Raw genomic sequence first — 54,480 nt, 5'->3', positions numbered from 1 at the left:
GGACCTCGGAAGAGCGCGAGAGGGTATCGCGCTCGCGGAGCAACCAGGCGTGCATGTCGTCGAGAAGTGGTTTGCTCTTCTCCTGCCGCACGGCATACCGCTCGGCAGCGCTGCGGCCGTTGATGGCGCGCTCGATCTCGAACAGTGCGTCGAGGCGCCTGACCGCCTCCAGCGCGATCGGGGAGATCGGTTTGCCCTTCTTGCCATCCCGGGCCTTTTTCGCGATGTCGGCCAATTCGAAGAATCCTCGCCGCGCATGGGCGTAGCAAAAGGCCGGCGTGATCGGCTGCTCCTTCCGCTGCGGGTCGAACAGCGGCTCGAAGCCACTGTAACAGTCGCACTGAAGGATGCCGGCGAACCCGGCCAGATGCTTCTGAGAACGCTCGCCGCGCCGGTCGCTCGAGGCGTAATAGATCGCCGCCGGCGGCGCAGGCCCGGCGAAGGGACGGTCGTCGCGCGTATAGGTCCATATGCGCCCGGTCGCGCACTTGCCCTTCGCCAGGATGCGAATGGTGGTGTCGTCGCCATGAAGGCGCTCGGCCGCGAGCACATGGCGCTCGATCAGCTGGAAGAGCGGCATGACGGCGAAGGTTCCGTGGCCGACCTGATCGGCCAGCGTCGACAGCGGCAGGTCGATCCCCTCGGCCTTGAAGCGCGCGCTCTGGCGGTTGAGTGGAGCATGCATGCCGAACTTGTCGAACAGGATTGTCGCCAGCAGTTGGGGACCGATGAAGCCGCGCGGCGTGACATGGAACGGCGCCGGCGGCTGGGTGAGCTTCTCGCAGTCGCGGCAGGTAAACTTTTCGCGCACCGTTTCGATCAGCTTGAAGCGGCGCGGGATCTCCTCCAGCGTCTCGGTCACGTCCTCGCCCAGCTTGGACAGCCGGAATCCGCCGCAGCAGGCGCAGGCGGTGGGAGGCTCGACGACGACGCGCTCGCGTTCGATAGTCTCTGGCCAGGGCTTACGCACTGGTCGCTTGCGCGCGAAGGCGCGCACGCTCTGGGTCTTCGCCGCCGCAGCGGCCGCGGCAAGCTCATCCTCGCTCGCCGCGGTCACGAGGTCTTCGAGCTGAAGTTCCATCTGCTCGATCAGGCGCACCGTGCGTTCGGAACGCTGGCCGTATTTCTCGCGCTTCAGCTTCTCGATCATAAGCTGTAGATGTGCAATCAGCGCCTCGGTGTCCGATAGTTTCGCCTGCGCGCTGGCAGCCACCGCCTCGGCTTGTCGGCGTGCTTCGCGTTCAGCCCGCAGTGCCGCCAGGGCACTCGCGAGGTCCGAAGGAAGATCATCCGGCGTCAACGTCATGAGGCCAGTGAATCAGATTTTGCCTGCAATTTCAAAGTGTAAATGCTATCCGACCCGCGTCGGCCGCCATGTTTCCTGAGGGTTGCGCCAATCGATCCCGGACAAGAGATAGCTCAACTGCGCCGTCGAGATTGTAATGCTTCCGTCTGCCAGAGATGGCCAGATGAAGCGGCCACGCTCAAGACGCCTCGTAAACAGACACGATCCTTGTCCATCATGCCAAATGACCTTCAGGAGATCGCCTCTTTTGCCGCGAAAGCAAAAAATGTGACCGCTCAGCGGATCCTTCTTCAAGATCTCCTGCACGCGTAGAGCAAGGCTGGGAAAGCCGCAGCGCATGTCGGTGTGTCCCGTCGCCAGCCACACCCGCACCCCTGTCGGAATCGGGATCATCGCAGCGTTTCCAGGCCGCGCATAATCCGAAGCAGCGCTTCCACATCCACGTCGGGCTCGACGATGACCCTGCGGCCATTCACGCTCACCACTTCCATGCGCCCGCCAGCCGGTTCTGGACCCTTCTTTGGCTGCTCCGGCACGACCATCGCCGGCACGAAACCGCAGACGCCACCTTCGCCAAGCCGACCCTCGCGATGCGCCTTGCGCCAGGCAAACAGCAGTGGGGTGGAAATCCCGTGACGCCGCGCTGTCGCGGATGCCTGCCGCGGAGCCAAATAGCTCTCCTCGACGATCCGCAGCTTCGCCTCCTCCGACCAGCGGCGCCGGCGGCCAGTGTCAACAATCTCGAGCCGAGTGACTTGGCGACAGTCAGTAGCGATATCCATACCGACAGTCAGCTACACCCTCCGTTCGCCCGCAAGGCGGCCCTCCTCGGACGCGTACCGCGGAACTTGCGGGTGCGCGCGTGCGCAAGGGGGTCAACGCCTCATCAGCCCGCGTTCCTGCGCCGCAAACCAGGAAGAGGTGGTGCGTCCGCGCGCCTCCTGGCCGCTCTACAACAACATAGCGGCTGACCGCCGTAAGCGCCTCCGGCTCATGCAGATCGATGAGACGTTCTGTCGCCTTTCCGCCAAATAGTGCTACCTGTCGAATAAGAGCGCGTTTTTCGACGGTTGCCGTCGACCACCTTGCCCGCAGCCCAGCTCCTCGGGCTCTCGGCAAGGATTCTGACACCTGGTCGCAGAGGTTCTTTGAGATCGTCGTAGCGGCGTGGGCACAATGCTACTTACAAGCAAGGCAAATACCCCTACAATCGAGGACCAGACTCATTCCTTGTCAGAAATTTGTGGGTGCAAGTCGATGCCGGCAAAGGCGATAGAACAGACCGCTCCGACAAAAAACCAGACCGCGATTTTTGTTCTACTCTTTTCGGTGGCGTTCTCTTGGGCAGTCTTTTCAGCTTTGGGTGAGCCCGAGGTAAATTTTGCCCGCGCAGTGCGCCTCATCTGGATGTCTCTTCTCTTCGGCACGGTTTCTCTGACTCTTTTCATATGGGCCACGGGAAGATTTGAGCTTGGCAATTATTGGCGGATGGCGTGGACGGCTAGCTTTCTCTTGTATTTCGCACACTTCCTATATGGCTTCTTCGTTGTTCATGAAGGCAGCCTCCGGTCGATCTATCTCCACCAAGGCGCGATCATTGCTAGCTTCAACCTACTCCTAACCGCAGTCTGGGGCCTAGACGTTGCAAACGCCTGGTGGTGCGTGACGAGGCCAACGCTATATTTCCGGCTGGTGGTGCACGTCGTGATATTTCTCGGATTCGCGATTTCGACCTTAGTGTTTGGCTCTCCCATGGCAAGAGCGCTTGGTGGGTTCATGCTCTCTGTTCTGGTCGGCACTTTGATCGTCCGCTTAGCGACCTCGTCGAGATCAGCAGACCTGAAATGACAGCCAAGCCTTTAAGGGCCTGCGCGAACCTCGTTTGGCTGGAGATCTAGAGCGACTTCAAATATTCGACCAAGGCCCAGCGTTCGTCATCTGAAAATGCCGACGCGCCATACTCATGTCCGAAATTAGCATTGCCCACGATGGGCTGTCCGTCGGAATCGACCGTGTGATACTCGAAATTGGAATCGCCCTGCTTCTTGTCCCAGGTCATTCCACCAAACTTTGGGTCGTATTCACGACTGCCGACCCAGAAGGTCTTCGGCCGATCCTTCCCCGGAAGAAGCAGGTGATAAAGCGTTGGAACCGATCCATTGTGAAGGTAGGGAGCCGTCGCCCAGATTCCGCGAAGCGGTCCCGCCTTGTAGGCCAGAACTTTTTCATTCAACCGCGTGCAATCCGCGCGGGGGTTGAACGGAGGAGCACCTTCGACGATGATTCCTTGCCAATGGGGGATACCTAGAAAGGTCGCCGCCGCCGCAAGGGCAATATCGCCTTTCTTCCGAACTAAAGCGCCTCGCGTGGCCACTCCCATTATCGCTGCGAGGTTGTCTTCGACGTCGAGGGGCGCTTCTCTAGTAAGCGAGAAGTATGACGTTTTCGTTCCCGTCAATTTTCCAGAACGTCCCATGCCCATGAACACGTTGCAGGCCATTGTGATGTCCGTAAGGTTTTTCTCGTTCGTTTCGGCGTCGCTTTTTGCCGTCTCTGCGAGGCCCACCATCCTCTCGACTGTTTCACCCAGTTTCTGTGCCCCAGGTGTGCGGTGACAGTCGGCACACCCTTTCTCGACGAAGAGCTTTGCTCCACTGTCGACTTTGGCTTGATCGAGTGCGGGAAATATTTCGGGCCATTTCGGTGATTCCAGCTTCGCCACCAGGAGTTCGAACATCGAGAGGTTGTTTACGTTGATGCTCGTGGCATAGCCCGCTACTGGGCCGTTTCCGTTCAAGGAGCCTGACGATGGAGTGGTTGGAACCAGAACGACCTCGGCGAACGTACCCAATGCCTCTGCAGCATTGCGTCCCAACGCACCAATATCAAAAGTCGCTTCGCGAAAGGGTGTCACCTTGAGACTTTCGGCCAGTCCGTTCCACTGAACCCTGGACTGCAGGTTAATGCCCCATAGGAAAGGATAGCTCACAGGCGCATCGGCAACATGTGCCAGCGGTGGTTCGGTGGACCGCGCGAACATTTGAATCTTATTGAAAATCCGGCCGAAGGCATCGAGGCGGGCAAACCCATATCGCAAATCAGTCTTGTTCAATCGCCTGGCTTCCTCCTGCCAGGCGACGAGCGAAGTCAGAGCCGCCCGCAACATACCCCGATTGGTCTCATCATTTTTTTCAAGGACTCCGGCAGCAAAGCGCCCGAACCGGTCTTCATTGTCGCGCGTCTCAAGCAGCGCCTGGTCGAGCGCCTCGCTGAAGGACTGAAGATCGCTCAGCCCAGGACCACCGTCGATCCGGATTATCTTGCCTTGAAAACGGACTTCGTTCGTGTGACACGCCGCGCAGTTCAAGCCCAGCCATGGTTCGGACTTTTCCTTGGTTGCGCCACTCTGGCCGCTGTACCAGCGCAACTTGGTAACCACGAAACTCTCATCAGGCTGGCGATCGACCGCGAACCCGATCGGCAGGCGGTCCAATCGGCTTTGTGGCGCCAAGAGATGCCCGAACGAGGCCAGGTAGGCCTCATCGGCGAACCTTCCTGTTGTCCCGGGCTGCTCAAGCGCCTGAAACCACTTATAGGGGAGTAGTCGAGAGCCTTGCGATTGAGAATACCAATTGGTGCGGTCGGCCTCTGTCCACCCTTGCGTGGTCACGCCACCTCCGATCACTTGGTAATATATGGACATGCACGCCAGCACTCCCAGCGCCAGGAGTATCATTCCACCTATTCTTGATCTGACCATGGCGAGACCTTTTGGGTTGGATGCAAGGCAGACGCGGATGGGCGGATCGACTGAAACACCGCCGATCTCTCCGACGCGTGTCCGTGACGTTCCAGACGCGACATCAAAGAATCTTCAGGTATTCGAGTAGATCGCGAAGGGCGTTTCCATCCCTCGCCGGATCATCGTAGCGCCACGGATAGTCGTGACCCAAGTTTGAATTTCCAGCGGCCTTCGTGTCGAACAGGAAAGGCAGCGCTTCCGGGCATCGTCCATCGTCGCCTACGACCGGAGCAATTAGCCCGACCGCGATCGGATCGTATTGGTTTCGGCCTCTGCAAAACGTCTCAGGCCTTCGGTCGAGATTGATCAACTGTCGCATCGTCGGCACGCTGCCATTGTGCAGGTAAGGCGCCCTCAGATAGGCTCTCGGGATCGGATTGTTGACGTATCCCGCCGGGGACCGGATTTCTGCCGGCTGGAAAGCAAGCGGATGGCCTTGCGGGTACCTGCGCGCCGTCTCGATCAGAGTTGCAAGCTTTTCGCGCCACAGAAAGGCGAGGCCAAAATCAAGATCATTTTCGGCTTTGGTTGCCGCATCGGATAGCGCGGCTTTCTGCGAAGACAACAGGTCGCCTGACCCTGGAAATGCCGCCCAAATCGCCAGCGGCAACGCCCCGGCATAACGAAAGTTCAGCCGGGCAGTGTCCGTCCCGATGCCTTCAGCGCCCGGTACCGTGATCGCAGGCATAATCCTGTTGATCTGATCAGCGCCGCTCAGGCTCCAAGGCTGATCGGCGGCCGGACGATGGCCATGACAGCTATTGCACGCGCGCTGGTAGACTTCCGCGCCCCTGGCGACGCTGCCTTCGGTTGGTTTTAGGTCTGGAAACAGGTCCGCATAGCCCGGCACTTTGACTTCGATGCCGAGGGTCTCCGTAAAGCGGGCGGCACTCCGAATATTGTGCGCCACTTCCGGTTTGGATAGCGCCTCGACGCTAGACCCTGCGGCAAATGCCGCGATAAGGGCACGGGTATCGGCGCTCCCTATTCCACCATCATATTGCGAAAATCGCCGAAGCTTGGTTGTCTGCTCAAAGACAACAGGGATTTTCGAAATAGCGGCATTTTCAGAGCCCGGCACATCGAGCGCAATTCTGACGATGCCTCGGAAGGCCCTGGTTCTTCCCGGACCAATGGCCTCAGTGGGTCCGTTCCGCAGCTCTAAGCCCGAATATGGGAGGTCAATCCGAGGGAAGTCTCCACCAACGGTACCTCGAATGCCGGCGAGCCACGCCGATATGATGATGCGCTCGACAGCATTACCAATGGTCCGATCGTAAAGTCCGGCGGGTGCTCCGCAACGCCGATCATATGCATCCAATATCTTGGAAACGGAAAGCTGCGGATCAAGGACCGCGATTTTCAGGCTGTCGGTCCACGCGATCAGATCCAGTTCCTGATTGCCAACGCCCAAGATGGGATCTGACTCGCGCCCGTTGGCGAAGGTTAGTTTGGCAGTATGACAAGTCGCGCAGGTGAGGCCGACGAAATTGATCGGCGTACCGAAGGCTCTTGCGGGCGCGCGATGGCTGATGTTGAAGCCCACCGGCAGCTTGTCGACCGCATTCCCGGCGCATGCCGGCTTGCTATCAAGACCGGCACGGGGATTGTCCAGGAACCCATACGAGCGCCACAGCGACGGCGCATCCTGCCGCCCGGAACGAAATGCCGATCCCGAAACTTCGTCGATGACCAGCGCATACTTGACCGGCATTATCTCGAGGCCGAGCGAACCGCTCTTGAATGCCTCCTCGGCGGTTGCCGGCGTCCATTCGGAAAAGTGCCACTCGGCAAACAGCCACGCCACACTGCCGACCAAAAGGACGACGCTTGCGGTATGGGCAAATAGCCTCAGCAGCCAAAACAGGGTTGTAGACAACCGGCGTAAAGATGGCCGCATCATTTAACACCTATACCGTTATCTAAGAGACAGCGATAGGTCGCAACCGCCCAAGCTTATCATGTCTAGACAATCGGTAATAACAACGCAATACGCGTTACGTTGGCGACTGCCGGGTGCTTGCACAACATATCAAAATGTTGACGTAGAAACTGTCTCCCTCATTAACGCCGACAGAAGGTTCGGTTTTGGTTGGCGGGGGATCGCCAGCGGTTCGAACACTGGTCCACTTGATCTTGGCCTTTCTGTCGCCGTCGAGTTCAACCGCCAGGTTTTCCTGCTGGCCGTCGTTTAGCCGGTGTTTGTCCCAGACCAGTTTGTTGTCGGCGGTGTTCAAATCCCAGATCGACACGAACAGATCCGCGTGATCGTCATTAACGGCGGCTATGGTGCCCGAACCCGCGTCGGCCGGCGTGAACATGCAGACAGAACAAGCTAGAGCAAGAGCGAGCGATTTCATTTCCAGTCCTCCTAACGTCGACCTCAATTTGTGATGCTATATCGCGGACGAACAGCTAATCGACAGAAACGCGTGTCGCCGCTTGCCTGTGGATTTCGGCTTCCGGCGCAAGGGACTTTGTTTCGTCGATGTCCCGCAGCTCATGCCGCAGCGCTCTGATGCCTTTTCCGACATCTCCCATCAGAGTCGAAATACGGCCCCTTCCGAAGAAGAGCATCGCCACCAGTATGACGATCAACCAGTGCCATATGCTTATCGTTCCCATATCAAACTCCTGTTTTTGGCATTGAGGCGGGTAACCCGCATTGGTCTAGACCGCTCACTCAAAATGAGGCTGACCCGGACGCCGGCCTGCTGGCCGACGAGGTGAGAAGGCTCACGGGCGTTGCGTCGCCTTCAGGTTTCATGCGAAACAGCGATTTCGCCCCGGCAGACGTGAACAGCACAGCCTCGAAGGAGGGAAATACATCGTTCATGGCGTCGATCGTGACCTGGCGTGTGGTGCGATCGATACGCACGGTTCCTTTGAACCTGATGTTCGGCGCGCCAAAGAAGCAAGGATTGCTCGCCGCGCCGTTGTAGCTGAACGTGACGACGTCGGGCGAGACGTCGATGTCTGAGATTGAAAAGCCGTCGTCACCGGATGGTTTTTCGCACACGACAGTGCCCGTGTCGCAATTGTATTCGTGCGTCACACCCAGGATCGGCTTCAGCACGGGTGCGGAGCCCGATCCGATGTCGACGACGACCTCGCCCCCGAATCGGGAAGATGCGGCGCGCTTGTCGGAGAATCCCCTGCTGTCGGTGCCGAAACACTGGGCCAGGGGCGCCTTTGGCAGCATCGTGAGACCGGCCTGTCCCGGAACCGGCAACATGTAGCCGGGTTTACCGGGATGCTCGCCCGGAATGAAGGTCCGGATGACGACGGACATCGTCTCGGCACGGGCAACAGGAACCAGGCAGGCCGCAAGGCTCAGTCCCAGCAACAATCTTCTGAACATATTCGGTCTCCTCGATGATTGACGGTTTTCCGTCGGTTTCTCTTTGTCGGCGCAGGTGGATGGTTTCTGCAGACTACTTTGCCCAGACGTCCGCCGACGGTTCCGGCAACTGCGCAGCCTTCCCGTTGCCGCTCGGCAACGAGAACGGGACGCGCGCCGAGAAACGTGGACCTGACTCGGTCAGCGTGCTGGCGGTGAACATCGTTTCCGGCTTGATCGGTTCGGCAGCGTAGGTCGCCGGCATGCGTCGCTCGACCTCCTCGAAGTAGGCGTAGAACTGGCCCGGTCCTAGCTCGGCGAGACGTCCTGCGGCGATGGAGAGGTTCAAGGTCCACTGCGCGATGCCATGTTCCATATGGGGGTCGGTGTCGACCGCCTGGTAGGCGGCGAGATTGACTGGCGTGCGCCTTAGCCGGCCCTTGCCGTCACTCGCTTCGTGAACCACCGCCATGCGCATATGCGGCTTGTCGAGGACCTCGTAGATCGGATGCCCGGTCTTTTCGTAGCGTGTGTGGTGCCGCACCCGTTCAGAGGCCTGACCGCTGACGGTCGCAAAGACGTTGAGACCGCCGTCCTTTTCAGCCAACGGGGTCAAGGTGACGGAGCGGTTGGGCAGGATCTGGCTCCAGACCACCACGGGCTCGGAGACCTTCAGGATGTCCGGCGCATGCGGCTGATAGCGAACCAGGCCCAGACGGATGAATGGATCCGTCGACTTCGAAGGCGTGATCTCGATGTCGACAAACCATTCCTCGCGATCGGCGTCGAAGCACGGTTGATATGTTATGAGGCTCACCTGCGCCATCTCAAATTTCGGCTTGGCGCCTTGCTGGCCGGATGTGTCGTTTTCGTCCGCGGGCACGGCGACCGGCATCAGTACGTCCGTCTCTATGCGAGGATCGTGCGGCGATGCCGATAGTCGCTCGATGACCTCGGGTGCCAGCGGCGAGCTGCCGGGCCTGCGCACGAGATGGGCGACGTCGGCAAAGTTGAGCGGCCCTATCAACGGTTCGGTGTCGGGTTCGCTGTCCCAGCGGATCGGATCGCCGCCCCAGCGGGTGATGAAGCCGCCGAGATTGCCGAGGAACTCGTCTGATAGCTGGTCGAGTTGGACCTCGCGGCCATAGTGATCGCGCAGCTTGCGCGCCAGCGACGCTCGCGGATCATCGAACTGGTTCGGCGGCCAGACCACGACGCCCAACCGCTCCTCCTCGCCGGAGGAGAACCAGCCGCGCGACAGGTAGACGCGGGTTGCCGAACCGCGCTTCAGCGTATGGACCGGCAGGCCATGGTCGTCGACCGTCAGCCGCTCGGTCCGGAATACCGGCATGGGCGAACGGACGACGCACTTGGCCGGGCGCTCGCTCGCTGGAAGCCAGACCTCGTGCTGATCGCTTTCGCGGATCTGCTGCGCCCGATTGAGCGGCTGACGGCGCGCCAGCTGCTGCAAGTTGGCTTCTTTCGGCCCGCGCCAGCGGTCCGCGGTTTCCCAGTCGGCGGCGAAGCGCGAGAATGCCACCGCCTTGACCAGCAGCTTCCTCGCCTTGGCGTCAGGGAACGTATGCACTTGGTCCGACTTGAACATCAGGCTTGGCTGGCCACCACCAGCCGGTGGCGGCGTACTCGGCCCGTCGACGACGATCACGCCGCGTCGCGCCGCCTCATGCACCATGGCCAGACTGATGACGGAACGCCCCTGCAACCGCGGCCAGCGCGGTATGGCACCATCGACCGGCAGGGCCTCGCAACGCAGCAGCGTGACCTGAGAGCGCCTGAGACTGACGCGCTTCTCATCGTCGATGCCGGCAAAGCCATATACGTCCTGCACCGACATGAACCGGCGCTGGCCGGTGGCGTCGAGCAGGCTTGGCCAACGGCCGGCGCGCCTGGCCTTCAGGCTTCGGCGGCGGCTGGTATCATCCATGACGGAGTTGCGGGGCGAGACCGTCTCGGCGACGATCTCGAAACTGTCGGCGTCGGTCAGATCGAGGGAGATGGCGCCGGTGAGCAGGAACTCCTTCGAGCCTTCGTCCGCGCGCGGATCGAACACCATCTTCGCCACGTCCAGGGCATCACTCGTCCGAATGCCGCTGCCTTCCTGCCGGTCCTCGACGGGGGCGGGCCGCGTTGCCCCAGGAGCGCCAAACAGATTTCTCGCAGATTCCCGCACCTCTGCATCGTCGCCAATCCATCCGACGGCGGCGATGGCAGCATCGAAGTCCTTGGGCAACGGCGACAGCGCCCATTGCGGGGCCTGGGCCGGCCGGCTGGCCACGCAGGCGGCACGTATCGAGGCGACCGCCGACAGTTCGGCGATTGGCTGGATGCAGCCCATGTGTTGCAAGAGCATCCTGGAGACTTCGAGCAAAAGATCGTCGTTGGCGCCGACGTGACCGCCGAGCGAACAATGGCAGTCTGTTGCATTTTCATGGGTGGCCAGGCACGCTTTCAGCGCGTCCGCCGCCGACCGGCCAAGCATGGCTTCGAGAGCCTTCGCGTCGATCGGCGTCCCCATCGGGTTCATTAGCGCCCCCAGCGTCTCCGGCAGGCTGAACCATTTCGCCAGCCGCTCGGGCGACGGCACACAGAAAATCTCGAGCATGAAGTCCTCGGAAGGTGCAACACGCATCTCGACCACCCTTACGCGCGCTCCGGATTTCGCCAAGGTGCCGTCGGACGACAAGAACTGGTCGGGCGCTTTCGCCAGCGTCAGCACGTCATCGAGCGAGCTGGGCGCGGGCCGGTTCTTGACCTGCGTCATAACGATGGCCAGAGGCCGCGCGTTCGGCCATTTGGCCAACCCGCCATCGTAGACAGGTATGGGCAGCGACCCGTCCAGATAAGCGCCGGTGGCGCGGTGCTTCGATCTCAGCACATAGGTCTCGGCCGCCGGGTCGGGCAGGAACGGCTGTCGCGGCCCGACATCGTGGCCAGGCACGAACACTGTTTCGGCCGGCCCTTCCTCACCCAGATAGACGATGTCGCGGGCCTTCTCCGCTCCCGTCGATCCAAAACCGGTCGGCTTGCGAGTGACGGCGACCGGAAAGCCAGCCGGCACCAGCACATCGTCTTTGAGAATCTGACGGTCTCGCCGCACGTCGAGCAGGCCACCTTTTAGCCGCGCCGCGAAATCCGTGACATCGAACATGCCATGCCGGACCGCGTCGTCCTGCGCGATCGTCGGAGGTACGACGATGCGCATGGTCTGGCGCGGATAGGCGCGCTGGTCGGCAGGCCGGTAAGGCGCACCGGCAATGAACTCACCGGAGGATACGGCATCGGAATTGTTGAACCGTAGGACCGCGCGCTCGGCCTGTTCAAATCCGATCGCTCCATTGTTCTTGGTGGCGATATGCTGGGGAAGGAGGATGTCGGGATGGCCGACAGCCTCGTGACGCAGGAAGCGCCTCCGTGCGGCGGGAGACTGTTCGTCGCCGAACTTCGCCGGAAATGCCAGCAGCGGGGCCATCGGATGGATTTTGGTCGTATTGAACTGCCGCTGCAGATGACCGCCATCCTCCCGCATCGGCACCGAATGGCCGCCGAGGAAGGTCGAACGCATGGCGAACCGGTAGCCGACGCCATAGCGAAGCGGTGGCGGTCGCGAGGCTGGATCGGTTTTGGCGTCGGGAAGGCTGAGAGTACGCCGAAACGGCAATCGCCGTCCTGTTGGCTCCGGGCGTTCGGGGGCACACAGCACGGCCATGGGGGTGCCATCCCACTGAGCAACGGCTTCCTCCACCACGGCGTCGACATCGACTCTGGCATCCTGGGCCGGAGCAGGGCCGCGCGGCACCAGCCGCGAGACGAACGTCATGCTGCTGGCATCGAGATCGCGCCGCTCCGGTGTGCCCGGTGCGCCGATCAGCATATCGAGCGCGGTCCTGACGCCGGGCTTGGCCTTGCCGGCGACGCGGAAATCATAAGAGACGGTTCGGTTCATGAGGCTGCGCCAGCGATCACCGCTCTTGTTGCCCACGGCGACGTCTAGCCGGCGGCCAATGGTCAGATCCTCCGCAAACAGCAGCGCGCGCACGCGATGCTCGCCGTCCATCGGCGTCACGGAATTCTGGGCGCTGGTGCGCGCGGCCGTGCGAACCGCCTCGTCGGCGCGCATGCGGTCGAGAATGGTGAAGCCGGCGGTCTTGAAACCATTCGCATTGCCGCCGGCGTCTTCAACGCTGTCGCTGCCCGTCAGTTCGGCAGCCCGACGCATGTCGAGCGAAACAAGACCGAAGCGTGGATTGTTCTGCGAGGCCGTCGCGCTTGCGCCGGCTCCCATCATCGCTATGCCGTCGAACTGGTCGAGACCGGCGATCTGGGGCCAGATGAAGGGATCCCAGCTTTCATCAACGAGCGCGACCTGCGGCACGTCGATCTCGTCCTTGGGCGCCGGCCAGAAATGAGCATTGGCGATCTTGGCAGCCGTCCACACCAACGGCGTCGCACGCTCGGGCGCATCGCCCTCGGCGGCCAGGAAGACATAGCCGGCGTCCAGTTTCTCGACTTCGAGATCGATCGTCAGGCAGAACAGACGCGCAAAACCGGGATCGCCCTGCAGGGCATAGAAGGTATGTGCCACATGCTCCTGGCGTTTGGCATCCGACCCGTGGTCAGGGACCTGAGGCGCCTGCGCCCAGCTTCCGTAGAGCTGGGTCTTGGCAGCCTGCGCCCGCGTGGCAGGCGCCGGCTGGCCTGGATCCTGGACCTTTGGTGGATCCTTCGACACCGGCTTGCATAGTCTGCTTAGTGCCCGGTCCGTCACTTCCTTGAACTTGCCTGTCGCCCACTTGCGATCTTCCTCGGTTGCATCGACGACCGCCATCAACTCGTCTTGCTTGCGCTTCTTCAGTTCAGCCAGCAGCATTTCGGCGGTGACGGGACCGGCCGGGGGTTCCACGGCCTTCGGTGCGTTCAACGCAAGATCGGACAGCTGTGGCAGCGGGGCGCGAATCTGCTCGGCGACGCGGCGTGCCCGCTCGGCCTCGAGATGGAAGGCGAGATCGCTCTGACGCGCCGGAATGATCGTCTTGATCACGGTGGTGTCCGTCGGTGTCGCTTGCGAAGACCGCATGCGGCCGCGATCCTCGATCGCGGCGGGATCCGCCTTGTCGCTGAAATCGGCGGTGAAGGTCTTGCCGGTCAATGACCGATCGATCAGCGTTTGTAGATCCGTCCATGCCTTGTCGTCGGCAACGCCGACGAAGGCCTCCTGCCAGATCGCGTCGATGTCAGTCCAGACGGTTGAGGATTTCGGGTCGCCGAGCCGCTTGATCGCGGCCGTTGCGGCCACCTCTCGAATGGTTGCGATGTCGGGTTCGGCGGCCGTCCAGCAACCGGTCGATGTCAGCACTTGCGTCGCCTTGGGCGCGATCGCTATCTTGACCTGGAAAGGGCCAGGCTTACCGCTGTCACCCGGCAGGGCGATGCCACGGGCGACCAGCTTGGCCATTTCGCTTGGCCATTTCGAAAGCGGGAAGCCGCCTTGCAAGGCGCGTTCCGGCGTCGCGACGAGGCTCATCCGGTGCTTGCCGTTGCCGGCAAGACCATTGGCGACCACACGGAAGAAGGGGCGGACGGAAACGTCGGTCATGCTGCATCCTCCAGAAGGTCGACATCGAAATAGTTGAAGTATTTTTCCGGATCCTTGTCCTGGCCGACGGTCAGGGCCCTGGCGCCGGTGACAAAGCCATTGTCGTCGGGGATCGTACCGGTAATGATGGAGCGGTCGATGCCATCGGCATTCGCAAAGCGGGTCGGGCTCTCCAGCGCCGCCTGCTGGCTTCCCATGGCAGGCTGGCTGTTCGAGACCCGCACGCTGTAGTCGTAATCGACGATCCCCATGGAGAACGAGAAGGAGAACACCGCCTCGCCTTGCATCGCTCCATCGTTGGCACCGCCTGACGTCATGCCGAGCTTGACGTAGAGCGAAGCGTAGCAGGAGAATATCCATATGCTGGCGGCGCCACCGGCGAAGAAGGTGCCGGAGATGTCCGTTACGCGGCCACTGGGCAGGGACTGCGTGCGGATGTAGAAACCGCACATGATGCGGCCGTAGGCGACGAGCGGCCCGAACGTGAAGTCGGCGCTGCCGCCGAACTCGAATGACGCCTCGAAACCGACGATGCTCCTGGCGTTCGCGGTGATGGCGAAGTAACCGGCGCCGCCGAATGGCGGCACGCTGATGATGAAGGGCGCCAGGCGGCGCGCCAGCGAGGCGCGGAACTGGGCTTCGCTGTCCGTGAAGGGCAACAAGGCGGCAACGTTCAGCGATACGTTGGAAAACGAGATGCCGCCAAGCTGGATGGTGCCGAGATTGAGGCCGTAACCAGCTTCTATGCCCGGCAGTCCGTCCAGCGGCTGCAAGTAAAAGCCGCTGTCGCTCGGGCTGAGGAACGATTGCAGTTTCTCGGCGAATTTGAGCTGGGCGCCGATCTCGAAAGTATCGTAGTCGACATCGAAGGACGGCTTGCCACCATCTTCGATGAGGAACGACGCGCCACGGAATTTCAGCGTGACGGCATCGAAGATGCTGCCCAGCAGGTTCACCTGGAAGGCACCGAGCCGTGCATCGGCGCGGAACTTGACCGGATCCTGGCCAAGCAGGTCGATGTCGACTCGAACGGCGACGTTGAAGGTGCTGCCGGGGAGAAGTTGGAAGATCTCACCCTTTTCCGTGCCACTACCCGATGCCAAGTTCATGTCGTAGGCGAGCGTGGTGCGCAGCGGTACCAGATTGGCCAGCGCGTCCTCGATCTCGTCACGCAGGGCAGCGACGTCGATCATGCTGAGGATGTCGCCGCTGGTCGCCTTGACGACGAGCTTCTTGAGATTGTTGGCGATCACTTGCGGCGCGGCGCTATGGGTGCGCCAGCCTTCCAGCAGGGCAGCGAGCTCCTTGCGGATGTCGGCCTGACCGAAATCGGTCGCCTTCGCCACGTCGGCAATCCACCCTGCCTCCTGCCCGAGCCGATCCGATTTGTCGCCATCGTGCGGGAAGTTCGGATCAGGCTCGACCAGGAGCGCTTCGCGAACCATCGCCGAAGCGAGGCCCTTGGCGATTGAGGGATCGGCCAGCACCTTGTCCCGGGCGGCGACGATGCTCTGATAGCCGACGGACAATGGCGCGAAGGCCGGCTTGACCAGGCGAAAGGCTTCATCACGCAAGCTCGCAGGCAGTGCCGATGCCCGGTCGAACAGGCTGCGATAGGCTGAAATGGCGGTTGCCTCGGCCGCCCGCAGCTTGTCCCGCACGGTATTGAACTCGGCCGACCCTCCGCCGCCGAAGAAGAATGCCTCGACTGTTGTGTCCTTCTTCACGGTCAAGGCCAGGAATTCGGCAATGGTCTGCGGATCGATGCCGACCCCGAAATTCTCCGGAAGATCCGACGGCACCGCCGCTTCAAGAGCAGTGAGCGCGTCAACCACGCTCTGGCGTTCGGGGTCGAACACGCTGGGCAGGTCTGCGAAGAGCTGTTTGAGCGAGGCAATGCCGGCCGTGGTGAGCAGACAGCTTTCGCCGAGCAGCTTCAGCACCGAGCTTGCCACAAGCATCAGGCTGCCCGCGACCTCGGCCTGGGCGGACTTCAGTGAGTCCTGGACGGTCTTGACGGCACTCTGAATATCGGTGCTCGCGCCCAACTTCGCCGCGAAAACCAAAGCCAATGCGTCCACATTGTTGGGCTTGCCGATGATGTAGGCGTTGAGCGCCTCGTGGATTGACCGCAACGCACCGCACAAGCCATCCACAGCACTCTCGATGATCCCACGGGCGGCCTCAAGTCGCTGCAGAAGCCGTGTCAGGTCAGGCGTCTCGCCACGTCCAGGCGTCAGATTTTCGAAGTCGCGCAACGACCGGGAGGCCATCTGAAGCCCCCGTCCGAGATGCACCGTGTGCCGATAGGCCTCCCCGACCTGGGCTTTCATGATACCGATGAACGTCTCCGTATCGGAAAGCACGCCATCCACGTCGTGCTGCAGCGACAACGGGAGATCGTCCTTGTGGTCGACGAATGCCTTCCTGGCGGGAGCAAGGTCCAAGGTGAGCTGCCCTGCCGCTTGCCACGCCTTGGCGATCTTCATGAGGCCGCTGCCTGTTGCGGGCAGCGTGTCCGGCAACTTGACCATGTCCGCCGCTTCGGCCTCGTCGTCCGTCGGCCATTGCTGCACCGTATCGCTGGTGAACCCGAGCAGCCGAGCCAGCGCGTCGACTGCGTTCGCAGCCTCGCCGGCCGATTTTGTGAGTGGGTTGCTTAGGTCGACTTCCACGCCGAACAGTTGGCGTGCAACGGTTCCAGAGGCAGCGAGTGCCGCATCGATGTCATTGTTCTTGATGGCACGAACGAGCGAGATTACCGACTTCCCGCCATCCTGCAGGCGATGCAACTCTGTTACCAATTGCAACAAGGCGGGAGGCAAGCTTGCCGAATTCAGATCGTGCATGGGGATGGCAGCATCGATCTCCTGCAGTCTGGCGCGGTATGCCCCGACGGCGGCGAGAAGCCTGGACTTGTACGGCTCGCTGGCATTTTCCCTGACGTAGACGAGCGCTCCGTCGACGGCGCCGGAAGCGATACCGATGGTCGTCTTGGCGAGGCCCTTTGCTGCCGCCTCTGGTGTCGTGCCGCCAGTCGCCAGATCGACGATCACCTTCTCGACAGCGGCGCGCAAGTCACCACCGGCAGTGGAAACCGCGGTTCGAAGCAGCCTGGCGGTCTCCCGCGCCACGGCTTCGACATCGGGTGCCGTTGCATCGGCGACGACGCGAACCGCCGCAACAAGATCCGGAACCGGCACCGGCAGCGGGATGATGTCGTCGAAGAAGTTGACGGCGGCGATAAGCTCGTCCGCCACCGCGGCGACCGCCGCCTGCGCATCGCCATTGCCTACCGCCTCAATCTTGGCCAGCACAGTCTCGAGCGCGGTCTTGGCGGCGAGAATATCCGATATGCCACCGAGCAGCGTATTGCGCACGGCTTCCTGCATCCGCTCGGGCGCATTCGCGGCCAGCGCTGACAGCAGGCGCGCGAACCGCTTGCCCGCCTCATAAACGGCCGAAAGTCTCTTGGGCAGGGCAAGGAGGTCGTTCTCCGCCAGCGCATCGTCCAGCAACCGGCGCAAGCCGGCGAGCCCGTCCTCGATCTCGGGAAAATAGGTCTTTATCGAGATGATCTGGACATCGGCCTGACCGACGAGCTTCGCCTGTTTTTTCTGCTCGGCCTGCAGACGCTCGTCGAGTGCGTCCCACTGCGTTGCGATGGCATCGACGGCGGTCCGCAACGGCAGCAGCACGTTGACCCGGACCAGGGCGAGGGCATCGGATGTCGTCTTCTGCAGCGCCGAGCCAAATTCCATTGTCTCCTTCAGCAGCGGCATATCCGCGCCGGCCAGATCGAAGGATGACATCAAGTCCTGCAGCTTGACGATGCCGAGCAGCTTGGCATCGGACGAGAAGAAGTTCTTGAACACGTCAAGCTGGCCATCCGCGGCCAACGCACCGCCATTTGCTGCTGGCGCGACCGCGGCGGGTGTCGGCGGCGCCACAGGGACCGCCCTGCTGAAGTACTTGGCCAGTGAGACGATATCAGAAGTTCCGGGACGGGTCTCGACGGTCGGCTCGTCGGCGCCAAGCGGTCCCCTGCTCCGCGACAAAGCGTAGATCTTCGAATTCGGCCGGGCGATGCCGCCGGAGCGATCGCCGCTGCCCCCCATGTCCAGCTTTACCCATTTGATGAGATTGAGAAACACTTCCGCCGGGTTCTCCGCGGCGGCGACGTCAACGACATCCTTCGCGTTCACGCCTTGCTCCCGCGGGAAGCCGTGTGCAAGAAAATGGCCGTCGTAGCGCACCTTTGTCGCGTTGGTTGCGGAGCCGGTGAAACGCTCCACCTGTTCGATGTGGATGTCGGCGATTTCAACAGCCGGATAGAATGGCGGCTGCTCGGCGCCTTCCAGCACGCCTGTTGTCTCGTAGAGGGTATTGTCGCCCTCCCAGCTGGTTCCGCCGGGACCTTGCCGGCCTTGCGCAACCACCGTCACCCGATCGGTGGCGAAAGTCGTGTCGCCGCTCTCTTTCTCTTCCGCGTAACGCAGCTTCTGGCCATTCAACGCCATGTCGCGGCGTACATTCGCGTGGGTGTTGTAGTATTCGGCAACCTTGCGCACGCTTCCTGGTGTGGTCGCAGCCACGTTGTCCAGGAACAGCAGTGGCATCGACGTCTTCTTGTCGTCGAGCGTGAACTGGAAAGAGATGAGGCCCTGATCCGTGAGATTCACCTTCGGCCAGAACGCAAGGCCGGGCTGATCACCCAGCGACAGCATGCCGTTGGGGGCGACTTCGCCCTCCTTCGGGGGTGGACCCACCGGCGTGGTCGGATCGACGATATCGGGGGTGCGACGGGTGAGCATCATCACGTCGCTGGCGCACCACTGACGGCCGGCATTGGGCTGGCCGACAGCGGGATATTTCTTCTCGGGCTTGCCGACACGCAGGAACATGCGCTGGCGCAACAGCGCCTTGTAGCCCTGGTTCTTGGTCAGCAGGAACATGCGCTCGGTGAGCTTGACCAGCGATGCGCGGTGGCCGAGCGGGAACAGATAGCCCTTGTAGACAACCTCGGCGCGGATGTCGCGGCCAAGCACGATGTCGTGCTGCCAGCGCTCGATGGTCATGCCGTTGAAGAAGGGAAGACCATCAATGTCGAGCGCCGTCGCCGGCGGATTGAAATGCGTGTCGTGCGTGAACGAGCCACCGAGCGTCGACAACGTCAGCTCAGTGGCATTCAGGGCGACAGGCCGATAGATCGCTTCGTCGCTGCGGCCGTCGAGCAGCGCAAAATCCGCTCCGGGTTCAAACTGGCCGGAGCCATCGACCAGGGTACCGGACAATTCTACGTTTTCGCCAATGGCCTGGCGCTTGCCGGTGACAGGCAAACCGTAGGCCGATGTCAACAGCACCAGCTCGTGCCGGTCGTAGGCGTCGAGCGAGGTGCGGAAGAATTCGATGTCCTTTTCAGTCTCGGAGCGGATGCCGAGACGACGGCATAGCCAGTCGACGAGGCGAAGCTTCCTTGGCGGCTGGAAGTCCTTTGCCTTCACGCAGAACGCGTCGTCGGAGACATCCTTCCACTGGTTGTCTGCGTCGCCAAACCGGGTGACATAGGCATCTCGGGGCGATGACGCGCCGGACGTCGCCTGCTCCTTGCCCAGGAACCATGGCGCATAGGCACCGCGCGGAGGCGCAAAATGGCCCGGCAACAATGCACGGCCATCGCGCGTCGCCGGTTCAAGGGCCATCGGGCGAAAGTCTGGCGTGCCGACCACGCGCAGGCCGGGCTGCACGTCCTCGATCAGCAAGCGCGCGGTCCACAGATCGCGGCTGTGGAAGGCGATCGGTGCGCCCGGCTGGGTAACCTCCGCACCGAATTCGAGCACGGCCGGAGGATCGGCAAAAGCCGTGTCCGGTCCTGGGATGGGAAACCGCCGCGTCGTCTGCCAGACTGCATCCTGCGCGGTCGACAGCAACAGCCGCGACGGAATTTCGATTGCCGTTTCGAGCGCGTTCGGCGTCGTGGCGAGCGAGGCGCGAATTTCGCCCATGCGCTGAGCACCGGTGATGTCTTCTCCGGCGCTGAGGCCCTGGTAGTCCAGCATGTGGCGGTCGTCGAGGTCGGCGGCCTGCTCGCCCAGCGGGGGCAGGACGCCGCTGGGCAATTCGCGAAACAGCTTTTCGGCACGACGGGTAACCGCAGGCTCGTGATGCGACCAGTCGGTGAGCGCGGCAAAGGTGAACGGCATGCCGTCGAAGGCGACGCCCGCCGCGCCGGGGTTGGCAGGTGACGCCTTGGGCGTCGCTGCCAGGCCGTTGGCGTCGTTGCTGTCGCCCGCTCCCGGCCGGCAGTTGAGGCGGAAAGCAAGCCGAGTCGGACCGGAGAGGCGGGCCTCGACAATATCGGGAATTTCGTCGCGACCGGCAGCGAAGTCCTTGAAGTTCTTGCGGGCATCGCTATCGCGCCGGATAGACCGCGCCAGGTCGTCGCCCACGACGCCGTCCCGGTTGTTTGGATGGAAGTATTCCGTTGCGGCCTCGCCCGGGAGCGGCGGCTCTGCCGCCTTGGCCTTCTCGGCGGCCCCGGTCATCAGATCGCGATAGAAGCTCCGAAACAGGGCGTAGAGCGGCAGGCTGGATTCGACGGTGCTCTCCAGTTCGAGGCGCAGGCCAAGATCTGTGATTGGTCGCTTGAACTGCGTGTGGGCTGCGTTGGCACCGGCCGAGGCCAGGATAGCGGCGATCTGATCGCGTGCCTGGATATCAATGAGTTGATTGACAGCCTTTTCGATCGTCTGGCCGAGCGATAGGGCCTGCAACTTGCGCGCGGCTTCGAACGCGTCAGGATCCAGCCCGTCTGGACCGATATAAATCTTCTGCGCTTCAGGAAGAAGCTTCGTCTCGTCTGCGGCGGCAAACGCCGCGCAAAAATCAACGAATGAATGGTCGTTGCTCGTGTCTTTTGCCTCCTTGGCAATTTTCGCGTCCTGGATCGCCTTACGGCCCGTCACATCGTCAGCGTTGCCAGGTTCTTGCTGCTCCGCCGGAGCCAGGGCTACGTCGGGCAAAGGTGGCGGCTCGGGCAGGAAGATTGCGCGCTCCATGACATGCTGGGGATCAAATTCGATAACCAGAACCGGGCGCGTGTCGACGCGCACCGGCTCTGGCTGCTCCCGCCCTTCCCCCTCCGGCATGTCGGCGCGCTCGTGGCGCGGCACGACAACCACCCCGCAATCGTCGCTTACCGGGAGGAAGGCGGGTAGCGGCGAGAATGCCAGGACCATGTCGGAGAAGCGGAAGCGAAGCCGCATCTGGTCGTAGTCGCGCGCCGCAACCAGCGTGGCGCGCGCCAGGTCGAGTTTGGCGACGCGCACCCCGTCCGCCGCCCCGCTCAGCGAGACGAAGCTGGAGCGTTCGGGTGTTGGCGCTTCGGCAATCAGTCCACCGAGCGGATTTCCGTCGGAATAGGCAAGGCGCAGCTCGGCTCGTTCGAACAGCAGGCGGCTGTGGCTGACATCCGGCAGGGCGGCAGAAGCCTCGAGGAGATGCAGGTCCACCGCTGCCCGGCGCAGGGTTTGCCGGTTGTCGATCTTCACGCCGCCGGTCTTTCCTTCGCCGGCTTTGCCATTGCGATCAGCGACGATCCAGAGCGTCTGTCCAGGTGCGCCTGCACGGTCGCCGCATGCGGCAAGCATGATCTTGCCGGAATCGTCCTCGCCCTTGCCCGGCTCATCCTCGCCACCGGGTGTCCCCTCGCCCGGTTGCAATTGCTGGACCTCGTCATATGCGCCATCGACGCGGATAGTGCCGATCGGCGTTTCGACAGGCCCGCCTTCGCCCTTGGGGTCAACGACGCTTCTGGCCGATAAAACCGTGCGGACAATCGGCGCCTGGCCGGGGAGCACCACCGCGGTCTCGGTGGCGACGGCACGCTCCAATGCAAGCGGTCCCGCGATCCGCACGCCCTTGTCCAAGAATTCGGCACCCGTCTTGTCGATGACGATGCGTGACACTGTCTGAAACGTGTCGGGCATAAGAGCCGAGGGACCTCGGCGAATCTCAACTTGCCAACCTTTGCCGAGGGTTGGTTCGGGATTCAGCAATCGAGCTTGCGGTCCTGTTTTGTCGCCGGCGCGCAGATCAAGAACCGACGCTGTCATGCCAACACCAGCGAAGTAAGGTCCTTGCTCGACGGCTGCGCCAGGGTTCTTGCTCGGCTCGTAGTTCCAGCCAAGACTGAAGTCCGTGATGGCGACCTGCGTGGCAAACGCTGTCAAAGGCTTGCTAATCGTACGCAGGTGCCACTGAAAGCTGTTGGTCAGCCCGACCACGACGTCGTCGTGGCTGTTGCCGGCATCGATGCGGCCGGAGAACATCCGCCGGAAGGTCTGGCTGACGCGCGACGCCCATAAGGTTTCGGTGGCTTCGGCACGTGATGCGAGAAAGTCATCGAGGAACACCGGGCTTTCCGTCTCGTATTCAAGCGAGGCTCCGTCGCTGTCCAGCCAGACATCGGTGAGGATGCGAATTTTCCATCCGTCGGCATTCTCGAAGAACAGCACGATCTTGCGGTGCTCAAGATCGCCGTAGGTGATGTCGCGAACATAGACCGCGTTCTTCTTGCCTTCGGCATCTGGAAGCGACAGGTCGAACCAAGCCTTCGGTCCGAACATGTCGAGATTCATTTTCAGAACATCGAGCCCGGCCACTGGTTTCTTGTGTTCGGCATCGACGCGCACCACCTGGAGTTCACGCCCATCGGCCGAGAGATCAAACCGCAGCAGCAGTCGCGAGTCGTCAGTTCTGTCGGCCGCGAAAACGCGGGAAATACCAGGAAGTGCGGGGGTTGCGGCCAGAAGCCCGAGAAACTGGCGCCGGCTCACCGTAAGCGCGGGGTACCTGTGTCCAGTTACCGGGGTTGCGCATAACGGGAGGTAGAGACTGTTCCTCATGGTTCACCTCGAGCCGAGCGGCCCGGCTCAGGGAGCCCGCCGCCTTTTGAAGCGGCGCCTTTATGACGGCCGCGAACGTGACGGGCTAAGTGATCAGCGGCTGGCGTGACACAGCCGTTACACGAGGCGGCGACATCTTGTGAGAGCCCGCCAATCGGCACGCTTGCGACGGGTAGCCATTCTTCGATCTTGTGAACCGAATGACCGTGCTACTCGCCAGAGATCGTCATGGGGTCCTGAAGCGGACGGAATTTTCAAATTGCCGTTCGTCCGGCACAGGGGAGCCTTGGGGCGGCCGTGTTTTGAGCCGAGGCGCAGGTCCAGTCATACTGCGGGAACTCGCACGGGCGCAGTGAGGCAGCCGGAAACAAACCGCCGGCCTACCTGGGCCTTATCCCGTCGCCCCTTTGGTTCCGACAGTCAAAAAGTCATCTACTGCCGCTCTAGCACGTTCGTCGCGCAACGTATGGAAGCAGACGAGTCGACGTAGATCATCCAGCCAGGCACACGCACGACATCGAACCCGAGGTCCTCATGCCATATCCGTGCATTGGCATCGTCGGCGGCTTGGTAATCGGGATTGGCATCGGAAAATTGCGGCAACCAGACCTTGTCGGGCCCAGTTTGGACAATTGTGTTATTGTAACAGAGCGATATGCCCGGATCGGCAAGATATGGTGCCGGGTTCCGCCTTACCTCGAATCCACAATCGCTGAGGTAGGCGGCAAGCGCCTCAAGGCGGTCACTTTCCAGGATTTCGTCCTCACCGGGGTTTGGTGACAATTCTGTCTTCGCCACGAGCAGAACTTGCTTGCCGTTCGGTTCGCGACCGGTCACCGACACCACAAGGTCGATGTGGGCCCAGTCCTGGACAAGGCCGTCCGCAAAGAATAGCCGTAGCACTTCGAGCATGGCTCGAAGCAAAGTCAGGGTCACAGTCGGAAGCCCGCCAGGCGGGGCCAGTGCCGCAGTTTTCTGTTGGCGCGCGGCTTCCAGCCGCCGGCGAACCTGGTCCTTGAACCACAGTAGCTTGTGCTCTACCCGGCTCGGCCGATAGCCTACCGGGTACACGCGCCGATGATCGAGTCTGGCAAATCGACCAAGCGCGGTTGGGTAATCACATTGATGATCCATCACTTCGCATGTGGTGGTCACAGCCCTGTTGCCCACGAGGCGAAAGTTGTTTCCGACCAGACTGTCCCCGCCATCCAGGAAGATGTCGTCGAGTTCCGTCACCGTTCTGCCGTCCACAGCGGCCAGCCAGTTGGCTTGGTCGCCACCTTGTTTGCTGATGTACGGTTTGAGATATTGTATAGTGGTGTTGTCGGTCACGCATAGAAAGGCGTCACGCATCCACGTGCGGCCCAGACTGACCTTGCCGCCGGGCACGCCGACAGGGTTGTAGACGCAGGCCAACCGAAGGCCCGACAGCCATGCCGCGACATCGGCCGCCATTGCGGCGTCGAAGAGAACCGATATTGTGACGTCGTGTGGGAAGGTCTGCAGCAATGCTTCATAGGCCGCCTTTTCGGCAGCATACCCCTCGGTGAACAAATAGGCCTGGATTTGAACGGCTAACCGAGTGATCCGTCCTTCGCAGTCTGCAAAAAGCGCACGGCTTCCAGAAGTCATTGGCCCAAACCTTTCGATGGGGTCTGCTGCCGCAATCGGTCGAAAAATGCGGTTCTGCTAAATTCAAATGCAGCGACGTTGCATGGTTGGCACGGAGGACGGGAGATCGCCGCCAGCAACGCGCTGGCGTCACGCTGTTTCTGGCCCGGTCCGAGCTCCCGCCTCCCGTGCGCTACGGCGGCCCGCCTCGTTTGACCGAAACCCGCCATCTCCACCACGGCATTCCATGTCCGCTGCTTGAAATGCAGGCGGCGAGCCGCCGACAGCAGTGCGTTGGCGTCGTCAACGCTCAGCCATTGCTTTGCCGCGAACTCTGCTATCGCCGGTTCGATGTCGGCAAGGGCCTCGGTCAGCGGCGCGTAGCCAAGTTCGGCTGGGGCATGCACCAGCGCCACGTCCGCATCGCACACCCTTTCGCCTGATCTGTACTGCTCGAATATCGCGCCAGTGCCCTCCATGCCGAAGACGTGGCATTCGGCCGCCCGAAGCGCACCAATGCTGGCGGCGCCGAGCACGCGTACACCGGATGCGAGGGCGAAAAGAATCTCCTTATGCCAGACCGAAGGCGCGCTTTCGAAGATGCCGTCGACCAGGCCGATCGCCTCGGCGCCTTGCCATACTGCGCGCAGGACATCACCACGCCCGGCGGGGGGCAGCACAACGCATCCGGCAAGCAGCGACTTGTCCAGGCCATGAATGCTCGGGCCGGCGAAAACGATTTTCATGCCGGAACCCTTGTGCCGGAGAGCATGGTTTCAAGGGTATCGGCGCTGAGGCGCACGACGTCGTTTCCCGCGGCCGACTGCAGGTTCGACACGATGATCCGGACGATGCGGACATCAGGCCCAACCGCACCAAGTGGGACCACCAGCACTTCGGCGCCGACACGGTTCCGAAGGCGTGAAAGCAGGCGCCGCAATGCCTCTTCAGGGCAACCAGGCTTGTCGTCGTGACTGGTGATCTCGTCGAGCCAGACGGGCGTCCCTGAGAGGCCCTCGAGCGGCGGCGGCAAGTCTTGATGATAGTCTTCGGGCTCGATGTCGTCACGCGATCCGGCGAGTTGGGTAAGGCGCGACTGCACCGCTTCAAGCAGTGCAGCAAGTGCCGCTTGCTCTGGGGCCAAACGACACGCGAAGCCGGCGAAACTGCGCATGCCCAGACTTTCATGCATGCCGACCGGTGACGTCACAAAGGCAGCGATCGTGGCGATCTCGATACCGCCCCGAAGCTCGGCGAAGAAGCATTGCAAGCCAGCATGCTCCACCCTTGCCACCGCCTCCTCAAGGCGCGGATGCAGGCCGGGGCGAACGAGCACTGGCCGGGCGAGCGCGTGTCGCACGCCAAGGATGTCCACAAGAGCCGTGGCATCGTTCTCGATCGCCTCCTGCAGTCCGTGCAGTGCTGCGCCGGCCATCGAGATGCCGGCCGCAAGCCCGACTGTCGACATTCTGTAGGTCGTGTGGTCCCATCCGGCATCGGTTCGAAAATCCAGTCCCGCGAGCTCGAAAGGAACGTGGACATCCCTCCCGTCAAGAAGCGAAACCCCCCGCACCCAGCAGCGCTGGCGCATATGGTTCTGTCCACTTGGAAAGCAGCGAAGGGTCGTTGCGGGGTCCAGGCATTCGAAGCCGCGTGAGGTCATTTTATCGGTGCTGGCTGTTTCGACCACCAGGATTTCGTGTCGCTCCGCAAAGGCCTGTTCGAGCGCTTCCATGATGGCGCCCAGGCGCGCTTCGGTGGCGCAGAGGCTCTTGCCTTGCGACACCGACAGCGATCTCGAATTCGGCCGGCAAGCCAGGAATACCGGGATGCCGATCGTGTCCAACGCGGTCAAATCCCCGACTCGGGTGATGCCCAGACCCGGCAACGCCGGCTCTAGCAACACCAGGATCGTATCCGTATCCGGTTCGTTCGAGTGTGCCACCAAATTGTGCCTTGCCGGCGATCGCAACCGCCGGCCAAGCGCGCGCGCCTCCTCGGTCAGATCGTCGAGGTTGCAGGACATGGCGATATCAGATCATTTGGATTTGGTTGACGCCTTGCCGGTTTTTGGTTTGTCACCCGGGCCCATCAGTTCCGACTTGAGCACGTCGCCTTGCCTAAAGGCATCGAGGTCGGTGATGATTGGTTCGATCGGAAGGAAGCCACTTCTCTTGCTCTTCCATTTCGACGTCTCGACATCGGAAATGAAGCAGAACTCCGCGTCCGTTACGGTCGCGCCCCGCACGATCAGCTCGGCGAAAGCCGTCAAGACCATGGCGCCCTTGGCCGGTCCACCCGGCGGATCGGTTTCGAGGATAAGTCCCTTGATCGCCGCCGCCACCTGCCCGAAGACGGTGGCGAATGTCAGCTTATGTCGGTCCGCATACTCCTGGATTTTGTCGCGTTCCACCAACGCGGCGCGCAGTGGATTGAGCGTCACAATGAGTATGCCGGTTTCCTTGTCGCCGATGACATATGCTTTCTGATAGGTCTTTGCGCTCATTTCCGTCTCCCCTGTTAAATCGCTCCCGCGAGCCGAAGTCCCTCTATGTGCATCGCGCGGTGTGTCGGCGAACGATCCGGCGAAACCCGCTTGCTTTTTTCGATCGCCATCCCCTTCGGAAACAGATCCTTCAGGCGCTGGCCATAAGATCGCGCTTGCTCCATCTGCCCAAGCTGAGCGTGACAGGCAGCCAGCATCGAAAGGACAGGCTCGTCATCGGCAAGCTTGCCGCACAGCTCGATGGTCTTCTCGAACGACTGCTGGTGGAATGCGACACTAGCGCCGGCCCACCAATAATGATCGGGCGGCAGCGGGTTGAGATCGATCGCTTGCTCGAACTTGGCCCAGCCCTGGTCTGGATAGTCCAGATGCGACAGGGCGTCGGCATACTGGACCAGGAGATCGGCGGAGTTCGGGCAAAGCGTTTCGGCTTCCGCGAATTTTGCCTCGCATTCGTCGAAGTCGCGCTGGTAGAGCGCGACAGTACCTTTCATCCAATGGCCTATGGCGTCGTTTGGATCGAGCGCCAGCGCAATCTCCGACTGTTCGCGCGCGATGTTCAAGAGATCTGGATCCTGTCCACCGAGCTGGATCCACTCGAGATAGAGCGTCTGGGCGATGCGTGCCCTTGGCGGGGCAAAGCCTGGATTGGTCTCTACCGACTGCTTGAACGCCTTACGGGCCTTGCGCAATTTGGGCAGGTCGCAATTCGTCAGCCATTTCTGGCCCTCAAGATAGTGGAGATATGCGCTGCCGTCACAGTTGGCGCGAAGCGTCGCAAGCCGGTCACGTTCGATCGCCGAACCCACACTTCCCGCGATCCGTCGCGAAAGCAGGCTGAAGCATTTAAAGAATGCAGCCGGATCAATCGGGAACTCCCCCGCCCAGACAAGTTCGCCCGCAGCGCTTTTCGTCATACGCAACGCAAGCACGGCTGCGCCATTGTCGGGTTTGACGAAACCACTGATCGTATAGTCTGCCCGCAGAACAGAATTGTCGACAGGAGTCCCGGACAGATGGTCTACCTTGAATGAACTATGCGGAGCCAAGACCAGGAAGCTCCGATGCCGACCAAGTTCGTTTGCAACGTCCTCGACCAGAAATCTCAACAGATGATTTTGTGCTGCCTGGTCGACATACAAGGGTGCAAGAAAGGCGACCCGCGGGCGTTCGTCCGCCAGGCTGGTCGCAACCACCGCAGGGCCATATTGCACGCGGGACGCGAAGACGCGGCGGGTGACAGCTGCTGTTTCGGGCGACGGTGCAGACCCATATTCGCGCTGGAGCATAAGACAGAGTGTGTCATGAATACGCCGCGCCTCGTCAAACATCCCATTTCGACCGTAGGCCTCTATGAGCGCGCGGTAACTCTGCTCCCGCTCCGGCTCGAAGGCCAACATTCTCTCGGCTATTAATTTGAGGCTCTTCTCCGGTGCCCGGCCATATTTTGTAAGCTCTATCAGGCCTGCCTGGGCCATAAGAAAGAACCGCTCACGAAGAGCCCCACGTTGGATTGCCAGCCAATGCGAGAATTGATCGGTTGTGTCATCGACCCCCTCAAGCAGGTCGCCTCGAACCAGTCGCATGGCATCGACGCATGCCGTTGGACCGTCATTGCCGGCGCCGGCAATGAGACGGCAAACATCGATCTCGTCGCGCTCCTGTCCAAGCGCCACGGAATAGGCGTCGACCTCCAGAAGCCCTCTCTCAGCAGGGATGGCTTTCTTAATCCGGGCAATAAGTTGCCTTAGGTTTGAAAGCGCCGTCCCTTCGGAATCGCTCGCCCACAGAAGATCCGCAATCTCCCTGCGTGATACCCTTCCGGAGGCGGATAGACTGAGTATGGCAATAAGTTGAAAAGCTTTACTTGGAAAAAACGCCCTGGCGGGCTGTCCAGCGATTGCTGGAGTGCCCATTATGCGAACTGACGGCTCCCCTACTGTCGCCATTTTTCAGTTTCTTTGCCTCAGATTACAACATTATCCGAATGTTTTCGCGGTTCAAGTATTTTTAAGTTCAAGCCGCAAAGCTCATTCAGGCTGGTCAGATTAATGACATCAACGCAATAATTTGCGACTACCAAATGGTAGTGTCGTCACGCCAAGTCACGTCGGTGTCACGCATCGCACCAATCTTGTGATCAGGGCGAGGAATGAACCGATGCGCGCGATCGCCGTGTGAAAAGCCGGCGCTGTTTCAACAGATTTTACCGATAGCCCGAGCAGATGGGTGGATCGATCATTGAATTGTACAGAGCGGGAGGCACCAAGACCGTGGGCAACGAAATACTGCCCCTCCTGTGTCCGGACTGGCGGACGGCGACCCTGGTGATCGATGCGGAGGATGCGGCGGTAGCATTTGCAAACTCGCCTTGCATCGACATGCTGAGACGGAAGAGGCCGGCACGCCTTGTCCGGGGGTGTCTTGCATTTGACTCGCCGGATCTCGACCGGCGGTTTCATATCGAACTATCGCGGCTGCTCTCGACGGGGAGGGAAAGCGCCTTTCTGTTCGAACGCGACGTGGCGTCTGATACTTGGCTCTCGGTCTCCATTCGCAATGGGCAAGGCTTCTTTCGCGACGCGATCCACACCGGGCTCGGCGCAGCTTACGGCCCGAGCTTGATGGTGGTCGAGTTGTTCATTCGCGGTGAGGGGATCGATGCGTTGGCGTTTGCGACCTTTGCTACAACGGCCTCGCTGTCCAAGGCGGAAGCGCAACTGGTCGATGCAATTGCCGCTGGGAATTCACTTCAGCAAGCCGCTGAATTGCGAGGGGTTGCCATCTCGACCGTCAGACAGCGTATGAAGAGCATTCTCTCCAAGACCGGATGTCGAACCCAGTCCGAGTTGATTCATCTGGTTCTGTCGCTTTGCCCGCGACGTTCTAATTGAAATTCCTATTGGCATAGCTTGTCGAGTGCCTCTTGACGCTTCGTGCGTGCGATCCCATCAATGTTGAACGCCCGTACGAGAATTTTGCCTACCTCGCCGCTTGTCTGCACGTCGATATCGAGCAGCTGGCAGTCCGACCCACGGACCTCCGCTTTCGCGGTGACGGTGTCCGAAACCGACGCCTTCACGAAGGCTTTGTCGCTGGTCTTGCAACGCAAACTCGCAACAATCTCCAGGTGCGAGGTAGCGCCACTGGACGTGTAGCAGACACTTTGCAGATGATGGTCAGGCTTATCCAACCCCGCCTGACCGATGCCCTCACACTTCAGCCCTTCAACCGCCGGTGCGACGGCGCTGGAGATTAATCGACCCGCGAACTCGTCACACGCGCGTGCGGCGGTGGATCCGCTAATCAGAGCCGCAGCCCCAATGGCAACGAGGCAGGCGCTTTGCAACGTATCCATATCAGCCTCCAATGGCAGATCGATGACGAAGGGTTATTGCGTCGTTAAGATCAGATCGGGAAAGGTGCCCCGCATCCAACGAAAAGCCGCGACGCCAGCGAGGTAGGCAATAGCAAATCCACCCGCTTGGATCGCCGCGGAGGTGCTCCAAGCCGCAGGGCCGCCGAAGCTAGCTTGAAGGCCGGCCACCGCCAATCCGGCAAGTGCGCCAGAGGCCGCGAAAATTGCGGCCCCCGTCAGCAATCCCACGAAACAATCGAAGCCGAACCTTTTGCTGGAGAAGAAGGCCGCGACAAAAACCACGGTCAGGCCTGCCCCCAGGCACGCTTTGGCAATCCACAGTGACCAAGCCTCGTTTCCTACCAGGGCTGAGCCCACAATGCTGCTGTCGGCAACCAGGACAATCCCTATGGCCGCGTTGATCAGCAGAGGGCCGATCAACAGCCAGCCAGCACCCGTGCTGGTCATGCCGAGCGGCACGACATCGGCGTTGGACCCGTCGGACTTGAGGGTCACGACAAGAACGGGAATCCAACCCATTCCAAGGATCGCCGGATTGAAGACCCACGCCTCTCGGCTGACGAGGGGGGCCATGAAAACGGCGGAGCCGAAGTGCAGCCCCTCGCTCAGTAACACGTAGTAGAACGAACCCGCGACGATCGCCGCGACGCACGCGACAAGCGCAACGACAACTTGTCGCAAAGACGAATAGGCTTGCCGGGTTGTGTCACGCGGGTCGTCGGAGTCCTCGACGGATTGGGCCCTCCGCAGCAGAACAAAGGGCACGATGAATACGAAAAAGACGACCGGGAGTGCGAACACCAACCGCTCGGGAACCCCATTTTTTAAGGCATACCCATAGATCTCGAGGCTGCTCAAAAATGCAGTTCCCAAACCGATCACCTTGACATCAAGGCTGATTTGGCCGGATTTCACCAGAGAATCCCCTAGGGCCCGATAGGCAAACCAGAACACAACGACGAAATTCACCAGGATCAGGAGACCCTGGATATCGATGACCGAAAGCTTGCTAGGATCATTGCAAAATGGCGTCCCATGCGACAGGCATGATAGGACCGTGGCCGTCTGGGTTCCAGATTGTACCAATAGCGCCGTCGTCAGGATCGGAATAAGGCCCAAGCGGAGGTTCTTCGGAACGCGATCCCAGAGGGAAAGACCAAGCATTTGGACTTCCGCCGTGTGCGATTAAGTTTCAGGGTAGCGGACAAGCCGGAGCGGTCGAAAGCCAACGATTGAGAACAGCAGCCAAACGCAGACCCGCGCGGCCCAACTGCTCATCGACAATTGGCAATGCCTTGTCATAGTAGCTATTGTCGAGCGTCGTGCAGTTTGTGATCCCTGCAGCCACGTCTTTGGCAAGAGCATGGGCCTCGAGTGTCCAGGCCGTCGGGTCCAGCGTCTCAGACGCCTCTGGGTGCTTAAGAAGCCAATCACCTTCAAGCCTGTCGACATAGGATCCCCAGGCATATGTCGTCTGTTTGATGATGGTGCTGTCCCAGACCGCGTGAAGGTTATCGTCTGGTACCTTCGGCGGGAATTTAATCAGACCGCCGAACTTGACCACGATTTTGGTTTCATTCCCGCCGTTGCCTTCAGCAACAGTGTGGAAAGGCTGGTGGAGGTCGCCGACAATGTGGATCAGGTAGCGAAGGCTGTCCCGACGCTGCATTGGATCGGCCGAGCAGGTTATTTCGTGCTCGGCTCGGTCGACTTCAGCGATTCCACAATCTCCCTTAGGGCTCGCCGCACATTCAGACACGGGATCGTAGGTGCTATCCGCCAGGGGAATGTCCACGAAATGCCAATTGTAGGTCTCGGGATGGGGGCCACTGCGGACGTCGTCCGCCCAACTCGCGACGGAAGCCATTGAGACTTCTCCGCCGAGGATGTGCTTGACCTCGAGCAGAGTGGTTGCCGACAGCCTGCGCTGGGCAATTTCCGCAACGATCGCATGGCCCTCCTGGCCCCATGCGAACGCTTGGCTGAAAGTCGTACCTGCGAGCAGTAAGCCGAAAATAATGATCTTCATCGCGCCTTCCCCCTGTAGCAGTCATAAGACGACGCCCGTACGCCACAATTTCGACAGCAGTAAGCTGAGGTCATTAGCGCCCCAGGCGTTCGACAGTGCGCACAAACTACTCAGTCACGTAGCCGGCGATACGCTTGGACGCCTTCTTCTGCCAGCTGTCGGTGGTCTTCAGGAACCCGTCCCAGCCAGTCTCGTCAGCACCCGCCGTACTTTTCTGGCCCTTCTTTTTGGCCGCGATCTCAGCCTCACGTGCCCGGAATTTGTAGTGATCGTAGACATCCAGGACGTGCGCTGCGTAGGCCTGGGCGATCGCCCGGTGCCCCTGCACTATCACGAGGTTTTCATCGTTGCCGTATGAGGCCTTGAAACCCTGGTTGTGGCTTCCGAACGCGACGACACAATTCTTGGGGTCCATTGGATCTATCACCAGAATCTTGTCGTGGATGATAGCGCCGATACCGTTCCCGAAGGCGGTCAACATCTCGCCCAGCTTGAAGTCGCCAATATCATCTGCCAGCGTCTTGTCCGTCAGGGCTGTGGCCCGAACGATTGATACGCCAGCTTGCTCGAATACGCGTGGCGACCAGCCAGGGATTTTCTGTCCTGTGGGCGTCTTGCCCCCGGGTTGGTAGAGCCACATGGCCTTCGGGTCGGAAACCGCTCCAACGACCTCCAGGGTAGTGTCCTTCAGCCCAATGTTGACCGCCTCGCCGACGATCGAGTTGGCACCCCCCTGAGAGGGGTAGAAAACGAGAAAGAAGATCGCTCGCTTGGCCTGACGCATCAGGGAGAACAGCCGCACCATGTCTGGAGGCGCCTCGGGCGCCTTGCTCTTGCTTGTGCTTGGCTGCGCTTTCCCCGGCATGTTGGGCGAATACCAAGCCTCTATTGTCGCGCCACCGCCCAGGGCTGCGGTCCTGGGCTCGAGATCACCAGTCTTAAGCGTGTCTCCTTGGACGGCGCCAGTTGCCGGGCCACTGAGCGGCACGGGATCGACCTGCTTGTCCTTGAGCAGGCGGTCCCAGTAGTCGACATAGCCGGCGGCTATATCGGCGTCCTCAATTACCGTGCAATTGTTGCTCTGTCCGGCGATACCGGTCCATGTCCAGTTCGTCGAGCCGGTCAGCACTTGGGTGCCGGTCTTGCCGTCCGGCATGTAGACGACGAACTTGTTGTGACCGATGTGGCCGGAGCCATTGAACATCCGGTTGGTCATCCGAAATGTCGATCCCGGTCGGTCGGCGATTGCTCGGAGCATCTGGCGCGCCGGCGCGTTTCGCGTGTCGTAGTTCCCTTCGTCGTCATTCACCTCTGCCCGGAACACCCAGTTTCGCGTGCCTTCCCGAGCGAAGTAACGATCCTTCACCCAAGTTAGCGGCTTATGCGGGTGCCTGCGGCAAGCCCATTGCCAGAGTTGCTTCCAGATGAGGTGATCGACCTTTCCGAAGGTCTCTGCCGCCACCTGATTGCGGTGATAGTTCGCCCATCCCCGGATAACCGGATTGAGGCGACCGATCACATATTCCTGCTTCGCGGTTCTGGCTTCCCTGATGATCGTCCGGACCTTGCGCAAGAACGCTTGCACATTCTTCTTGGCAGGCTTGATGAGGAGCTTCCCATCATATTTGCGCACGTTCCAGCCGAGGAAGTCGAAGCCTTCCTCGATATGCACGATTTTGGTCTTCTCCTCCGAGAGGGCGAGCCCCCTCTGTTGCAAGAAGTCCTCCATCAGCGATCTTGCCTCCTCCAGCAGCTCTTTCGAGGCACCGGTGATGACGAAGTCGTCCGCATAGCGGATCAGATTGACCTTGTTCTTTCGACATTGCGGGTGGCTGGGAGCGAAGCGCTTGCGCAACACCCTTTCCATCCCGTCCAAGGTCATGTTTGCAAGCGTCGGCGAGATGATACCGCCTTGCGGTGTTCCCGCTTCCGTCGCGAACAACTCACCATCCTGCACGAAGCCGGATTCCAGCCATTTCCGAAGCACCACCTTGTCCGTGGGGACGTTGGCGATGAGCCAGTCGTGGCCGATGTTGTCGAAGCAACCGGATATATCCGCGTCGAGAACCCACTGGGCCGATACACGTTGGCGCAGTGCCTGGAAGCACTGTTCCGCCGCGTCGCGGCTCGCTCGCTCCGGCCGGAAGCCGTAGGAGTTCGGGTCCGCCGTGGACTCCGAGATCGGTTCCAATGCGAGCAGGTGGAGTGCCTGCATCGCCCGGTCCCGCATCGTCGGGATGCCCAATGGACGCATCTTTCCGTTCGCTTTCGGGATGAACACCCGTCTCAACGGCTGTGGCTGATAGCCTCGCCGTGCGAGCGACAACATTCCTCTGGCACGTTTACCCGGTGTGTCCCAGATTTCCCCGTCAACACCGAGTGTCTTCTTTCCTTGGTTTTCGGTGACACGCTTCACGGCAATGGCTTTGCCGCTACGCGAGTGGGTCAGCAGCCATTGCAAAGCTTTCACCTTGCCCCAGCGGCCTTCCCGAACTGCCTTCGCGATACGCATCTGCAGCCGCCGAGCGGTTCGGTGCGCGCTAGCCCAGTCGATCTGGTGCCAGTCGACCTCACCGCCGGAGGCCGCACCAGTCATGGATATGACCGTCATTTGCGTGTCCTCCTGTCGAGGGTTCTACAAACTCTCTCGCGACGAGAGACCAGTCGGAAGTCTGCTCCCTTTCGGGCGGGGTGATGTTGGCGAACCGCAACCCCTATCCACGCCATTACAGCGCGGCATTTGCTTTCTCCGACCTCCCATACCCGCACCCCCAACAGCGTTCCTTGCGGTCGGCCTGCCCATTGCTAGGCAGAGATACGGGCTTATCGTGTTCCACGTAAGTGACGATGGAAGGTTAGGTGCCGGCTTTTCCCCGGTGGGTTCGAAGTCCTCGCTTCGGAAATGGCAAATCCGAAGTCCAACCCACTTACCATTTTGGTTCGTGCCTGACAGCATCTTTGGCACGTTACAACTAACGAGGTTTAACGCCGATTCACATATGTTCACCTTACTTCCAAGCCTAGCCTCCTGCCACATAATGCTTGCAGCTTCGCGTTTGCCCTCACGGGTTCTGCTTCACCCTTTCGGGATCGGAGTACATTGTCAGGATGGCTTCAGACACAGCAGTCTCCCGTCATGCCTGCATCCCTAGGCTACTGCCGGAGGAACGGCAGGTTTTGTCGTGTTGCCGCTAGACGACAAGCAAAACAATCACTTACGCAGCTTCACGCCGCACGGCCATCAGTTGGTCGAGGGTGAGCTCGCCTTCGCGATAAACCTGCATCAGCTTGGGGCTTACAGCGCCGAGCCGCAGGCGCTGTCGAACAACATGCGCGGTAATGCCAAAGCGGGCGGCGATTTCCTCAGCACCCCATCCGCGTTCCTCGTGAAGCCCACGGAAGGCCTCGAACTGATCTGCGGGGTGCATATCCTCGCGGGTGATGTTCTCGTCCAGGCTGATCTCGTGCGCATCGTTCACGGTGTCAACGACACAGCGGATCGGCTCGGTCTTCTTGATCTGCTTGCGCTTCACGCGCAGCAACTGCGCCAGCCTGCGGCCTTCTCCGATGCTGACAAAATAGAAGCCGGTTTCCGCGGCCTCGCTGTCAAGCTCCGGCTCCACCACAAGGTTTTGCAGGATGCCCTTGGCGGCGATGCTGGCAGCATAAGCCTCGATGATCGCCTCGCTGTGCGGGGTCTTACGCGCATTGCGCGGCGACTTCTTCAGCTTGTTCAGCGGAATGAAAACCTCCGTTCCGCTCTCCCTGGCAGTTGCCGTCTTTGCAGTTGTTTCATGGGTTGTCATGGTTCTGGTCCTTTCCCGTTACATGCCGAAGGCATGCCCCTCGGCATGCCTTCCGGGGGCGCGTGAGCGCGCGGCAGAGAGGGGGGCGAATGCCGGCGAGCAGAGCTGGGCTGCGCGTCGAGCGGGGCGGATTGGATCAGCTCAAGAATTTGCGATCATGTGCCGCCTTGCGAGCGGGCGACCCCGCTCTGGCGCAGGCGGCATTCGTGGGGGAGAGATGGCCAAGACCATCTCTCCCCTACCTGCAGACTCGGGCATTAGAGCTTGCCCGGTCGACGAACGGCTCAGCGTGGTGATGCCAGAGTTTTCATCTCGAGGCTTGGATTAGCGCCGGCTCCGACAACGGATTGCTAACACTTGATCAAGCCACCGAGGTCAAAAAGGTGGCCATCTCTCAGTGTTTGTCGAAGACCGATCCCATGCGGGGACTGAACAGCCGGTCGTAGGTCTTCAGCAGGAATGCGTCCGTCATGCCGGAGACGTGATCGCATATTACGCGCACCGGGTCGCGGCTGTCGCGGTAGATCTCAAATGTGTCGCGAGGCAGGAATGCTTTGGGTTCCGACTGGAAGACCTCGAACACCGCGATGACCATTCGCTGGCCTTTGAACTCAAGGTGTTGCACTGCGGGGCTGAGGATCACGAGGTCGTAAACGAGTTTCTTCAGAGCGTCGAGGAAGAGGCGTGGCTTGGGCCTCATACCCGCGCGGTAGCGGATCACCGGCTCGTCGATCTCCTCAATCGTGTCGATGATGCAGTTGGTGTTGAAATGTCCGACCATCCGGCTGATCGCATGCTTGCGAGTCCTACTATTGCTAAAAAGCATTTTGATGAGGCCGTCGTAGACGTCGTTTCCGAATTCATCCGGATAGTTTTGCTTCAATGCGTCGAGGTGCGATGTGCAAGCCCCCTCCAGGACGTATTGCCGGAAATCATCCTCACTGATGAGCTTGAGGGCCAGGGCATCCTCAAGGTCGTGCACACCGAAGGCGATGTCATCAGCCAGATCCATGATGCTGCAGTCGAACGACTTATGCAGCGCTTTGCCGTGCTTTCCTTTGACCGGTTCGACGGAGGTGAAAATACTGCGATCACTCTCTGTGAGCGGTTTGAGAATCCAATCGACCACGTCTTGCTCGCTGTTCATGTAGCACTTCGGCGGTTTGGACAACTTCCTGTCGACCAACTCGACGGTTGATGTCCCAACAACGAGGCTCGGCACGATGTCTGGATTGTTTACGCGGCTGAATTGCGCTGGATATTTGAGAGTGCCAAGTAAGGTCCGACGCGTCAGGTCTGCACCGTGGGCCGCCGAGAACTTTTCGAGCTTCGAGAGGATGCGCAGGGTTTGGCCGTTACCTTCAAAGCCGCCGTGGTTCCGCATGCAGTAGTTCAACGCGACCTCGCCACCATGGCCAAAGGGTGGATGACCGAGATCGTGGGTAAAGCCGATAGCCTGGATCATGGTTAGGTCGGGTAGGTGAGCTACGGCAGGGGGACCTTCGTTGTCGTGTCGCAATTGGCGTGTGACACTGCTTGCAATCTGGGCTACTTCCAGGGAATGGGTTAGCCGGGTCCGGTAAAAGTCGCTGTCGCCGAGGTTGAGGATCTGAGTTTTGCCCTGTAGTCGCCGGAAGGAGGCCGAGTGAACGACACGGGCATAGTCCGCGTCCATCTCGCTCCGGGCGTCCCCTTCGCGCACTTTCCATCCGCTACGGCGCTCTTCCCAAATTATATTCGCCCCTCCGTCACAGTCCGCCACCTTCAACCCATCCCTCATTTTTGCCGATTGTCCAACGGCCTCTTCTCAGTTGATGAAACCAGAACCAATTACTGCAGGACCATAGACATTGGAATGCCAAACACGATCATACTCTGCGCGAGGTGATTCTCTTGGGCGCAGAAAAAAGATAGCCAGTAAGCGCAGCCTTCCTAGAACCTTCGACGAAGGCGTGGTTTAGTTGGCGATGAGCGAGTTGGATGGGGACAACTTTAAAAACATGTCGATGAATAGCTGGGTCCGGTTTATCAGAAATTATGGGCCAATCCCGACTAACGACAATATGTACGACGAAACCATTCAACGTGCATTGTCCCGTCATAAGATCAAACCGCTTGTTTTACCGGCGCAGTTTTTGGACCAACTAATGGCCAATTTTGCTTCTGCCGCTCCGCGCTCTGAAATCTTGACGGGGACCGCCGGCGATGGAAAAACGTATCATTGCCGCGAGGTTTGGCGGGCTCTCGGTGGCTCGGAGGACAACTGGAACGTCGGCGAGAAGGTGCAGAGACTGGCCCTTGGCGACCGGCAGGTCATCATAGTCAAAGACTTGAGCGAGCTCAGAGATGACGAGAGCGCTACACTACTCGAACAGATGGCCCAAGACCTCACCCATGAGGACGCACCGCGTCTCTATTTGGTCGCCGCCAATCACGGACAGCTTCTTGAGAAATTAAAGGCAGCGCCGGATTCGGCTGCGATGCAAGCGTTCAATCGCGCCGTCGAGGAGTTGCTGGTCACGGGCTTCAATCCGGATACCAATGTCCATCTCGGTTTGAGCGACCTCAGCCGGGCCCCTGCCGCCGCAATGATCGGTGATGTCATCAAAGCGATGACCGAGCATGAAGGCTGGGACCATTGTGGGACTTGTCCAGCGAACAACGAGGGCCATGCAGCTTGCCCGATTCGCGAGAACCGCGCCAGGCTCACCGGTGAGTTGGACGGCGGCCTCTTTCGGCGCCGTCTTACCGACCTCATCGAAATCAGCGAACATAACGGCGGTCATTTCCCCGTGCGCCAGCTCCTTGCGCTGGTCGCAAACATTCTCCTAGGCCACCCGAATGCGAGGGATGGTCTGATGTCTTGTGCCGATGTCCCAGACATCATCGCGCGGGGCTCGATGAACAGGGCGAGCGTTTACCGGAACGTATTCGGGGAAAACCTTAAACCTAGCCGCGCTGAAAAGACGGAGCTGTTCCGAAAGCTGAACCTCTTCGGTATCGGCGCCGAGACCAGCAACGAGGTGGATAACCTGTTAGTCTATGGGGCCGATGACCCCACACTTGCTGTACCCTATCGTGACCTAGTCCTTTGCGACAACATCTATGGGGGCACGACAGCGTACGCCAATGCGCAACGCGCCTACCTTGAGGGAGAGGATGCCAACGCCAAAGGAAACTTTCTGGCGTTGCTCCGGACGCAACGGCAACGACTTTTCTTCACTCTCCCGGACTCCGATTCAACGGACTACGAGCTTTGGGATCTGACCATTTTTCGATACGCAGGGCTTTACTTGGACGTTGCGAAGCGCCTGGCAAACAACCAGTCGCCTCCGCGTACGGTCATGCCCATGATTATGCGCGGTCTAAACAGGATCTTCACCGGAATGCTGGTTCTGAATCAGGACGAGCTTGTGTTGGCCACCTCGGGAAGTCATTCCCAATCGAAGACAAGTCCGTTGCTGGATGAGCTGATCTCGGTGCCGAAACAAGGTGGTGAAGAGATCACCTTGATTGCCGACGGGCGCGGCGGCGTGGGCTTGTCCGTACGTGTTTCCCGAGGCGACGACCCCGGCCCCATTAATCTCGCCCTGTCGGCCACCCGGTTTGAATTCCTAGGCCGGGTATCGGAAGGGGCTCTCCCAAGCAGCTTTTCACTGGAGTGTCACGAGGATCTTTTGGCGTTCAAAGCACGCCTGCTAAGCGCGACGGAACGGCGCCGGATCGTCAACGATGAGGCTGCACCGATCGGTGGCGAACTTGTCCTTCGATTCATTGAGCTCAGTGCAGACGGCCGCGCGTCAACACGTCGCGTAACGGTGAGGGCATAGCCATGGAAGTGTTGGCTAGGCCGGTTGGCTACGAGGATCGCAACGGCCCGGCGATCTGGGTCGATGAAGCTATTTGGGGACACAGACTCCACGACGAGCAATCGCCATGGCTTACGTTTCTGGAATTCCTCGGTGTCTTACAAGCCGAAAACGTCGAGGGGCGGGCTCTCGAAGAGGCGGGCCTGAACACCCTAGCATATCGACCGCAGACTCAGCTTCGATTGCGAAACCTGATCTTCAATAACCCCCATATCGTGACAGTCCTCGCGGCCGACCTGTCTGATGACGCTGCGTGGAAACTCTGGCTTGAGAAGATGGCTCTGAGCGCCGGCGGTCTCGATGACACGGATTTTAGCTACCTGCGCGAAAGGTTCGACCGATTCCAAGACTTTGCCTCTGTCGTGAGCTTCCTTCAAAGTTCGGCCATTGAAGGGGGAAGCAACAAGCGGTGGAGCTCGAAATTTGTCTTCCCGTTCGGCGCAAGCGCACTCTATGAGGACGTGAATGTCAGTGCACAGGGCAACGTTGCGACCGATCGCCGGTTTTTCGCTCGAACCGGTGAAATTCTCTATCTTATGCTTTGTAGAAGCCGGCGCTCCGCCGAGTTGCGCGAGCGTCTAGTCAGCAGATTCTTGGACGCGTCCACACCTTACGAGAGGCTCGTGAAGGCCCTGCAGGCCGATACTCAATACGCCCGGCAAGACCGTGGCGGCGCCTACTTGCCTTGTTCGACGCACCCCATTTTCGACCGCTTGGCTGATGACTGGTTGGCGATACTAGGCCGTCCGATCCCGGCCTATGATGCTATCCCGCATCTGGTGGCGATCACGGGGCTGAACTTGATACTCTACCAGCTGGACCGCTCTCGGGAGGTTCTTGGTGCACTGCCAATATCCATGGTCTGTGAAATCGTCTCGCCGAAGAAATCTGTCGTCCGAGACCTGTCTGCCGACTCGTTCCAGACTAATAACGCCAAGCCGGAACAGGCGTTGGAGCACTATCTGCGTGCGACCGAGCACACTGAAGAGTGGCGCTCGGCGCTGGAGTCGGACGAGCCATCTTTAAACGCAGCTGAAATTCTGCAGCGGGCATTCGATTGGCCCGATGCCGACGATGCTGATGAGTTGAGGGGGGCGCCTCAAGAGCTGATGGACCGGCTCGTGGAGAAGGCCTTCGTGCGACATAAACAGCATGTCGGAAAAGTGCACGCCACTTGGGCACGTCTCATAGGCTTGTCGTCGCGGCGTTCGAGTCGTCGCGTGCGCTATGCGCCCACCGACCGACTCCTCAAGACCCTCGTAGTCTGCTGTGTGGACCGTCGGATCGAGTTTAAGGACTTCCTAGTTGAACTGCACCAGCGCTATGGCTTGATCATCGGCGACCAGCAGGCCCGGCTCTTCATCGACCGAGGCGACGCCGATCAAGAGGATTTTTCTGACAACGCGCGGCGACTAGAGGAGCGACTGGCTAGTCTTGGCCTGCTGAAGCGCCTGTCAGACTCTTGCGCCTATGTCGAAAACCCCTTTCAGAGGGATGAAGTCGCGTGAATGCATTTGATCTGATCGGCGCCGCAGGAGCGGCGTCACTAGCCGAACGGCTATCAGTTGTGTCTGACGGGGATGGCATCGCTCGTTTCATGCTCGACCGCCTGACCGGACCTCAAGTTGCCGCGATCGTGAGGGCGCTGCTGCAAGACCATGCGACCGAATCCCGGATGAGGATTGTGGTGCCTCGATCACTCGTTGCCGGACAAGACCTCCCGGAATCTGTGGTGACTGACGAGAGGACAGTAGCCCTGCGTCACGCAGAGTGCGATCGACCTGCGTTGCTCATTGCCAATACCGACGACGACCAAGGCGCCTCTTTACAGGACGTGACTCTGATCGGCGCCAAGCAATTGTCGGAGAACCCAGCGTTTTGGGTCGGCCCGGCAGCTCATGGGCTCGGTCTACCTGATGAGCAACTGCGCGCCTGGGAGGCCGCGTTGCGCGGCCTGACTGCTGCGGAAGACTGGACCCTTCACCAAGTCAGTCATTATGTCGAGCTCACGCGGACATGCATCGAGGATCATTCGATGGCGGTGCCAGCGGCGTTAGGCTGGGCCCTGCCGGCGCTGCAGCTCCCGCGGGACTCGGGATACTTTTTGACCCTGCGCACCAAAGATCAGGATCAGCCATCGCGGTGGAAAAAGCTCTTTGAGAAACTTGTCTCCGACCGCAAGCCCCTTCTGGCCAAGCAACGCCCATCGCGTCAAATCATCGAAACCGATGAGCTTCGCTCATTGTTCGACGTCGTGCGCGACGAGGTCACGGCAGAAGCCCATCCCGCCGTCGAGGCGTTCATTGTCGCCCCACCGGGTTGGGGACCCGAAGTCGCCGATCTGGCTGAGTATGAGTGGGAAGCGGATAACATCCTTCAGCTGTTCTCGGGCCTTCGACTAAAGAAGACGAAGCTGCCGGAGGAAACTTCGCAGTTTTTCGAATACGAAAAGCCCGACCGGCTCAGCGAGGCTGATCGCACCTATCTTCAGGTGCTTCGGGAACGCTCTCTCAAAGAGCCGCGTGACGACGATCGCGAATTTTTTGAGAGTCACCTTGAGGACTTCGCCTCAGCGCGTGCTCTGCGCGCAAAGTGGGAACGGTTCATCTACGGCCGACCTATCGAATGTACAGACTTTCTGGAGGGCCTGCTGCGCGCAATCGAGCGACTGTTTGGTCAAACAACCAACCCTGGCGTTCGCCGAGAGTTGGAAATCCGTACTGCGAGGAAGAGCCGTTCACAGTGGCTCGACCTAAACGCCGACGTGGGGCGGGCGTTTGCACTTCGCTACAAGGGCTTGAATACACTCATGGGTGATCGAGTCACGTGGGAAACCTCTCACCTTTTTGAATATGAGGCGCTGCTTGAGAAGGCGTCGAAGCTCAAGAAATATCGCCGCAACGACTCGGTTTCTCGTCAGAGCTTACAGATTAAGTTCGACATAGCACTCACCGCCGGCAGCGGCGCCTCCGCCGAGCGAACAATGGTGCAACTGATCTGGACCTCGCAGCCGGACGCCATCGGTTTGGAATTGCCCGATGACTTGGACCGCTTGGCTAAGCGACCGTTCGTTCGAACCCAAGTGGCCCGGCTTCCCGTCAGCCGAAAGGGCGCGCTCCAATCCGTTTCGTTGAGCGACGTGGCCACCTTGCAGCCGGCCTTCGGTCAAGATTCCGGCTCCTTGGTTCCGCGTGCCAACGTTGGCGAGGACGTCGGCAAGGCGTTTCCAAAGCTATTGAAAGCTGCGGTCGATACCGGTCGGATATCAGTCGCCGGCGGTGCTGCGATCGTCGACGCTTGGCGCCGCTTCTCGGAAAGCTACGGTGAGGCGATTGTGGCTTGGAGAAATCAAGGCGTGGGGTCGCCGGCCCTGCTCTCGCAAGCCGAGGACTATGGCGCTCTGCTTCGACAACTGACACTGCACGCGGCAGGCGATATCAGCCGTCGAGATCTGTGGGAACCGGTTCTAGCCTTGGGTTGTGTCGAGATATCGGGGGCTGCGCCATCTGCCCTTATCGCGCCGTGGCATCCGCTTCGATTGGCCGCGACGGCAGTGAAGATGCGATCTCTTGCCGGCTTGACGGCGCATCTTCTAACGGCGAACGAGGTTAATTTCGGCGACTCTCGGTTGTTTTTCGCGGATCTCCGCTCCGAGTTGACGCATCCTTATTATCCGGAAATCGCTGTCGGCTACGCCGGCTCAGAGCCTGTTCTTCTGGCAGAGACAACCACCGTCAATGATTACAGTCTCATGGAGCGTCCGGTTCGCGATCCGTCCGAAGCGGCGACAGATGTAGACCCTTCCGAGGCGGCTCGCCAAATCCGAACCTTGATCGAGCGATATCTGGATCTGCAGCCGCACGAACGATCGAACTTGAGCATCATGCTCTACAACTGCGACGCCGCAGGCTTGCCCCTTGCCACCATCAACGCTCTTGGGTCGGTCCAAGACCAAGAGGAAGTGCACTGCAACGTGCTCGTTCGTCATCGAGACCGTCCGAAGCTTAGCCGCGTCTACAGCGAATTGTTGGAGCGGTCCGAAAGTGATCCCGACGCTGTCGTCGTTAGCGAAACGTCTCGGAATTTTATGTCAAAACTCCGTATCGGCGTGATGCTGGACGGGGGGGTGGGCTCCAGTTCGACAGAGTATCGCAACGTCGATGTCGCATTCATGCACGACGTCGTGTCACGGCAGGCAAAGGAAGCCTGGTTCGCAATCGCACCGGGTGCCGCCGAACCTTCTTTGCTAGATCACGTGCCAGCTCGTTGGTCCTACCGTCGAGTTACGGCGGAAGACGAGTTGAAGGCGACAAGCTATCTCGCCTGTCCGCGCCAGCCCTCTGTGGGGTGGGCCTACGTCGACGCGGTCGCGGGCGTCGTTCGTCGTCAGTCTCATCCCGAAGGGGAGCACTATCTCCCGGCGCGCCAAATCTCGTTCCAGGACCACGGTCTGAAGTCAATGTTCGACGAGGTCCATGGTCTCGCTGAATGGGTCGCGACTTATGACGACCTGCTGGATAAGCGCCAACTGGCGGCTCAAGGCATCAAGGTCATTCGTTATCGTAGGCAGCGTACGCATGGCCGCAACATGGTCGTGTCGTCAACTTCCGAACTACGGATCCTTCACGTCCTTGTCCGTAGGCGCCTGACCGAGTTGAACCTAGGCATTGCAGATGATCGATTATCCGACCTAGCCCGTCGCATGATCGACGAGGCAGCCGAAATATCCGGCGACATCGTGTTGCGAGCAGCAAAGCGTGGCGTGTCGGCGGGTGAACTGATCGGTCTGGTATTGAGTCGCGCGCTTGTTGCCGAGGAGTTGGGTGGCGACGCGACAATTGCCTGGTTCCTTCTCGACGACTACGCCGAATGGCTCGGCCAGCGTGAAGAAGGCATCGCCGACATCTTGGCTCTGAGCGTAACCGGCGGCCCGGATGGTGCAGCGCAGCTTCGGGCTGTCGTCACGGAAGCCAAGTATGTGGAAACTGCCGGCGCCGCAGAAGCCAGCCGCAAGTCCAAACAGCAGCTGCGCCACACAGTCCAGCGCATTGACGACGCATTGTTTGGAGACCCCGGGCGGCTTGATCGAGACCTTTGGCTATCGAGGCTTGCGGATTTGCTTTTGGACGGTACAACCGCGCTCGGCAAATCGGCGGCGCTTGAGCAAGTCAGGGATGGTATTCGCCGCGGCAGCGTTCGGATTGACCTTCGTGGCTATTCTCATGTCTTTATCTCAGGCCCGGCCGACGCAAATGCGCAGCCTGGTGAGCAGGAAGCCCTGCCGGAAATCAGCAATGGCCTGCAAGAACTCTACACCCGAGAGGGACTGCGGCAGCTAATCAAGGCTTACGACGCGCGTGTCCCGCTTAAGGGCGTCCGCAGTTTACTTGGAGAGCTTCATCCTTGGGACACGGCGGATTTCAGATCACCAGCACCACGGGTGAATTGGACAAGCCCGATCTCGAAAGCAGACAACGGGTCTGGGCTCGCCTCTCAAAGTCCTGCTTCGCGAGACCAATCCGGTAACACTGATAGGACCGGAAGCGATGCAACGACGGTGGTGTCAGACGACAACACTATCGCGCCCTTAGTCGGCAAACCTACGATGCCACTCGAACCCTCACGATCAGCATCGGATACTACGAGCGCGCCCGAGGCCGCAAGCGTTGAAGGAGCTCCGATCCGGGTCGTGCCATCGCCGGAGGTCGGGTTCGCAGCGCTGGTCCGGGCAAGAGCGCATCAAGCACGGGCCGACTCGGTCGATGAACAAGCATGGTTAGAGACCACAGCCCAGAAGCTCCGGACTGCTCTGCTTGGCTACAATTTACAGGCAAAGATTACCAACACACGGCTGACACCAAATGCTGCCCTGATCCGCTTCACCGGGACCGACCGCCTCCGCGTCGAAGACATCGAGGCCCGGCAGTCAGCGCTGCTGACGACGCACGGCTTGAGGTTGATTTCTGTGTCACCGCTACCAGGTGAGATCGTCGTCGGCGTCGCACGGCCACAGCGGCAGATCGTTTCTCTTTGGGACGTCTGGTCGCGGCGAGCTACAAACCGCAATACTGCCGGCGTGAACACGTCCATAGTCCTGGGCCTGCGGGAACTTGATGGCGAGATCCTGTACCTGAACCTCGGTGGGGCTTTCGGTGGGGGGCAGCCGCACGAGCCTCACACTTTGGTGGCTGGAGCGACCGGAAGTGGCAAATCGGTGTTAATCCAAGCGATCATTCTGGACATTGCCGCGACCAATCCAAGCGCCCTAGCACAAATCTACCTCATCGACCCCAAGATGGGCGTTGACTATGCCGCTGTCGAGCGTCTGCCTCATGTGCAGGGGGGTGTAGTGGTCGAACAAGATCGTGCGGTGGCGGTGATGGAAGCTCTTGTCGCGGAAATGGAGCGTCGGTACGAACTCTTTCGCGCTCACGGTGCCCGGGATATTCGGTCGTTCAACGTGAAAGCGTCAGCAAAAGATCGACTGCCTATGATGTTTTTGATCCACGATGAGTTTGCTGAGTGGATGCTTACCGAGGACTATAAGGCTGCGGTGACCGCGAACGTATCCCGTTTAGGAGTAAAAGCACGAGCGGCCGGAATTCATCTTGTATTCGCTGCGCAGCGACCTGACGCAAACGTCATGCCCATGCAACTTAGAGACAATCTGGGCAATCGGCTCATTCTCAAAGTTGCCAGTATTGGTACATCGGAAATTGCTCTCGGTGTGAAAGGCGCCGAGCAGCTACTGGGTTTGGGCCACCTTGCGGCGCGCTTGAGCGGTGAGCCCAGTGTAGTGTTCGCACAGGCCCCTTTCTTGTCCGACGAGGACATTGAACTAGCCGTCGACGCAATCGCCACGGGCGACAAAGACTTTCTTACGAGCCTCGACGGCAGTCGCTAGAGTGACCCCGCAACGAAAAACAAGCGCATGACGCCCACATCGATCTATCTTGACGGACATTCCACGACGCCTCTAGCGCCTGAGGCCTTCGAAGCCATGGCGCCTTGGTGGCACAGGCAGGCGGGCAATCCTCATTCGCCGCATCTGCGCGGCATGTTGGCCGCTCAAACTACTGAAGAGGCCCGCCGATCCGTGGCCGAGCTTGTCGGTGCAGACTCCCAAGAGATCGTCTTCACCTCTGGAGCGACGGAGGCCAACAATCTTGCCATTCGAGGTGTGGCTGAAACTGCTTTGGTGGCCGGTGATGCGCGGAATGAAATCGTCGTGTCTGCGATCGAGCACAAAAGCGTGCTGGCGGCGGCGGCATCGCTGTCCACGCGAGGCTTTAACATTGTAATCGCGCCAGTCTTGCGGACGGGCGTTGTCGATCTGACCGCGCTGAGAGAACTCGTTTCCGAAAGAACGCTCCTCGTTTCTGTCATGGCCGTCAACAACGAGGTGGGCTCGATCCAGCCGCTACAAGAAGTTGCAACCATCGCCAGGACTTCGGGTGCGATGTTTCACGTAGACGCGGCTCAAGCGCTGGGGAAAATCCCGTTCGACGCAAGCGAGTTTGATTTCGCGAGCTTTTCCTCCCACAAAGTCTATGGCCCGATGGGAATCGGCGCCCTGTTCGTCTCAGCTGCCGCTCAATATCGGCCGAGCCCGATCCTATTCGGCGGCACCCAAGAAGGCGGCCTGCGCCCGGGCACCGTGCCCACACCGCTGGTGGTTGGCTTCGGCGCCGCTGCGAGACTCGGCCGCAAGCTCCTAGAGCAAGATTCCCGTCACAGCGCGATGCTGGCTGAACGCCTGTTGCAAGAATTGGACGGTTTGCAAGTTAAGTACTTCCTCAATGTTCCCGAGCAGTTGCGAGCTCCCGGGAGCCTTAGCATGAGGTTTCCGGGAGCAGATGCCGTCTCGGTTATCGGGAAGATAGGAGATAAGGTCTCAATTTCCGAAGGATCGGCCTGCACGAGTGGACAGATAAATTCATCACATGTCTTGACATCGATGTCTATTACTTCTGAGGAAGCAGCAGAAACTTTGAGAATTTTCTGCTCACGCTACAATACGATTGCTGAGATTGAGATCGCTGCGCGAGTCTTGGCGAACGTTCTGCACGAATAACACTTGCCTGCTGGCGGCAGTCTCCAGTAGGGTTCTGCTATGAAGAACGATCTCGCAGATCCTGCGGTGCCGCTACGCTTTGCCGGTCACGAAACTTTCCCGCTTCGGCTGTTATGGCTGAAGAAGGCGTATGATGTGGTAGCCAATGGCGGTGCCGATCGTAGAACATTTCAGGAACAACATGCAATAGCCCGGTTCGGAGTCGGCAAGAACATGGCCTTGGCCATGCGTCATTGGGCATTGGCAGCGGGCGTCATATCTGACGGAGAGACCTTGATGCTGCCGACCAAGTTCGGCGACATGATATTCGGCGAAAAGGGAGGGCTCGATCCCTATCTCGAAAACGACTCGACTCTTTGGCTTATCCATTCCCACCTCGTCGGAGCACCCGAGGTTGCGACGACGTTCTTCTATGCCTTCAATCTGCTCAATCAGGCATCCTTCTCGCGTGAGGATCTGACCGAGGCGGTAGCCGAAGTGGTCCGTGCTCGCTCCGGACGTGCGACGATCGACACGATAAAGCGCGACGTTGAAGTCTTCGTGCGCAGCTACGTGTCGCGGAACAGCGATACGGGCGAAGACGCTTCCGAGCCGCTCCTCGCCGAACTTGGTTTGTTGCGCGAGGTTCGTTCAACCGGGCAGCTGGAATTCGTTCGCGGGCCAAAGCATTCCTTATCAGATGGCGTCTTCGCCGTGGTTCTCAAGCGCTTCTGGTCGCGTTGGCATCCGCAATCACCCACGCTATCGGTTGAGCAGGCCTGCTATGGCGTGGGATCGCCCGGCCGCATCTTCAAACTCGACGAGGATAGCCTCGTGGCCCGGCTTATGCTCGTTGCCGAGATCACAGATGGCGCCATCCAATGGACTGACACAGCAGGCCTGCGGCAGGTCGCGCTGACGACCCAACTGGGATGCGTGAACGAATTGGACCTGATCCGCTTGAGTTACAACTGCGCGGAGGCTGCATGACCAGGCTCTCGGAGGTCGTCCACGTAGAGCGGCGTTTCGCGCTCTCCGCGCGCGTAGATTCCGACCTAAACGGCACGCCGCCGCTGACGGGCTACATCCTCCAAGCGAGCGTGCGCAAATCGCTTGAAACCATGCTGGCCGGAATCGACGAGGGAAGGCAGTTCTCATTTACTTGGACGGGCCCATATGGCGGGGGCAAATCCTGCGCCGCCCTGCTTGTGGCGAACCTGGTGGCCGGCTCCAAGAAGCAGAAAGCGCTGGCGCAGGAGATCGTTGGCCCCGATCTGGCAGACAAGTTCGCTGCGGCATTTCCGAAAAGCAACGGCGCCTGGCACGTGCTAGCACTAACTGGACGTCGGACAAGTCTATCAAAGGCATTGACCGATGCCGCGGCGCAGGCGTTCGACTGGACGGCGTCCCGGCGCGAGGCGGCAGAGATTGACGACCGCGTTTTAATCGACGAACTCGAAGCGCATGGCCGCTCCCGCAGCGGGCTCCTTATCATCGTCGATGAGATGGGCAAGTTCCTCGAGCACGCGATGGGGGATGGCGGAGATGTCCACATCCTGCAAGATTTGGCCGAACGGTGCGCACGCTCGAACGGCAAGCTAGTTATCGTCGGCATCCTGCACCAATCATTCGAGCAGTACGCCGGACGATTGAACCGCAACGCGCGCGACGAGTGGGCCAAGATCCAGGGGCGCTTCCAAAACGTGTCGTTCGTTGCCCAAGCCGACGAAGTCGCAGCCTTGTTGGCGCGCGCAATCGTCGTCGAAAACCGCCCACCATCGGCAGTCGATCTTGCGCAAGCGACCGCGAAGGCAGTGAGCCAGCGCCGACCCGTCGATGTCCAAGCGCTCAGCGATGTATTGTCTCGCGCCTGGCCCTTGCACCCCATGACCGCTCTTCTCTTGGGTCCGGTGTCACGACAACGCTTTGCCCAGAACGAGCGCAGTGTCTTCGGTTTCCTGTCTTCCGCCGAGCCATTCGGTTTTCAAGCGCACTTGGCGGAGGTCGAAGTCGGCTCCGACGCCTGGTTTGGTCCCGATCAACTCTGGGACTATCTTGTCGCTAACTTCGGGTCCGCGCTGGCGGTCGGGCCGGACGGGAGCCGCATGACGCTCGCGATCGAGGCGGTGGAGCGGGCCGCGATGCGCGGGGTGCTGGAAGCTAAGCTGACGAAGGCTGCGGCCATTATCGAGCTTTTCAAAAACGGCTCTGGGCTTGCCGTTGCCGACGATGTCCTGGCGCTTTGCGTTCCGGGGGTCGACGGCAGCGCCGTTGAAGCGGCCCTGCGTGAGCTGGTTAGCCGCGCTATATTGATACGGCAGCCGCGACTGGGTGGTTACGCGCTATTCGCCGGCAGTGATTTCGATCTCGATGAGGCGATGGGGAAGGTCACGCAGAAGCTCGACCCCGACGTGTTGGCCGATCTGCCATCTAGGCTTGGCGTTGGCCCTATCGCGGCAAAACGACACTACTTCGAGACTGGCGCTCTGCGGGTATTCGATGTCGTGCTCCAATTTGGCGAAGATGTCCCGCAGAACCCCAAGCCCTGGGCGAAGCTGATCGCCGCCCGTCTCGCCAAGGCGAAACGTCGCTCGTCGGGTGTACTAGTCTTGCTATTGCCCGACGCACGCAGCTTCGACGCGAAACCAGATATTGCGGCCAAGGCGCTCGGTGAGGAACTGGAAGGTGCCGGCGTTCTCGCATCTGTCGCAGTTGCGAAGAGTGTCTTCCTTTTGCGCGAACACGCCAGTGACCTCTACGCAATCGACCGCGTCGAGGCATCGCATCCTCAGCTCGAGGGTGATCGCATCGCACGGAGAGAACTGTCTGCGCGACGCGCTCATATCACTGATGCGGTTCGTCGCGAATTGCTCGAAGCGTTCTCGACGGCTAGCTGGTGGTTGATGGGGAAGCGCGAGAGAGCGCTGGATGGACGACCTCTGACTGTCATCGCCTCTACCCTTTCCAGCAACGCCTTCACGGACGCGCCCATTATTCAATCGGAACTGCTCTATCGAGACAAACCTTCGACGAGTGCCATGGCGGGCCTGCGAGCCTTGGCGTACGCGATGGTTAGGAAGCCGGATATCGAGGATCTGGCCATGGTGAACTATCCGGCCGAACGCGGACTGTACTTGACAGTGTTGCGACCGGCCGGTCTGCACCGGCAAGACGACAAAGGCGCATGGAGATTCAGCGATCCCGACGAGACGGCTGCTGGTAAGAGCCTGCGGCCCGCCTGGAAATTACTGTCTGGCAGCCGGAAAATCGTTTTGGCAGATCTCTATGATACCTGGAACCGACGCCCTTTCGGTATCAAGCGAGGCGTGATGCCGCTGCTTGTCCTTGCGTTCTTGCTCGCGAACCGGTCGACTGTGGCCGTCTACGACGCCGGCTTATATCAGGCTGAGCTCAATGACGTCTTCGTCGATCGCATGCTTCAGGATCCTGCGGCCATCGAACTCCGCAGGGTCTCGCGCTCGAAGCGCGACCAAGCTTTTGTTCAACAACTCGCTTCGCTCCTCTCTCGGGACGGGTCGCCGGTCGAGGCGATCGCCTTGCCAGTGGCTTCGTCGCTCTATCAGCGATTCCACGAGCTGCCGCTCTGGTCTCAGCGCACAGTCAGCCTGGACGTGAATGTCCGCAAGGTCCGAGATATAGTGCTGAAAGCCAGCGATCCGGAAGCACTGCTATTTTCCGATCTCGCAGCTGCGCTCCATGGTGAGATTGACCCGGCAGTGACGGTCACCAGCGCACTGCTACAATCGGAGATGGCGTACCCGGCGATGTTGTACCGGCTGCGCTGCGAGTTGGCCGAACTGTTGGGCGTAAAGGTGGACACTTTCGAAGGCGTGGGTTCGCGTGCGGTCACCGCGTCGGGCGTAACCGCTGACTTACGGCTCGACGCATTCATCATGCGAGTCGGTGCGTTCGAGAACAGCGGGGGAGATATCGAGGGTCTGGCGAGTTTGCTCGTCCATAAGCCCCCTCGGAATTGGTCCGATCGTGAGCAGGAACAGGCGACATTCGAGTTGGCAAAACTCGCGCGGCGGTTCCGCGAAGCAGAGAGCTTTGCCAGCGTTAAGGGCCGGGCGCCGACGGCTCAGGCAATTTCGGTCGTGGTTGGGCTCGATCCTAAGGAGCGTCCGCACTTCCATTCCTTCGAGGTCACCGATCTGGAACTGGCGGAGGCCGATGGCATCGCCGAAGACCTTCTTACACGTCTTCGCGGCCATGGGGTACGAGCCACGATCGAGCTAGCCGCACTTGCCCGGGTCGTCGAGCGGCTTTCGGCCTCAAAGGAATTGGAGCACGCATGACTATTGTGCGCGAACGTCATATTCTCGGCGTTTCCGGCGGTCGCGACAGCGCCGCCCTCGCTGTCCATATGCGCCAAACTCGTCCCGAAGTCGACTTGGAGTACTTCTTCACCGACACCGGTAAGGAGTTAAAAGAGGTCTATTCCTTCCTCGATCGCCTCGAGGGATTTCTGGGTAAGCCTATCCTTCGGCTCAACCCGGATCGAGACTTCGACTTCTGGCTAAAAGAATACAACCATTTCCTTCCATCTCCGCGAACACGTTGGTGCACTCGGCAACTCAAGCTTCGTCCGTTAGAACTCTGGCTGAAGGATGATCTCGAGAGCGGCGTGGCAATCCATTCCTATGTAGCCATCCGCGCCGACGAGCCCAATCGTGAAGGCTACAAGGCAACCAACGGCAATATGACCGTTCACTTCCCCCTTCGCGACGACAAGGTAAATCGTGCGGGTGTAATCGAAATCTTGGACGGCGCCGGTATCGGCGAGCCGGAATATTATCGATGGAGGACACGATCAGGCTGCACGTTTTGCTTTTTCCAGCAGAAGATCGAGTGGGTACGGTTGATGCGGGAGCATCCGGACGCGTTTGAGGATGCCAAGGAATACGAGAAGACCGCCAAGGACCATGGGTCTCCGTTTACTTGGAGTCAGGGAGAGGGGCTTGATGAGCTTAGTGACCCAATTCGCGTGAAGGCGATTGAGGACGAGTTCGAGGATCGTCGGGCGCGCCTACTATCTCGGCGGCGCACTAATCCGCTTGCCGGCAACCGGCCTGTAACGATCGATGATGTCTACGGCATCGACGAGGCCTCGGCCGGGTGCGTTATTTGTCACAAATGAGCTTTTGGACGCACTGGAGGAACGCCCAGCAAGGTTTGCTCAACTACACTAACGCCCGAGTAGTTATTCATTGTTCCGACCTCCAGTAGGCATACGTAAACGGTCTCCGTTTTTCGGACATCCTAATCGCAATCAGAGATACTCAATCATGACGAGGCCTTCGCCTTGTGGGACGCGCTCTACAACATCGTGGACTTCTCGTCACAGTTAGACCGTCGCAGCCTTTAGCGTGATGAGAAACTCGGTCAGTTCCGCATAATGGTCGGCTTTGCTCACCGGAATCAGCTGGACCTTCAAATCCTTAAACCATCGCTCCTGTTCCACTGATGTGATTTCCTCTTGCACTACCACCGCGTAATGGTTGGGCCCAGAGTCTTGTGGGAATGCATCTGCAATATAGTTTAGTAGTAGGCGCATCTCGGAGTCATTCATGGATGCGCCTATAAACACGACAGAGAACATCGAGAACATGGCCGTCAGCAAGTGTTGATATGCCCGTTGTCTGTAGAGGATTTCCCGGTAATCGCGTTCCGTCAGGATTATGCCATTACCCGCTCTTTGAGCGTCTCCGTGCGCTTTCAGTATGAAAAACTCGTGATTGAACAGTCGACGCTGTAATTCACCCTCATCCTTGTAGGTGAGTACCGATACATCGTCATCGACCTTGGTTCGGTAGGCACGCTCGCTCACCTGAAAATCGTCGAATCGCTTGCGTAAATCCACATGCAACTGAGCATATGTCAGGCCGGCGATTGGATGGCCGCCTATATCAGGTAGGGGTTCGAAATAATCCAATTTAAGATCCCCACGACGGAATTGCCAAATGGCGCGCAACCGTTGCTGACCATCGACCGCATCGTGACTGTATACTACGTCGCCCGCACGCGCGCGCAGATATACTTTCGGAATGTCCATTCCGCGAAGGATCGAGTCTATGAGGAGAACTTGCCTCGGAGTCTTCCAAGCCGGGCCGCGTTGCCACTGCGGGTTGAGATTGATCCTTTCTTGTCGCTCCACTCTCATGATTGCTGACAATGGCCTTTGACATAAGCTGCAGCCCGCCGATCCGATCGGCGGTCGAGGCACTTGTACGGCGGA

Annotated in this window: 30 protein-coding genes and 1 pseudogene; 9 read left to right on the top strand and 22 right to left on the bottom strand. The window is 60.0% G+C overall.

Annotated features, from left to right (window positions below; translation table 11 throughout):
- The 3 genes from tnpC to tnpA form a co-directional block, all read right to left on the bottom strand.
- A partial coding sequence (gene tnpC / locus NKK47_RS27660; RefSeq protein WP_352578985.1) for an IS66 family transposase occupies positions 1-1,306 on the bottom strand: 1,306 nt, incomplete at its 3' end.
- A gap of 45 nt (positions 1,307-1,351) precedes the next feature.
- Positions 1,352-1,699 (bottom strand): IS66 family insertion sequence element accessory protein TnpB, encoded by a 348-nt coding sequence (gene tnpB, locus NKK47_RS27655; RefSeq protein ID WP_352578984.1) that lies wholly within the window; start codon positions 1,697-1,699, stop codon positions 1,352-1,354.
- A complete protein-coding gene (tnpA, locus tag NKK47_RS27650; protein WP_352578983.1) occupies positions 1,696-2,088 on the bottom strand; it encodes an IS66-like element accessory protein TnpA in 393 nt (130 codons plus the stop codon). Before tnpA ends, tnpB begins: the two co-directional genes overlap by 4 nt.
- Positions 2,089-2,563: 475 nt before the next feature.
- Here tnpA and NKK47_RS27645 point away from each other — a divergent pair, with 475 nt between their 5' ends.
- Positions 2,564-3,154, top strand: a complete 591-nt coding sequence (locus NKK47_RS27645) for a hypothetical protein (RefSeq protein ID WP_352578982.1) — start codon at positions 2,564-2,566, stop codon at positions 3,152-3,154.
- Between the two features lie 46 nt (positions 3,155-3,200).
- Here the strand turns inward: NKK47_RS27645 and NKK47_RS27640 are convergent, their stop codons facing one another.
- The 12 genes from NKK47_RS27640 to NKK47_RS27585 form a co-directional block, all read right to left on the bottom strand.
- On the bottom strand, positions 3,201-5,009 hold the full coding sequence (locus NKK47_RS27640; protein WP_352578981.1) for a di-heme-cytochrome C peroxidase: 1,809 nt from the start codon (positions 5,007-5,009) through the stop codon (positions 3,201-3,203).
- Positions 5,010-5,169: 160 nt separating this feature from the next.
- On the bottom strand, positions 5,170-7,011 hold the full coding sequence (locus tag NKK47_RS27635) for a c-type cytochrome (protein ID WP_352578980.1): 1,842 nt from the start codon (positions 7,009-7,011) through the stop codon (positions 5,170-5,172).
- 94 nt (positions 7,012-7,105) lie between these two features.
- Positions 7,106-7,468: a hypothetical protein gene (locus tag NKK47_RS27630; protein ID WP_352578979.1), complete on the bottom strand. Its 363-nt coding sequence runs from the start codon at positions 7,466-7,468 to the stop codon at positions 7,106-7,108.
- Positions 7,469-7,523: 55 nt separating this feature from the next.
- Positions 7,524-7,733 carry a twin-arginine translocase TatA/TatE family subunit gene (tatA, locus tag NKK47_RS27625; RefSeq protein ID WP_502905060.1) on the bottom strand — a complete coding sequence of 70 codons (210 nt, stop codon included), beginning with the start codon at positions 7,731-7,733 and terminating at the stop codon, positions 7,524-7,526.
- Between the two features lie 58 nt (positions 7,734-7,791).
- Positions 7,792-8,454, bottom strand: a complete 663-nt coding sequence (locus tag NKK47_RS27620; RefSeq protein ID WP_352578978.1) for a hypothetical protein — start codon at positions 8,452-8,454, stop codon at positions 7,792-7,794.
- A gap of 88 nt (positions 8,455-8,542) precedes the next feature.
- A complete protein-coding gene (locus tag NKK47_RS27615) occupies positions 8,543-14,062 on the bottom strand; it encodes a hypothetical protein (protein WP_352578977.1) in 5,520 nt (1,839 codons plus the stop codon).
- Positions 14,059-22,899: a hypothetical protein gene (locus NKK47_RS27610; RefSeq protein WP_352578976.1), complete on the bottom strand. Its 8,841-nt coding sequence runs from the start codon at positions 22,897-22,899 to the stop codon at positions 14,059-14,061. Before NKK47_RS27610 ends, NKK47_RS27615 begins: the two co-directional genes overlap by 4 nt.
- A 501-nt stretch (positions 22,900-23,400) precedes the next feature.
- Positions 23,401-24,600: a hypothetical protein gene (locus tag NKK47_RS27605; RefSeq protein WP_352578975.1), complete on the bottom strand. Its 1,200-nt coding sequence runs from the start codon at positions 24,598-24,600 to the stop codon at positions 23,401-23,403.
- Positions 24,597-25,325 (bottom strand): TfuA-like protein, encoded by a 729-nt coding sequence (locus NKK47_RS27600; protein ID WP_352578974.1) that lies wholly within the window; start codon positions 25,323-25,325, stop codon positions 24,597-24,599. The genes NKK47_RS27605 and NKK47_RS27600 overlap by 4 nt, the downstream gene beginning before the upstream one ends.
- Positions 25,322-26,605, bottom strand: a complete 1,284-nt coding sequence (locus tag NKK47_RS27595) for a YcaO-like family protein (protein ID WP_352578973.1) — start codon at positions 26,603-26,605, stop codon at positions 25,322-25,324. Before NKK47_RS27595 ends, NKK47_RS27600 begins: the two co-directional genes overlap by 4 nt.
- 12 nt (positions 26,606-26,617) lie before the next feature.
- Positions 26,618-27,085: a hypothetical protein gene (locus tag NKK47_RS27590; protein WP_352578972.1), complete on the bottom strand. Its 468-nt coding sequence runs from the start codon at positions 27,083-27,085 to the stop codon at positions 26,618-26,620.
- Between the two features lie 14 nt (positions 27,086-27,099).
- Positions 27,100-29,001 (bottom strand): AfsR/SARP family transcriptional regulator, encoded by a 1,902-nt coding sequence (locus NKK47_RS27585; protein WP_352578971.1) that lies wholly within the window; start codon positions 28,999-29,001, stop codon positions 27,100-27,102.
- A gap of 357 nt (positions 29,002-29,358) precedes the next feature.
- On the opposite strand from NKK47_RS27585, the gene NKK47_RS27580 reads away from it, so the two are divergent.
- Complete coding sequence (locus NKK47_RS27580; RefSeq protein WP_352578970.1) at positions 29,359-29,979, top strand: helix-turn-helix transcriptional regulator; 621 nt, start codon at positions 29,359-29,361, stop codon at positions 29,977-29,979.
- A gap of 5 nt (positions 29,980-29,984) precedes the next feature.
- Here NKK47_RS27580 and NKK47_RS27575 read toward each other — a convergent pair whose 3' ends face one another.
- From NKK47_RS27575 to NKK47_RS27550, 6 genes and pseudogenes are all read right to left on the bottom strand, one after another.
- Entirely contained in the window at positions 29,985-30,443 is a 459-nt protein-coding gene (locus tag NKK47_RS27575; protein ID WP_352578969.1) for a hypothetical protein, read from the bottom strand.
- Positions 30,444-30,476: 33 nt separating this feature from the next.
- Positions 30,477-31,628 (bottom strand): hypothetical protein, encoded by a 1,152-nt coding sequence (locus NKK47_RS27570; protein WP_352578968.1) that lies wholly within the window; start codon positions 31,626-31,628, stop codon positions 30,477-30,479.
- Between the two features lie 28 nt (positions 31,629-31,656).
- Positions 31,657-32,493: a S1/P1 nuclease gene (locus NKK47_RS27565; RefSeq protein WP_352578967.1), complete on the bottom strand. Its 837-nt coding sequence runs from the start codon at positions 32,491-32,493 to the stop codon at positions 31,657-31,659.
- 106 nt (positions 32,494-32,599) lie between these two features.
- Positions 32,600-35,104, bottom strand: coding sequence for a group II intron reverse transcriptase/maturase (gene ltrA / locus NKK47_RS35250; RefSeq protein ID WP_502905059.1), 2,505 nt, complete (start codon positions 35,102-35,104; stop codon positions 32,600-32,602).
- Positions 35,105-35,729: 625 nt separating this feature from the next.
- Positions 35,730-36,299: pseudogene (locus tag NKK47_RS27555) on the bottom strand (ParB/RepB/Spo0J family partition protein); the annotation flags it as partial.
- Positions 36,300-36,693: 394 nt separating this feature from the next.
- Entirely contained in the window at positions 36,694-38,079 is a 1,386-nt protein-coding gene (locus NKK47_RS27550) for an anti-phage deoxyguanosine triphosphatase (protein WP_352578966.1), read from the bottom strand.
- A gap of 181 nt (positions 38,080-38,260) precedes the next feature.
- Between NKK47_RS27550 and NKK47_RS27545 the strand changes: the two genes are divergently transcribed.
- The 7 genes from NKK47_RS27545 to NKK47_RS27515 are packed head-to-tail and all read left to right on the top strand — an operon-like array spanning position 38,261 to position 53,382.
- Positions 38,261-40,129 (top strand): hypothetical protein, encoded by a 1,869-nt coding sequence (locus NKK47_RS27545; RefSeq protein WP_352578965.1) that lies wholly within the window; start codon positions 38,261-38,263, stop codon positions 40,127-40,129.
- Between the two features lie 2 nt (positions 40,130-40,131).
- Positions 40,132-41,676, top strand: coding sequence for a methylation-associated defense system protein MAD7 family protein (locus tag NKK47_RS27540; protein ID WP_352578964.1), 1,545 nt, complete (start codon positions 40,132-40,134; stop codon positions 41,674-41,676).
- The gene (locus NKK47_RS27535; RefSeq protein ID WP_352578963.1) at positions 41,673-47,072 is read left to right on the top strand and encodes an FtsK/SpoIIIE domain-containing protein; all 5,400 of its coding nucleotides are present in this window, start codon (positions 41,673-41,675) and stop codon (positions 47,070-47,072) included. The genes NKK47_RS27540 and NKK47_RS27535 overlap by 4 nt, the downstream gene beginning before the upstream one ends.
- Positions 47,073-47,099: 27 nt before the next feature.
- Positions 47,100-48,242 carry a cysteine desulfurase family protein gene (locus NKK47_RS27530; protein WP_352578962.1) on the top strand — a complete coding sequence of 381 codons (1,143 nt, stop codon included), beginning with the start codon at positions 47,100-47,102 and terminating at the stop codon, positions 48,240-48,242.
- Positions 48,243-48,281: 39 nt separating this feature from the next.
- Positions 48,282-49,211 carry a DUF4007 family protein gene (locus NKK47_RS27525; RefSeq protein ID WP_352578961.1) on the top strand — a complete coding sequence of 310 codons (930 nt, stop codon included), beginning with the start codon at positions 48,282-48,284 and terminating at the stop codon, positions 49,209-49,211.
- Positions 49,208-52,540, top strand: coding sequence for a hypothetical protein (locus tag NKK47_RS27520; protein WP_352578960.1), 3,333 nt, complete (start codon positions 49,208-49,210; stop codon positions 52,538-52,540). The genes NKK47_RS27525 and NKK47_RS27520 overlap by 4 nt, the downstream gene beginning before the upstream one ends.
- Positions 52,537-53,382 (top strand): phosphoadenosine phosphosulfate reductase domain-containing protein, encoded by an 846-nt coding sequence (locus NKK47_RS27515; protein WP_352578959.1) that lies wholly within the window; start codon positions 52,537-52,539, stop codon positions 53,380-53,382. Before NKK47_RS27520 ends, NKK47_RS27515 begins: the two co-directional genes overlap by 4 nt.
- A 207-nt stretch (positions 53,383-53,589) precedes the next feature.
- Here NKK47_RS27515 and NKK47_RS27510 read toward each other — a convergent pair.
- Positions 53,590-54,480 (bottom strand): SIR2 family protein (locus tag NKK47_RS27510; RefSeq protein ID WP_352578958.1); only part of this gene is annotated, 891 nt, incomplete at its 5' end.

Source organism: Mesorhizobium sp. M0019 (assembly GCF_040323975.1).
GTDB lineage: Bacteria > Pseudomonadota > Alphaproteobacteria > Rhizobiales > Rhizobiaceae > Mesorhizobium.
This window is presented reverse-complemented; position numbering and strand designations above follow the sequence as displayed.

What these genes read in the sequence shown, in the direction of transcription:
- NKK47_RS27520 (WP_352578960.1), top strand. Translation starts at nt 49,208, where the DNA reads ATGACCAGGCTCTCGGAGGTCGTCCACGTAGAGCGGCGTTTCGCGCTC.
- NKK47_RS27530 (WP_352578962.1), top strand. Translation starts at nt 47,100, where the DNA reads ATGACGCCCACATCGATCTATCTTGACGGACATTCCACGACGCCTCTA.
- NKK47_RS27590 (WP_352578972.1), bottom strand. Translation starts at nt 27,085, where the DNA reads ATGAGCGCAAAGACCTATCAGAAAGCATATGTCATCGGCGACAAGGAA.
- NKK47_RS27640 (WP_352578981.1), bottom strand. Translation starts at nt 5,009, where the DNA reads ATGTCCATATATTACCAAGTGATCGGAGGTGGCGTGACCACGCAAGGG.
- NKK47_RS27585 (WP_352578971.1), bottom strand. Translation starts at nt 29,001, where the DNA reads ATGGGCACTCCAGCAATCGCTGGACAGCCCGCCAGGGCGTTTTTTCCA.
- NKK47_RS27635 (WP_352578980.1), bottom strand. Translation starts at nt 7,011, where the DNA reads ATGATGCGGCCATCTTTACGCCGGTTGTCTACAACCCTGTTTTGGCTG.
- tnpB (WP_352578984.1), bottom strand. Translation starts at nt 1,699, where the DNA reads ATGATCCCGATTCCGACAGGGGTGCGGGTGTGGCTGGCGACGGGACAC.
- NKK47_RS27515 (WP_352578959.1), top strand. Translation starts at nt 52,537, where the DNA reads ATGACTATTGTGCGCGAACGTCATATTCTCGGCGTTTCCGGCGGTCGC.
- NKK47_RS27540 (WP_352578964.1), top strand. Translation starts at nt 40,132, where the DNA reads ATGGAAGTGTTGGCTAGGCCGGTTGGCTACGAGGATCGCAACGGCCCG.
- NKK47_RS27630 (WP_352578979.1), bottom strand. Translation starts at nt 7,468, where the DNA reads ATGAAATCGCTCGCTCTTGCTCTAGCTTGTTCTGTCTGCATGTTCACG.
- NKK47_RS27570 (WP_352578968.1), bottom strand. Translation starts at nt 31,628, where the DNA reads ATGCTTGGTCTTTCCCTCTGGGATCGCGTTCCGAAGAACCTCCGCTTG.
- NKK47_RS27525 (WP_352578961.1), top strand. Translation starts at nt 48,282, where the DNA reads ATGAAGAACGATCTCGCAGATCCTGCGGTGCCGCTACGCTTTGCCGGT.
- NKK47_RS27565 (WP_352578967.1), bottom strand. Translation starts at nt 32,493, where the DNA reads ATGAAGATCATTATTTTCGGCTTACTGCTCGCAGGTACGACTTTCAGC.
- NKK47_RS27550 (WP_352578966.1), bottom strand. Translation starts at nt 38,079, where the DNA reads ATGAGGGATGGGTTGAAGGTGGCGGACTGTGACGGAGGGGCGAATATA.
- tnpA (WP_352578983.1), bottom strand. Translation starts at nt 2,088, where the DNA reads ATGGATATCGCTACTGACTGTCGCCAAGTCACTCGGCTCGAGATTGTT.
- NKK47_RS27615 (WP_352578977.1), bottom strand. Translation starts at nt 14,062, where the DNA reads ATGACCGACGTTTCCGTCCGCCCCTTCTTCCGTGTGGTCGCCAATGGT.
- NKK47_RS27605 (WP_352578975.1), bottom strand. Translation starts at nt 24,600, where the DNA reads ATGACTTCTGGAAGCCGTGCGCTTTTTGCAGACTGCGAAGGACGGATC.
- NKK47_RS27645 (WP_352578982.1), top strand. Translation starts at nt 2,564, where the DNA reads ATGCCGGCAAAGGCGATAGAACAGACCGCTCCGACAAAAAACCAGACC.
- NKK47_RS27600 (WP_352578974.1), bottom strand. Translation starts at nt 25,325, where the DNA reads ATGAAAATCGTTTTCGCCGGCCCGAGCATTCATGGCCTGGACAAGTCG.
- ltrA (WP_502905059.1), bottom strand. Translation starts at nt 35,104, where the DNA reads ATGACGGTCATATCCATGACTGGTGCGGCCTCCGGCGGTGAGGTCGAC.
- NKK47_RS27575 (WP_352578969.1), bottom strand. Translation starts at nt 30,443, where the DNA reads ATGGATACGTTGCAAAGCGCCTGCCTCGTTGCCATTGGGGCTGCGGCT.
- NKK47_RS27595 (WP_352578973.1), bottom strand. Translation starts at nt 26,605, where the DNA reads ATGTCCTGCAACCTCGACGATCTGACCGAGGAGGCGCGCGCGCTTGGC.
- tatA (WP_502905060.1), bottom strand. Translation starts at nt 7,733, where the DNA reads ATGGGAACGATAAGCATATGGCACTGGTTGATCGTCATACTGGTGGCG.